Origin of the sequence: Niameybacter sp. (assembly GCF_036655075.1) — a bacterium.
Taxonomy (GTDB): domain Bacteria; phylum Bacillota; class Clostridia; order Lachnospirales; family Cellulosilyticaceae; genus Holtiella.
Genome location: NZ_JAVVQU010000020.1, coordinates 1 through 53,381 on the forward strand (window position 1 = coordinate 1; position 53,381 = coordinate 53,381).

General features: G+C 37.0%; 48 protein-coding genes, 8 tRNA genes, 1 pseudogene and 1 other annotated feature. Of the genes and pseudogenes, 14 read left to right on the top strand and 43 right to left on the bottom strand.

Annotated elements, in window-relative coordinates:
* Nucleotides 1–130: 130 nt before the first annotated feature.
* Nucleotides 131–673, top strand: a pseudogene (locus RRY75_RS07090) (transposase); the annotation flags it as partial.
* A gap of 213 nt (nt 674–886) precedes the next feature.
* Here RRY75_RS07090 and RRY75_RS07095 read toward each other — a convergent pair.
* From RRY75_RS07095 to RRY75_RS07145, 11 genes are all read right to left on the bottom strand, one after another.
* Nucleotides 887–1,291, bottom strand: coding sequence for a retropepsin-like aspartic protease (locus RRY75_RS07095; RefSeq protein WP_332491846.1), 405 nt, complete (start codon nt 1,289–1,291; stop codon nt 887–889).
* Nucleotides 1,288–1,515, bottom strand: coding sequence for a hypothetical protein (locus RRY75_RS07100; protein WP_332491845.1), 228 nt, complete (start codon nt 1,513–1,515; stop codon nt 1,288–1,290). The genes RRY75_RS07095 and RRY75_RS07100 overlap by 4 nt, the downstream gene beginning before the upstream one ends.
* 85 nt (nt 1,516–1,600) lie before the next feature.
* Nucleotides 1,601–2,080, bottom strand: a complete 480-nt coding sequence (gene rlmH, locus RRY75_RS07105; protein ID WP_332491843.1) for a 23S rRNA (pseudouridine(1915)-N(3))-methyltransferase RlmH — start codon at nt 2,078–2,080, stop codon at nt 1,601–1,603.
* Between the two features lie 902 nt (nt 2,081–2,982).
* Nucleotides 2,983–3,801, bottom strand: a complete 819-nt coding sequence (locus RRY75_RS07110; protein ID WP_332716123.1) for a glycoside hydrolase family 25 protein — start codon at nt 3,799–3,801, stop codon at nt 2,983–2,985.
* 333 nt (nt 3,802–4,134) lie between these two features.
* Nucleotides 4,135–5,781 carry an ABC transporter ATP-binding protein gene (locus RRY75_RS07115; protein WP_332716126.1) on the bottom strand — a complete coding sequence of 549 codons (1,647 nt, stop codon included), beginning with the start codon at nt 5,779–5,781 and terminating at the stop codon, nt 4,135–4,137.
* A complete protein-coding gene (locus tag RRY75_RS07120; protein WP_332527397.1) occupies nt 5,775–7,418 on the bottom strand; it encodes an ABC transporter ATP-binding protein in 1,644 nt (547 codons plus the stop codon). The genes RRY75_RS07115 and RRY75_RS07120 overlap by 7 nt, the downstream gene beginning before the upstream one ends.
* A gap of 612 nt (nt 7,419–8,030) precedes the next feature.
* Nucleotides 8,031–8,744 (bottom strand): ABC transporter ATP-binding protein, encoded by a 714-nt coding sequence (locus tag RRY75_RS07125; protein ID WP_332491835.1) that lies wholly within the window; start codon nt 8,742–8,744, stop codon nt 8,031–8,033.
* Nucleotides 8,728–9,507: an ABC transporter ATP-binding protein gene (locus RRY75_RS07130; RefSeq protein WP_332527399.1), complete on the bottom strand. Its 780-nt coding sequence runs from the start codon at nt 9,505–9,507 to the stop codon at nt 8,728–8,730. Before RRY75_RS07130 ends, RRY75_RS07125 begins: the two co-directional genes overlap by 17 nt.
* Nucleotides 9,507–10,580, bottom strand: coding sequence for a branched-chain amino acid ABC transporter permease (locus RRY75_RS07135; protein ID WP_332491832.1), 1,074 nt, complete (start codon nt 10,578–10,580; stop codon nt 9,507–9,509). Before RRY75_RS07135 ends, RRY75_RS07130 begins: the two co-directional genes overlap by 1 nt.
* A gap of 3 nt (nt 10,581–10,583) precedes the next feature.
* The gene (locus RRY75_RS07140; protein WP_332491830.1) at nt 10,584–11,474 is read right to left on the bottom strand and encodes a branched-chain amino acid ABC transporter permease; all 891 of its coding nucleotides are present in this window, start codon (nt 11,472–11,474) and stop codon (nt 10,584–10,586) included.
* Between the two features lie 105 nt (nt 11,475–11,579).
* Nucleotides 11,580–12,752 (bottom strand): ABC transporter substrate-binding protein, encoded by a 1,173-nt coding sequence (locus tag RRY75_RS07145; RefSeq protein WP_332491829.1) that lies wholly within the window; start codon nt 12,750–12,752, stop codon nt 11,580–11,582.
* Between the two features lie 218 nt (nt 12,753–12,970).
* Here RRY75_RS07145 and RRY75_RS07150 point away from each other — a divergent pair, with 218 nt between their 5' ends.
* Nucleotides 12,971–13,558 carry an FUSC family protein gene (locus RRY75_RS07150; protein WP_332491827.1) on the top strand — a complete coding sequence of 196 codons (588 nt, stop codon included), beginning with the start codon at nt 12,971–12,973 and terminating at the stop codon, nt 13,556–13,558.
* Nucleotides 13,559–13,597: 39 nt separating this feature from the next.
* Here the strand turns inward: RRY75_RS07150 and aspS are convergent, their stop codons facing one another.
* Together aspS and hisS are read right to left on the bottom strand one after the other, a co-directional pair.
* Nucleotides 13,598–15,406: an aspartate--tRNA ligase gene (gene aspS / locus RRY75_RS07155; protein WP_332491825.1), complete on the bottom strand. Its 1,809-nt coding sequence runs from the start codon at nt 15,404–15,406 to the stop codon at nt 13,598–13,600.
* Between the two features lie 95 nt (nt 15,407–15,501).
* Nucleotides 15,502–16,767: a histidine--tRNA ligase gene (gene hisS, locus RRY75_RS07160; RefSeq protein WP_332491824.1), complete on the bottom strand. Its 1,266-nt coding sequence runs from the start codon at nt 16,765–16,767 to the stop codon at nt 15,502–15,504.
* Nucleotides 16,768–16,898: 131 nt separating this feature from the next.
* Nucleotides 16,899–17,107, bottom strand: a binding site (T-box leader).
* A 185-nt stretch (nt 17,108–17,292) separates the two neighbouring features.
* Here hisS and RRY75_RS07165 point away from each other — a divergent pair.
* The 3 genes from RRY75_RS07165 to RRY75_RS07175 all read left to right on the top strand — a co-directional run bounded on the left by RRY75_RS07165 (nt 17,293) and on the right by RRY75_RS07175 (nt 18,777).
* Nucleotides 17,293–17,793 carry a GNAT family N-acetyltransferase gene (locus RRY75_RS07165; RefSeq protein WP_332491823.1) on the top strand — a complete coding sequence of 167 codons (501 nt, stop codon included), beginning with the start codon at nt 17,293–17,295 and terminating at the stop codon, nt 17,791–17,793.
* Between the two features lie 172 nt (nt 17,794–17,965).
* Nucleotides 17,966–18,277, top strand: coding sequence for a hypothetical protein (locus tag RRY75_RS07170; protein ID WP_332491821.1), 312 nt, complete (start codon nt 17,966–17,968; stop codon nt 18,275–18,277).
* Nucleotides 18,278–18,513: 236 nt separating this feature from the next.
* A complete protein-coding gene (locus tag RRY75_RS07175; RefSeq protein ID WP_332491819.1) occupies nt 18,514–18,777 on the top strand; it encodes a hypothetical protein in 264 nt (87 codons plus the stop codon).
* A gap of 101 nt (nt 18,778–18,878) precedes the next feature.
* Here the strand turns inward: RRY75_RS07175 and hemZ are convergent, their stop codons facing one another.
* From hemZ to recJ, 7 genes are all read right to left on the bottom strand, one after another.
* A complete protein-coding gene (gene hemZ / locus RRY75_RS07180; RefSeq protein WP_332491818.1) occupies nt 18,879–20,309 on the bottom strand; it encodes a coproporphyrinogen dehydrogenase HemZ in 1,431 nt (476 codons plus the stop codon).
* A gap of 29 nt (nt 20,310–20,338) precedes the next feature.
* A complete protein-coding gene (locus tag RRY75_RS07185; protein ID WP_332491816.1) occupies nt 20,339–20,977 on the bottom strand; it encodes an MBL fold metallo-hydrolase in 639 nt (212 codons plus the stop codon).
* 33 nt (nt 20,978–21,010) lie between these two features.
* The gene (locus RRY75_RS07190; protein WP_332491814.1) at nt 21,011–21,415 is read right to left on the bottom strand and encodes a hypothetical protein; all 405 of its coding nucleotides are present in this window, start codon (nt 21,413–21,415) and stop codon (nt 21,011–21,013) included.
* A 62-nt stretch (nt 21,416–21,477) separates the two neighbouring features.
* Nucleotides 21,478–21,927 carry a D-aminoacyl-tRNA deacylase gene (gene dtd / locus RRY75_RS07195; RefSeq protein WP_332491812.1) on the bottom strand — a complete coding sequence of 150 codons (450 nt, stop codon included), beginning with the start codon at nt 21,925–21,927 and terminating at the stop codon, nt 21,478–21,480.
* A gap of 9 nt (nt 21,928–21,936) precedes the next feature.
* Nucleotides 21,937–24,177, bottom strand: coding sequence for a RelA/SpoT family protein (locus RRY75_RS07200; protein WP_332491810.1), 2,241 nt, complete (start codon nt 24,175–24,177; stop codon nt 21,937–21,939).
* Nucleotides 24,178–24,308: 131 nt separating this feature from the next.
* Nucleotides 24,309–24,821 carry an adenine phosphoribosyltransferase gene (locus RRY75_RS07205; protein ID WP_332491809.1) on the bottom strand — a complete coding sequence of 171 codons (513 nt, stop codon included), beginning with the start codon at nt 24,819–24,821 and terminating at the stop codon, nt 24,309–24,311.
* A 16-nt stretch (nt 24,822–24,837) separates the two neighbouring features.
* Nucleotides 24,838–27,150 (bottom strand): single-stranded-DNA-specific exonuclease RecJ, encoded by a 2,313-nt coding sequence (gene recJ, locus RRY75_RS07210; RefSeq protein ID WP_332491806.1) that lies wholly within the window; start codon nt 27,148–27,150, stop codon nt 24,838–24,840.
* A gap of 136 nt (nt 27,151–27,286) precedes the next feature.
* Between recJ and RRY75_RS07215 the strand changes: the two genes are divergently transcribed.
* Nucleotides 27,287–27,649 (top strand): S1 RNA-binding domain-containing protein, encoded by a 363-nt coding sequence (locus RRY75_RS07215; RefSeq protein WP_332491805.1) that lies wholly within the window; start codon nt 27,287–27,289, stop codon nt 27,647–27,649.
* 104 nt (nt 27,650–27,753) lie between these two features.
* Here RRY75_RS07215 and RRY75_RS07220 read toward each other — a convergent pair whose 3' ends face one another.
* From RRY75_RS07220 to RRY75_RS07260, 9 genes are all read right to left on the bottom strand, one after another.
* Nucleotides 27,754–27,936, bottom strand: a complete 183-nt coding sequence (locus tag RRY75_RS07220; RefSeq protein ID WP_332491803.1) for a tetratricopeptide repeat protein — start codon at nt 27,934–27,936, stop codon at nt 27,754–27,756.
* A gap of 162 nt (nt 27,937–28,098) precedes the next feature.
* Nucleotides 28,099–29,721, bottom strand: coding sequence for a glycoside hydrolase family 43 protein (locus RRY75_RS07225; protein WP_332491802.1), 1,623 nt, complete (start codon nt 29,719–29,721; stop codon nt 28,099–28,101).
* A gap of 51 nt (nt 29,722–29,772) precedes the next feature.
* Nucleotides 29,773–32,631: a glycoside hydrolase family 38 C-terminal domain-containing protein gene (locus RRY75_RS07230; RefSeq protein WP_332491800.1), complete on the bottom strand. Its 2,859-nt coding sequence runs from the start codon at nt 32,629–32,631 to the stop codon at nt 29,773–29,775.
* Between the two features lie 433 nt (nt 32,632–33,064).
* Nucleotides 33,065–33,137, bottom strand: a tRNA-Lys gene (locus tag RRY75_RS07235).
* A gap of 499 nt (nt 33,138–33,636) precedes the next feature.
* A complete protein-coding gene (gene secF, locus RRY75_RS07240; RefSeq protein WP_332491798.1) occupies nt 33,637–34,578 on the bottom strand; it encodes a protein translocase subunit SecF in 942 nt (313 codons plus the stop codon).
* A gap of 3 nt (nt 34,579–34,581) precedes the next feature.
* Entirely contained in the window at nt 34,582–35,850 is a 1,269-nt protein-coding gene (gene secD / locus RRY75_RS07245) for a protein translocase subunit SecD (RefSeq protein ID WP_332491797.1), read from the bottom strand.
* A gap of 80 nt (nt 35,851–35,930) precedes the next feature.
* Nucleotides 35,931–37,286 carry a thioether cross-link-forming SCIFF peptide maturase gene (scfB, locus tag RRY75_RS07250; RefSeq protein WP_332491795.1) on the bottom strand — a complete coding sequence of 452 codons (1,356 nt, stop codon included), beginning with the start codon at nt 37,284–37,286 and terminating at the stop codon, nt 35,931–35,933.
* 113 nt (nt 37,287–37,399) lie between these two features.
* Nucleotides 37,400–37,537 carry a six-cysteine ranthipeptide SCIFF gene (gene scfA, locus RRY75_RS07255; protein ID WP_053986115.1) on the bottom strand — a complete coding sequence of 46 codons (138 nt, stop codon included), beginning with the start codon at nt 37,535–37,537 and terminating at the stop codon, nt 37,400–37,402.
* 72 nt (nt 37,538–37,609) lie between these two features.
* Nucleotides 37,610–38,020: a TIGR04086 family membrane protein gene (locus RRY75_RS07260; protein ID WP_332491790.1), complete on the bottom strand. Its 411-nt coding sequence runs from the start codon at nt 38,018–38,020 to the stop codon at nt 37,610–37,612.
* A 97-nt stretch (nt 38,021–38,117) separates the two neighbouring features.
* On the opposite strand from RRY75_RS07260, the gene RRY75_RS07265 reads away from it, so the two are divergent.
* Both RRY75_RS07265 and RRY75_RS07270 read left to right on the top strand, forming a co-directional pair.
* On the top strand, nt 38,118–38,954 hold the full coding sequence (locus RRY75_RS07265) for a PHP domain-containing protein (protein ID WP_332491788.1): 837 nt from the start codon (nt 38,118–38,120) through the stop codon (nt 38,952–38,954).
* A 56-nt stretch (nt 38,955–39,010) separates the two neighbouring features.
* On the top strand, nt 39,011–39,457 hold the full coding sequence (locus RRY75_RS07270) for a hypothetical protein (RefSeq protein ID WP_332491786.1): 447 nt from the start codon (nt 39,011–39,013) through the stop codon (nt 39,455–39,457).
* A gap of 86 nt (nt 39,458–39,543) precedes the next feature.
* On the opposite strand, the gene RRY75_RS07275 is transcribed toward RRY75_RS07270, so the two are convergent.
* The 5 genes from RRY75_RS07275 to asrA all read right to left on the bottom strand — a co-directional run bounded on the left by RRY75_RS07275 (nt 39,544) and on the right by asrA (nt 43,863).
* Nucleotides 39,544–40,182, bottom strand: coding sequence for a hypothetical protein (locus RRY75_RS07275; RefSeq protein ID WP_332491784.1), 639 nt, complete (start codon nt 40,180–40,182; stop codon nt 39,544–39,546).
* A gap of 126 nt (nt 40,183–40,308) precedes the next feature.
* Complete coding sequence (locus RRY75_RS07280; RefSeq protein WP_332491782.1) at nt 40,309–40,905, bottom strand: carbohydrate-binding family 9-like protein; 597 nt, start codon at nt 40,903–40,905, stop codon at nt 40,309–40,311.
* Nucleotides 40,906–41,086: 181 nt separating this feature from the next.
* A complete protein-coding gene (gene asrC / locus RRY75_RS07285; protein WP_332491780.1) occupies nt 41,087–42,049 on the bottom strand; it encodes a sulfite reductase subunit C in 963 nt (320 codons plus the stop codon).
* Between the two features lie 12 nt (nt 42,050–42,061).
* Nucleotides 42,062–42,853 (bottom strand): anaerobic sulfite reductase subunit AsrB, encoded by a 792-nt coding sequence (asrB, locus tag RRY75_RS07290; protein ID WP_332491778.1) that lies wholly within the window; start codon nt 42,851–42,853, stop codon nt 42,062–42,064.
* Nucleotides 42,853–43,863, bottom strand: coding sequence for an anaerobic sulfite reductase subunit AsrA (asrA, locus tag RRY75_RS07295; protein WP_332527400.1), 1,011 nt, complete (start codon nt 43,861–43,863; stop codon nt 42,853–42,855). Before asrA ends, asrB begins: the two co-directional genes overlap by 1 nt.
* Before the next feature lie 197 nt (nt 43,864–44,060).
* Here asrA and RRY75_RS07300 point away from each other — a divergent pair, with 197 nt between their 5' ends.
* The 5 genes from RRY75_RS07300 (at nt 44,061) to RRY75_RS07320 (ending at nt 49,533) form a co-directional block, all read left to right on the top strand.
* Nucleotides 44,061–44,753, top strand: a complete 693-nt coding sequence (locus RRY75_RS07300; protein WP_332491774.1) for a Crp/Fnr family transcriptional regulator — start codon at nt 44,061–44,063, stop codon at nt 44,751–44,753.
* A gap of 77 nt (nt 44,754–44,830) precedes the next feature.
* Entirely contained in the window at nt 44,831–46,930 is a 2,100-nt protein-coding gene (locus tag RRY75_RS07305) for a molybdopterin oxidoreductase family protein (protein ID WP_332491772.1), read from the top strand.
* Nucleotides 46,917–47,327 (top strand): 4Fe-4S dicluster domain-containing protein, encoded by a 411-nt coding sequence (locus RRY75_RS07310; protein ID WP_332716149.1) that lies wholly within the window; start codon nt 46,917–46,919, stop codon nt 47,325–47,327. The genes RRY75_RS07305 and RRY75_RS07310 overlap by 14 nt, the downstream gene beginning before the upstream one ends.
* On the top strand, nt 47,324–48,559 hold the full coding sequence (locus tag RRY75_RS07315) for an NAD(P)/FAD-dependent oxidoreductase (protein WP_332491768.1): 1,236 nt from the start codon (nt 47,324–47,326) through the stop codon (nt 48,557–48,559). Before RRY75_RS07310 ends, RRY75_RS07315 begins: the two co-directional genes overlap by 4 nt.
* Before the next feature lie 17 nt (nt 48,560–48,576).
* Nucleotides 48,577–49,533, top strand: coding sequence for a TDT family transporter (locus tag RRY75_RS07320; protein ID WP_332491766.1), 957 nt, complete (start codon nt 48,577–48,579; stop codon nt 49,531–49,533).
* A 116-nt stretch (nt 49,534–49,649) separates the two neighbouring features.
* Here the strand turns inward: RRY75_RS07320 and RRY75_RS07325 are convergent, their stop codons facing one another.
* Entirely contained in the window at nt 49,650–50,681 is a 1,032-nt protein-coding gene (locus tag RRY75_RS07325) for a M42 family metallopeptidase (RefSeq protein ID WP_332527401.1), read from the bottom strand.
* A 189-nt stretch (nt 50,682–50,870) separates the two neighbouring features.
* On the opposite strand from RRY75_RS07325, the gene RRY75_RS07330 reads away from it, so the two are divergent.
* Nucleotides 50,871–52,061, top strand: a complete 1,191-nt coding sequence (locus RRY75_RS07330) for a pyridoxal phosphate-dependent aminotransferase (protein WP_332491762.1) — start codon at nt 50,871–50,873, stop codon at nt 52,059–52,061.
* A 193-nt stretch (nt 52,062–52,254) separates the two neighbouring features.
* Here the strand turns inward: RRY75_RS07330 and RRY75_RS07335 are convergent, their stop codons facing one another.
* The 8 genes from RRY75_RS07335 to RRY75_RS07370 form a co-directional block, all read right to left on the bottom strand.
* The gene (locus tag RRY75_RS07335; protein WP_332491760.1) at nt 52,255–52,479 is read right to left on the bottom strand and encodes a DUF4318 domain-containing protein; all 225 of its coding nucleotides are present in this window, start codon (nt 52,477–52,479) and stop codon (nt 52,255–52,257) included.
* Between the two features lie 173 nt (nt 52,480–52,652).
* Nucleotides 52,653–52,725 (bottom strand) — tRNA-Phe (locus tag RRY75_RS07340).
* A 6-nt stretch (nt 52,726–52,731) separates the two neighbouring features.
* Nucleotides 52,732–52,803 (bottom strand) — tRNA-Gly (locus RRY75_RS07345).
* A 37-nt stretch (nt 52,804–52,840) separates the two neighbouring features.
* Nucleotides 52,841–52,913, bottom strand: a tRNA-Lys gene (locus RRY75_RS07350).
* 38 nt (nt 52,914–52,951) lie between these two features.
* A tRNA-Pro gene (locus RRY75_RS07355) sits at nt 52,952–53,026 on the bottom strand.
* 23 nt (nt 53,027–53,049) lie between these two features.
* Nucleotides 53,050–53,121, bottom strand: a tRNA-Glu gene (locus RRY75_RS07360).
* Between the two features lie 19 nt (nt 53,122–53,140).
* Nucleotides 53,141–53,213 (bottom strand) — tRNA-Phe (locus RRY75_RS07365).
* Between the two features lie 6 nt (nt 53,214–53,219).
* Nucleotides 53,220–53,291 (bottom strand) — tRNA-Gly (locus RRY75_RS07370).
* Between the last annotated feature and the right edge of the window lie 90 nt (nt 53,292–53,381).

Below are 53,381 nucleotides of genomic sequence, written 5' to 3' on the forward strand. Positions count from 1 at the left end.
TAGCCGGAATGAATTGAATCTCTTGGCGTACTTGTTCTTTACCAATAGGTACAAGTTCAGTATTACACCAAGGACAGTCTTTATCATTCTCATGAAGTGTACAAGGAACTTCTATAACTTCTAGCACTAAACCACTTTTGATATTGAACCTTTAATCCACGGTTCTATGAAGGCTAAGTTACCTGAATTAGAACTCGCTATCGATGGTTATATAACACCTGAACAAGCTGCTAAAATAAAGGTTATTAAACATCACTTTGAAGATTTAAATAGTAGAAAAGCAGATCTTGAAAAGATTATTTTGGAACTTTCAAAACGTTATCAATCAGAACTAGACTTAATCCTTACTACACCATCCATGAAAAATACCTTTACAGCTATTGGTATTATTTCTGAGATTGTCACAAATATGGATGTATTTCCTACGGCTAAACATCTCTGTTCATGCGCAGGTCTAACGCCTACCAATAATGAAAGTGCAGGAAAGAAAAAGGCTATTATTGCCATTGCACGAATGCTCCCTACTGCTATTTATAAGATGCTAAAAAACAAGGAAGTATACAATGCCGACCTCTATAAAAAATCAAACACTGTGCCTATTGATCGAGAGATAACTTTAACCGAAGCTCTCTCAATAATTAAAGCTCAGGGCTATCGACTAAAAACGTCTTAATTTTTAATCTCCAGTGTCTTTTTAACATAAAGTCATCAAAAGATGGCTTATTTGCTATGCCCTTTAGATTATTGCCAACTTCAAGCTTTTATTTCAAACTTTCTCCTCACACAACTACCTATTTTATATCGTAATATTTTAAGCCCTCTATCTTTTGAAGCTTATTATGCAAAAAATCCTAGAACATACTTTGATTTATGTCTAGGATTCTCTCTATTTGTATTGCTCACATACTATTTTTCTTAATTCAAAATCTAGCGTTACTCTGTAGTTTGCTATAACATTTAATCCAATCACGCCTACGGAGAAACTTTCCTCTGGAAAAGTATGTGCATATACTTCTACATCTTCTAATATGAATTGTCCTATTTTTAATCGTTCTATTCTAACAATATCAACATACGCCACACCACTTGCTGTTGTAATTCTTGCCTTTTCACAATTACTTACATCATAACCTAACTGATATAAAATATCCTTAGAAATAATCGTTACACTAGCACCTGTATCAAATACTACCATCATATTTCTGAACCTATTAACTCTTTTACTCCAGAGTTCTAAGTCTAGCATTACCATATTACCCATAGGTTCCATCTTTATTTCACACTTGCTCATAATATAACGCTAACTCCTTCTGGTATCTCCCCTGCATATCTAAGATAAGTATCACTTTCTTCCATAATGTACTCATTCATGCCCCTTATAACCCTATCTCTGCTTTCGCTATGAAGAACAACTTCTCCGCCCATAACTGTTCCATTATCATCTTTGTCACAGTTAATCATAAATACCCATTGTCCATTATACTCTTCGTTTATACTTTCAATTGTTTTATACATTAACTCACCTCTTTTCAGTAAGTATTTACCTTTATATACCTCATTATAATACATCCCAAATAGCTTTAAGCTATTTTTCTATCACTTATTTATGGTACGGTTCACCATTATTAATCCTATACCCTCTATAAATTTGCTCCAATAACATGACTCTAAATAATTGATGTGGAAATGTCATCTTTGAGAAGGATAGGCTGTCATTAGCTCTTTTAAGGACTTTGTCTGAGAGTCCAAGTGAGCCTCCGATGACAAAAACAATGTGGCTATTGCCTTGAACGCTACAGTTGGCCATCATTTGTGCAAGGCCTTCTGATGTGACCATCTTGCCGCCAAGGTCTAGGGTGATGACGTAGGCAGTATCTTTGATTTGGGCTAAGATTTTCTCCCCTTCTTTTTCTTTGATTTGGAGCTCTTCTTTTTCTGAGGCATTGTCTGGTGTTTTTTCATCTGTTAGCTCAATGATCCCAAGTTTGCAGTAACGGCTGAGTCTTTTGCTGTATTCATCTATGGCTTGTACCAAGTATTTTTCTTTGAGTTTACCTACGCATACGATTTCTATTTTCATGTGTCTCTCCTGAAAAGTCATTTTTTACCCCTATTATAACACGATTATAATTCTTCCTATACTTGTCCCCTTAAAGTAATACTTTAACCCTTAATTTTTTTTACTTTTTTTGCTTATTTTTCTCTCAAAGTATTCGCTTTCTCGGTCTATTCCTTTTCTTCTTTTATGGATATTGTATACTTTTTTGAATCTGTTTTAAGCATAATCACAACAAAAATTTGTATTTTTTTGACTTTCTAGAAATCCACTTTTCTTATTTCCAGGGAAATCCCTTAAAAAGCATCGGCATTTTCAACTTAAAGTAGCATTTATTTTTATGGATTTTGCCAGTTGCACAGATATGGAAATCAGGTGTATAACTATCTTATCAAGTTTCGTTATAACCTTGGTGAGCGAAACGGTTCACCCAATATAAAAGTACGGCATAAAGAACTATTCTAGGTACGTCCTTTATGCTGTACCACTAAGTATAAATTTGAAAGCCTTTAGTCTCCCCCTTCTAAAAGTGGACAAACTTATATTTAGGCCCTAACTAATGAAGTGGTGGCAGCTTCGTTAACTTAGGTAACTATCGCTTCATTGACAGCTTCTTCTAAGCCACGTTCAATTGCATACAAGCCTTCAACTTCCCAGTAAGCTTAAGGTAACCTTAGCCACGGCTAACCGAGGCGGAAACTAGCAGTGATAACTACAATGGTAGCGCTTTCACCAAAAGGCCCCCGCAAGAGGTGCACCAACGCAAGTATTCCCCATGTGAACCTAAAAGTTGAACCTTCCTCGCAACTGAACAAGTGCTTTCCTTTCATTGTCAATGACACTTACACTTTGCCACAACAGCATAAGCCACCTGAAGTCTGCCCGTTTTTTAAGGGGGAGGGTATACTTCGGGTGGCTTGTGTTGTCTATTCTTCTACAAACCATAAATTCATATCTACACCACCTGATATGCCATCTACAGTTCCGCTATCTGTATATTGCCACATCTTAAATGCATAAGGAAAACTTGGTACATCACTATACTCTGCTAACCATACCTCATAGTCAGATAGCTCCTCTAGTGTAATCACATCTTGTAGCCAATGTCTGCTTCCATAAATCATAGGTTTGTATCCTGCTTGTTCAATCACTTCACAGAAAGCTTTTGTAATCTGTGTTTTTTCTTCTCTTGTTAAGTGCGTAATCCTATCTTTCCCTGCAACAAATTCCATATCAAAAACGATAGGATAAGTGACCTTATGCCCTTGAATCTGTTGAAGCACAAATTGGGCTTCTTCTTTGGCCTCTTCTACTGAGATAGCCTGTGAGAAGAAATATAATCCTACATCTATGCCTACTCGATTGGCTGAATTCATATTATATGTAAAAGTCGGGTCTTCTTTAATTGCGCCATTTCCATAGCCTCTATACCCTACACGTATCATGGCAAAGTCAATACCATCCTTCTTGACCTTCTGCCATGATATCTTTTCTTGATGTTTGGAAACATCAATGCCCCACTTGGCTTTTATATTATCATACTGATAGCTCTTCTTACCCTGATATGTTTCTAAAGCTTCCCACTTATAGCTATGCCTTGGTAGTGCCCTCTCATATTCGATGCTAGGTATTTCTTCATACTCTATTCCATCAAGTTCAGGTCTATACCTTAAACTCACGACTGTCCCACACAAGTATAGTACTGCTGCTATTATTATAAGACGGGTTATCTGTTTTCTAGTCATTTCTTCTGCTCCTTCTCCCTCTTACTGCACTCATGTTACAATCATTGTACGTCTAAAACCTTACAGTGCTCTCCATAACTTTCTTAAGATATTGTCATAATTCCTTCCCTTCGTGCCTTGTCCCTTATCCTTTTTCCCGAAATAGAACAAGCCAGCTTTAGTCTCATCTTTTAAAAAACGAGACTGAAACTGGCTTGTTCTTCTAGCATACGCCTTTCCCTTTATTTCAAAATCCTATTGTCTAATCCCCTTTTCCATTACTACCTTTGACGCCCTTTAACCACTTTCCCTTCCCTTATTCTATCTCTTATGAAATCCTTTGGATGATTAGAATTAACTTGCCTTTTCCGCTCTTTTTCTGTAAGGATAAACTTGCTTATTCTTTACCATGAAAATTTCATTGTAATCTTGTTCATGTTCTTTGAACAACACATGGGTTACATGAATAATTGTTACATCTTCTAAGTCTAAGAGACTCTTCTCTATTTCCTTAGCTTTCACAGGATCTAGTGCTGAGAAGGCTTCATCAAGCAAGATTAAATCAGCCTTTTCTAGAAGTGCTCGTGCTATAGCAATACGGCTCTTCTCTCCACCTGAGATATTCTTTCCATCGTCATAGAGCATACGTCCAAGTCCATCTGGATGGGCTGCTACAAACTCAGTAAGTCCTGCTTGTTGAAGGGCTTCTAGAATCGCTTCATCACTGTAGTCTTTGTAAAGTGTTAAGTTATTTCTTAACGTATCTTCAAAGATAAAAACCTTTTGGTCGATGTTACTGATTGTCTTAAAGTAAGCCTCTTTCTTAATCTCTTTAAGGGCTACATCCCCCATCCAAATCGTACCTTGTGTTGGATTGAAATATTTGCGTAAGAGTTTTAGCAAAGTGGATTTACCGCCACCACTTGGGCCAATAATTAGGTACTTTTCACCTTTTTTGAAGGCTACATTAACTTTTTCTAAGATAGGTTGATGCTCGTCATAGGCAAAGGAAACATCTTCTAGACTCATCCCTTTTCCTATAGCACAATTCTCTATCGTTTCTTCTGCTTCAATTGCATTCGTAAGGGTATCTTCTATCTTTTTAATAATTCCGCCTACTGAAGCAATTTGTGGCATCGCTTCACTCATCATCATCATAGGCCCTAAAATTCTAAACATCCCCTCTACTACAAGGAGTACACCTCCAATTGTCCCCTTACCTTGTAAGGCTAAGTACCCTGCTACTCCCATGACACCTAGCACCATAAAGTTTGACACTGTATTTTCCATACAATAGACGTAGGTCAGTAAGCGGTCTACTAAGTACCCTTTATGTTGTACCGTTTCACTTTTCTTATCAAAATTCTTTTGGATACGCCCTTGTAGATTGTTGTTACGAATAATGTGAAATGCAGACAGTACTTCTTTGATATACCCTGTATAGTTTTCAAACAAGTCACTCCTTAAGGTCGTCTGCTTGGTAATAGGTCTTTGCAACCACAAGGTAAGCCCTGTATTAATGATAACAAGCAAGATTCCCAGCCCAATCAACTTAGGATTGACTGTCCAGATCATCCACATCCCTGCAATAAATACTGCACCGCCATCCACAATAGCGTACACAGGGTTAATCAACTTTTGCTCGAGTGTATTAAAGTCATTGGTTAGGGCAGATAAATATTTGGCGTTATTCTCTGCATAGAATTCACTTATATTTTTGGTATACATCTTTTCTAAATAGTAGTTTTTCATCTGCTCATTAGCTTTGCGCTTATATAAGTTCTTTGCATAAGTTACAAGTATTGCAATCGGCACTAGGGTTAAGGCAATACCCATCAACCTCATACTTTGGCTTGTAAATGCTGTCATTTCCTTGTTTAGGGCAAGGTCGAATAGCCCCATCATCTCAATCATAACGTACCCTTCTATTAGCCCGAGTACTAAAGTAATTCCAACGGCCACTAGTAAGTATGGCCATACGTTCATTAAGCGTTTTAGCATACGCTCACCCCCTCAAAATAATCTGCTACATCATAGCATATCAGTCTGCCTGCTTGCAGTTTCAATACATAGTCATACCCTTCGCTCACGCCTTCATAGTAGCGATGACTAATGGCAACTACTGTCTGTGGCAAGCTCAAGAAGACTTTTTCTATCTCACGGCCCAAGGCTTCATTTAAGCTAGCTGTCCCCTCATCTACAAAGAGAATTTCTGCCTCTTTGGCAATGGCACGTGCAATGGCAATACGTTGTCTTTGCCCACCTGATAAGTTCTTACCATTCTCCAATAAGAGTGTGTCTAACCCCTCTTCTAAGCCTTGTATTACAGATTCAAGGCCTGCCGCGCCAATAGCCTGAGTCATACAACTTTCTTCTACTGATTTATAAAGACTAATATTATTTCTGATGGTATCTTCAAACAAGAAGATGTCTTGGTCAATAACAGCAACTTTATCGTTAAAGTCTCTTTCATCTATTGTTCTATAATCCACACCATCCACTTCAATAGTGCCTGCATAGTCTTCATTTAGAAGTTCTAACATTTTAAGCAAAGTAGACTTACCTGCCCCACTTGCGCCTTTAATCAAATATTTTTTCCCTTTTTCCAAAGTGATACAAGCTTTGTCTAGCAACGTACGCCCTTCGTAGCCAAAGCTCACTTGGTTTAAAGTAATGTGTTCTTTAAACACAAAAGGTTCACATTTTGTTTCTTCTTGTGCCACCTCTAAATGAGTCAACTTATCATAAATTTTAATGGAAGAACGCATGACATTAACAAGGGGTAAGGCGTCCATAATTCTAAAGACAATTTGTGTACTAAGCTGAAATAAGAATACAGCTACACCTAGTCCAAGCCCTGCACCAATGCGATGCCCTAAGTAAAAGATTACAGCTGCCATAACAAAGTAACCTACAAAAATAAGTACATTTTGTTGAATCTCTGAATAGTTATTAAAGGCCTGCTTTCTAGCCTCAGCTCTTGAGATCTCCTTTTTGTTCTTTTCCAAAAACTTCTCTTCCATATTCCCAAGCTTAATAATCTCTAGACCATTAAAGGTATTACTCATATTTAATGTCAGCGTTTCATTCCCCTCGGACACTGCCTCTTGCAACTTCTCAGTACGTGCTAAAAAGAGCTTACACAGGATGTAACAGACAGCCGATACAGTCAAAATTCCTCCAGCTAACAGTGGTTCTTGTACAGCGATGATGAGGATACCGACTAAGTACATTCCCCCTCCTGAAATTAAGTTCAATAAACTGACGAAAAACTTCTCTTCTATTAAGTTCACATCATTGGTCAGCCTTGAAACGTAGTTTTCCTTAGACACTTTGGCAAATTGCTTCGGTGTCATCTGTAAAACCGTACGGAAAGCTTCTTTTCGAATGTCCAAAAGCACATTGCGCATATAACCAATCCGTAAGAATCTAGAGGCTAAATAAAGTCCCGCGCCCACACATACAATCACAACACCATAGATAATACGTGTTATAAAAAGTTCCATACTCCCTTTTTCTAGTGCATCCATCACCCAAGAGGATACCCCCATAATCAGCAAGTCACTGATAATAAAGAAGCAACTTGCAATGGTATACATAATAAATTCCCATTTTCTTTTTAATAATAATGTTTTCATAAACCCTCCCCAAAATTACAGGATTCTTTGTTGCAAATAGATTGCTACTTTTGCGCACAAAAATAGACTATAGAAAATACTATTTCCTATAGTCTATAAGGTCCAGCCTAGCCTGTCGGTCTGCTCGCTGCGCTTCTATCTATAGAAAAGTAGAGTTATAATGAATCTTATACTATCTGCATCAAAGAACACGCCTTATAGGCATCACAAACAAACCTATTTTAAGGCCTCAAAGTAATTTCGTTACTTTAAATTTGTATTTTTACAGTGTTCTTGATTCGTTGATACCAAGGTATCTTCTTAACAGCTTAGTATTATACTCATCCTCTACTTTCCTCCAATTCATTAATTTATTTTATAATAATACTATAGTATATATTTTTTGTAAATACATAAAATATATACTAATTTGTTCTAATTTACTTTTTAACCTATTTTTAACCTATTTTACCTACGCTCTTTACATGAGTCTTCTATACTCATAATATACTCTGATATGAGCGATCGAGTATAAATTTCTTCAAGACTACATCCTATCCTCTCATGTATAGATGAGAAGAAAAAGACCTACTGATGGTTGATCACCCTATCTCGTAGGTCATTTTTTTATGCTTATACTTTGGCTTTTTTCTTGCCTAGATAAGCTTCTTGAATTTTCTCATTTCTAAGTAGTGCAAGTCCTGTTCCCTCTAATATAATATTCCCTGTCTCAAGTACATAACCATAATCTGCACACTTAAGCGCAAGGTTAGCATTTTGCTCTATTAGGAGTATGGTCATCCCTTCCTTATGAATGGTCTTAATAATCTCAAAAATATCTTTAATAACAAGTGGTGCAAGACCTAGTGAGGGTTCATCCATCATTAACACTTTTGGCTTAGACATAAGTGCACGGGCTACAGCCAACATTTGTTGCTCGCCCCCTGAGAGTGTCCCTGCTAACTGCCAATGCCTAGATTTTAGGATAGGAAAAAGCTTGTAGACCCATTCAATATCTGCCGTTAAGTCATCTTTTCTTAAATAGGCACCTATCTTAATATTTTCTAGTACCGTCAAATTGGGAAAGATTCGTCGCCCTTCTGGTACAAGTGAAATGCCTCTACTGACAATTTGGTTAGTGCCCGCCCCTATAATACACTCACCTTCTAGTAAAATATCACCTGAGTCTGCCTTCACCAAGCCCATAATGGTTCTTAGAATCGTACTTTTTCCAGCTCCATTAGCACCTATTAACGTTACAATATGATTATCAGGCACCTCTAGACTAATACCTTTGACCGCTTCTATGCCACCATAGCTCACTTTTAAATCATTGATTTTCAGCATCTTCACTCACCCCCAAGTAGGCCTCAATAACCCGCTCATTTTGTTGAATCTCTTCTGCTGTCCCCTTGGCTATAAGCTTTCCAAAGTCTAGGACATAAATATGCTCTGAGATTTCCATAACCAACTCCATATGATGCTCTATCATAAAGACTGTCAAATTAAACTCATCTCGAATACGCTTAATAAAAGCTGTCAGCTCTAAGGTCTCTTGTGGGTTCATCCCTGCTGCCGGTTCGTCTAAAAGTAAGAGTTTTGGCTTGGTCGCTAATGCCCTTGCAATCTCTAAGTGGCGCTGTTGACCATAAGGCAAGCTACTCGCCTTCTCATCTTTTACATCCAATAACCCTACTGTTTCTAGAAGACTTAATGCCTTCTCCTGCATTTGCGACTCCTCTTGTCTTGCTTTCTTTGACCGTAAGACGGTGCTGAAAAAGTTGTGCTGAAGGTGCATATGTTGTGGAATCAAGATATTCTCAAGAACGCTCATCTCCTTGAACAAGCGAATGTTTTGAAAAGTTCTTGCAATACCTTGTTGTGTAATCCTATCCACACGCATTCTCGTTATGTTTTGGTCATTGAAGTACACTGTTCCTTCTGTTGGGAAGTATACCCCTGTAATTACATTGAATACAGTCGTTTTTCCTGCCCCATTGGGACCAATAAGCGCTACTATTTCGCCTTCATGTACTTCTAAGTCTAAGCCATCAATAGCAACTACCCCACCAAATTGCATCGTTAGTTGATTAAGTTTTAAAACGTTCATCAGCACACCTCCTTTTGTTTTCTATTCTTCCACTTTGTCTTTATGTTCTTGAAAAACTGCTTTATACCTTCCCAGGTCAATTCATTTTGTCCCATAATGCCTTTACGATAATACAGTACAACAACCATCAAAATTACAGAAAATACAACCATTCTAAGGCCTGGTCTAAAAAGTGGAATCTCCCTGCCAAACAACTTCGTTGGCTCATCTAAGAACCTTAACCATTCCAGTCCTGCCGTTACAAGAAAAGCCGAGATTACTGTTCCCGAAATGCTCCCCATCCCGCCTAGTACAATAATAAGTAAGAAATTATAAGTAAGTGTAAAGTAAAACTGCTTGGGGTCTACTGTCCCTAGCAATGCAGCAAAAAGTCCACCACCAATACCTGCCATAAAACCACTAATCATAAAAGAAATCACCTTATGCTTAAAGAGGGAAATCCCCATAGCCTCTGCTGCTACCTCATCTTCTCGAATTGACTTAAAGGCCCTACCATAACTCGAGCGAATAAGTAGGAACATAAAAATAATAGATAGTAACATCACCCCAAAGGTCCACCACATGCTTGTAATAGTCGGAATGTTCTTAATCCCCAAAGCACCGTTAGTAATGCTTTGTAAGTTGGTAAAGACAATACGTATAATCTCGGAAAATCCTAGTGTAGCAATAGCTAAATAGTCTCCCTTTAGCCTTAGTACAGGTGCTCCAATTAAGAACGCACATCCTGCTGCCACTACACCTCCAAGTATCAAGGCTATTACAAAAGGTAACTGAATATTAGCAATCATCGGATGCATTGGCTCTAGATAATATACCATTTCACGCTCTGCCAGAGGTACAGTGAAAATCCCCACACAATAGGCACCAATAGCCATAAACCCTGCTTGCCCTAGTGAAAAAAGTCCTGTAAAGCCATTGATTAAATTCATAGATAATCCTAAAACCGTATAAATGGCACACAAATTTAAAATACGTTTCAAATAACTATCTAAAAAGATGTTGCCTAGTGCTACACAGATGCCCAGCGCAATTATTGCCCCTAAAGTGAGCATCATTTTTTTCTTTTTAGTCATTGCTTACACCTTCTCTATAACTTTCTCACCCATAAGACCACTTGGCCTTACAAGTAAAATGATAATAAGAAGTACAAAGGCTATGGCATCTCGGTATCCTGTCAAACTACTAAAGCAAGCTACCAAAAGCACCTCTACTAACCCCAATATAAAACCTCCAATTACAGCACCTTTAACATTACCAATTCCACCTATAACTGCTGCAATAAAGCACTTAAGCCCTGGCATAACCCCCATCATAGGTTGTACTTGAGGATATTTCATTCCCCATAATATGGCTCCAATTGCCGCAAGTCCAGACCCTATAGCAAAGGTGGCACCTATAACCTTATTGATTTCAATCCCCATAACTTTAGCAATCTCATGATCTTTAGACACCGCACGCATAGCCATCCCAAGTTTTGTTTTATTGATGATTAAAATAAGTCCTATTAAAATAAGGATGGTAACAACAGGTACTACAATCATAAGTGGTTGTATGCTCACACCACCTATTGCAATAGGTGTCGTCATTGCCGGGAATTCTGGAAAAGCCTTGGGCTTACCAGAAAACAAAAAGGTCGCTAAGTTCTCCAAAAAGAAAGAGACGCCTATGGCTGAAATTAAAATAGAAGATTTGGGCGCATCCCTAAGCGGTCTATACGCAGCCTTCTCCACTAAGCTTCCTAATATAACAGTACATACTACGACAAGGATAATCGCTATATACCATGGTACATGAAAAATGGTAATACCGAAAAATGCAAAATAGGCTGACATCATAAAAATGTCTCCATGTGCAAAGTTAATAAGTCTTAAAATTCCATACACCATGGTATACCCAATGGCAATTAGAGCATATAAACTCCCTAGTGAAATGCCATTGGCAAGGTGCTGCATCCACGTACTTAACATGAAATTTCCCCCTTTTCTTATTTTCCTTCCAATAAGACACTACCCTTTTAAGCCAAAAGAGGGTTAGCCCATTATTCCTACACGGTTCGGCTAACCCATCAAGTTCTATTTAATGACTACAGTATCAGAGTATACAAACTTACCGCCTTCAACCTTTTTAATAATGGCCATGTTTTTGTCCGCATCGCCCTCTTCATTAATGGTAATCATACCTGTTACACCTTCAAAATCTACAGTCTTAGCAAGTTCATCTCGAATCGCCTTAGGGTCACTACTCCCCGCACGTTCAATGGCATCTAAAATCAAAATATAGGCATCGTATCCTAGTGCACTTACTGCTGGTACACTATCACGATCTGGATAAGCTGCTTTATAAGCTTCTACAAACTTTTTAGCTTCATCTGTAGCAGGTGCTGTGTCATCAAAAAATGTAGAAAGGACAACACCTTCTACTTCTTTGCCGCCTACTTCAATAAATTCATTAGTTTCCCAAGTGTCCCCACCTACAAAAGGTATGGTCATTCCCAAATTACGTGCTTGTTTAATAATAAGTGCTGACTCAGTAAAGTTCCCTGGTGCAAAGACTACATCTGGATTCTTTTCTTTAATATTAGTCAAAATTCCTGAAAAATCTTGGTCATTGGTATTGTAATTTCCTGTTGTAACGATACAATCAGGGTCACCTGTAAGTTCTGTAAATGCATCTACAAAAAACTTTGCAAGGCCTACTGCATAGTCATTAGATACTTCTTGGATGATAGCAGCTTTTCTATAGCCTTGCTCGTAACAATAATTAGCCATAACAGTACCTTGGAATGGGTCTAAGAAGCATACACGGAAATAATAAGGATTATCCTTAGTTACTAATGGATTCGTACAAGATGCGCCTACTGCTGGCACTTCATTGCTCTTCACAATATTGCCTGCTGCAATAGAAAAACTTGATCCCCATGATCCAATAATGGCAGATACTTTATCCTTTTCTATAAGTCGTGCTGCTGCCGTTGTGGCTTCAGCCTTATCAGATTTATTGTCTGCAATAACCAGTTCTACCTTTTTCCCCAATACTTCTGGATACAACTGGTTGGCAATTTTCATCCCTTCTACTTCTAGCTCTCCTCCAGCAGCATTTGCCCCTGTCAAAGGTTCAAATACACCAATTTTAATTACATCTTCACTACTACTTCCACCATTTCCTGCTCCTCCTGTACTACTACAACCAGTAAGAGTCGTTACAAGCATCACGCCACATACTAAAAAGCTCATCAGTTTTTTCATCATTTAGCCCCCTTTATGCACAACTACTATTGTTCTATAAATATTCACCTATAATCTTGAATATGCAAGAATTTAAGGTGATCAGGTCCTCTTGTCATTGTTTCAATGCTCAAATTTTATAGGCTACAATGTAATATCTTTGTTTACATTCTGAAAAACTATATTATAATAATAATCGAGTGAAAAAACGAATATTTGATAGATAGAGGTTAGTAATAATGGGAATTCAATTTAAAATTGGGATGCGTACACTTAAAACTTTAATAGCTGTAGCAATCTGTATTATCACCCTTTCGTTTGTCGGTGTACAAGATCCATTCTTTGCATGCATTGCCACCATCTTTGTTATTCAAGGGGATAAAGATGGCTCTGTAAAAAATGCTAAAAACCGTGTATGGGGAACTGCCTATGGGAGTATCGTTTCTAATATTGTTTTAGTATGCCTAAGCTTTTTGCCTTATAACGCTTATGTGCAAACACTTGCAACTTGCTTAAGTATTTTCTTAGTTATTCAAATGGCCTTATTCTTCAAAAAGCCTGCTGCTATTTTCCCAGGCTGCATTGTACTATGTGCCATTCTTTGTACTACAACTAATATTCAAACGCCACTTTTATATGCCATTAAACGCACAGCTTATACCCTGTATGGGGCTATTGTAGGCTTAGTCATTAACCTTTACGTCTGTCCTTATCAACCAACTGCCGCCGATATTATGGAAGATCTTGCAGATGAGATTGCTGAGGATACTCGTGAAGCCATGGAAGCTATTGAAGCTATAGAAAAAAATACAGAAAAAAGCGCCTAGAAGACTCTAGGCGCTTTCTCTATACTTCAAGTGAAACAATTAAACTTGTGGTGCTTCGTTTTCTTTAACTAATTCTTGAATTGCAAGAGCTAATTCATCTAATTGTTTTTGGTCTACACAACTTGGTGCTTCTGTCATAAGACAGCTTGCATCTTTTACTTTAGGGAAGGCAATGACGTCACGGATGTTGTCACGTTTTGCCATAAGCATAACGATTCTATCAAGACCGAATGCTAACCCGCCATGTGGTGGTACACCATATTTAAAGGCATTGAGTAAGAAGCCAAAACGTTCGTAAGCTTCTTCTTTTGTAAAGCCCAGAAGGTTGAACATTTTTTCTTGCACATCGCCTTGATAAATACGAATACTACCGCCACCAAGTTCATAACCATTTAAGCAAAGGTCATAAGCTTTAGCACGTACTTTACCTGGATCTGTATCCATAAGTGCAATATCTTCATCTTTAGGCATTGTGAATGGGTGGTGCATGGCTACATATCTGCCGCCTTCTTCATCGTACTCAAGAAGTGGGAAATCTGTTACCCATACAAATCTAAACTCATCTTTGTTGATAAGGTCTAAACGTCTTGCAACTTCTTGACGGAGTGCACCAAGTGCTGCATATACAACAGATGGTTTGTCTGCTACAACTAAGATAAGGTCGTTATCTGTTGTACTCATACGTTCTTTCATTGCAGCTACAGTCTCTGGTGTTAAGAACTTAGTGAATGAAGATTTTTCTTCTCCATCTGGTCTAACTTGTAACCAAGCCACACCTTTTGCACCGAAGTCTTGACCTACTTTAACTAAGCTATCAATTTGTTTACGTCCAAGGTCACCCATTCCTTTTGCATTGATGGCACGTACTGAACCACCATTTGCTAGTGCATTTTCAAATACAGCAAATCCGCTGTCTGCTACCACATCTGAAAGGTCAGTAAGCTCTACACCAAAACGTAAGTCTGGTTTGTCACTACCGAAACGATCCATAGCTTCTTGGTATGTTAATCTTTGGATTGGAAGTTGTACTTCATGCCCAAGCACATCCTTGAACACATGTTGGATAAGTTGTTCGTTAAGTCCCATAACTTCTTCCATGTCTACGAAGCTTAACTCCATATCGATTTGTGTAAACTCTGGTTGACGGTCAGCACGAAGGTCTTCGTCACGGAAACATTTTACGATTTGGAAGTAACGGTCATAGCCTGACACCATAAGAAGTTGTTTAAAGATCTGTGGTGATTGAGGTAATGCATAGAAGTTACCTGGATGTACACGAGATGGTACTAAGTAGTCGCGTGCACCTTCTGGCGTAGATTTTGTAAGCATTGGTGTTTCAATTTCAAGGAAACCTTTTTCTTCTAAGAAACGTCTTACAGCCCCTGTTGTTTTGCTACGCATCATAATTGTGTTTTGCATATCTGGACGACGAAGGTCTAAGTAACGATATTTAAGACGTAACTCTTCTCTTACATCACTGTTTTCTACAATTTCGAAAGGTGTTGTTTCAGCTTCAGCTAAAATACGAAGTTCTTGTACTTCGATTTCAATATCACCTGTTTTCATTGTTTTGTTCGCATCTTCACCACGTGAACGTACTACACCTGTTGCTGCAATAACATATTCACTTCTAAGTGTTTCAGCTTTTTCAAATACCTCTTTATCTGTTTCTTCACCAAAAGCTAATTGAAGTAAGCCTGAACGGTCTCTTAATGTAATGAAAAGTAATTGACCTAAATTTCTTCTTCTTTGTACCCATCCCATGACTGTCACAGTCTCGCCAACGTTGGCATGGCTAAGTTCTGTACAACGGTGTGTTCTTTGTAAACCTTGCATTGATTCTGACATATTCGCTCCTCCTTAATTGTCTATACAATCTCTTATTTATTGTCACCTTCAAGCCTTAGCACGCTAAAACTTGAAGCGATACACTTTGCTAAATCTTACTTACTAAGTTCCTCTTGCATCACTGCTACAAGGTCACTAAAGGCTACTTCACGTGTTTCACCATTTTCCATATTTTTAAGATTAATCACTTGATTTTCCATTTCACTCTCACCAATGATGGCTGAGTACTTGGCACCAATTTTATTAGCAAATTTCATTTGCGCTTTAACGCTTCTTTGCAAGTGGTCACTCTCTGCACTAATTCCTGCTGCTCTAAGCTGGGTAATAAGTTTATAAGCGATAACCGTTGCATCATCACCTCTATAACCTAAGAATAGATCTCTTGTCGCTTGAGGCAGTGTGTTTCCATTTTCTGCTTCTTTGGCTAAGATAAGACGTTCCATACCTGCGCCAAAGCCAACAGCTGGTGTTGGTTTGCCACCTATTTCTTCTATTAGACCGTTGTAGCGTCCACCACCACATACAGTCCCTTGTGAACCAATATCATTAGATACAAATTCAAATACTGTCTTTGTATAGTAGTCTAAACCACGTACAATTTTAGGATCTACTACAAAAGGAATACCCATAGCCGTTAAAAGCTCTTGTACTTTATTAAAGTGTGCCATACAGCCTTCACCTAAAGTATCTAATACTGTAGGTGCATCTTCGAACATTCCCTGACAGTTTGGATTTTTACAGTCAAGTACACGAAGAGGGTTTTTCTCACGACGTTCGTTACAAAGTGGGCAAAGTCCTTCTTTTTTAGTTTCTAAGAAAGCTTTAAGTGCTTCATTGTACTTTTGGCGGCACTCACGGTCACCAAGTGAGTTAATGTGAAGCTCTACCTTTGTAAGACCAATACGTTTTAAAAGTTCATAACCAATGCTGATGATCTCTGCATCTGCTGTTGGTGCATCTGAACCAAACATCTCTACACCAAATTGGTGGAATTGTCTTTGTCTACCTGCTTGAGGTTTTTCATATCTAAAAGTAGGGGAAATATAGTAAAGTTTAACAGGTTGAGTATCTGCTCCCATATTGTGTTCAAGATAACTACGCGCCACTCCTGCTGTACTTTCTGGTTTTAAGGTAATTGCATTCTCCCCTTTATCTATGAAAGAGTACATTTCCTTTTGTACCACATCTGTTGTATCGCCTACACTTCTTTGAAACAGATTTGTAAATTCAAACATTGGCGTACGAATTTGAGTAAATCCAAAATCATCGCATAAGCCTCTAATGGTCTGTTCCATGTCGAGCCATTTTCTCATCTCTTCACCAAAAATATCTTTGGTTCCTTTTAATGCACGGATTTCCATAAGCATCTCCTTTTCACGATTTATTCACAATACTAAAGCTTATTTTTAAAAATTATGCACAATTTCACTGCATTCATACACATTTTGTGGGAAACCAATTTTAAACAATAAAAAACGCCCCTAGCATAATTGCCAGGGACGATATCATCGCGTTGCCACCCTGGTTCAAAACCCAAATAAACTTAAGTTCTGCACCTCTATGGCCTCTAACGTAGCCACACGTCGTATCCTACTTGATTCAAATACACACTCCGAGATGTCTTCTGATCTTATGAAGGCTTGCAGCCGTAGGCCTTCTCTCTGTAAGGTAGATCATACTCTTTCTCATCATAGATTTATGTATTAAGTTAGTTGTTATTTTATAGCTGATGTAGGTTTTTGTCAAGGAGTATATGCTTAAAATGCGATTTTTCTAATTCTTTTACACCCCAAATTTCCTATTGCATTTTCAAAATGCTATTGCTATAATACTGTCTATCGCTCACTTTTACAAAAACATATATTTTTTACAGAAAGAGGGATTTTATGATTCGACGTGCTCAATTAACTGACCTACAACAACTCCTAGATATCAAAGAACTTGTTATAGCCGATATGGCTAAGCACAATATTTTTCAGTGGGATCATACGTATCCTAACCAGGATATCTTAACGCAAGATATTGAAAATGGGGATTTATATGTTATAGATGAAGCAGGCACTATTTGTGGCTTTGCCTGTATTGATACCAACCAAGCACCTGAGTATGAAACACTCAACTTCAAAGGTCCTGATACCGCTTATGTTGTACACAGGCTAGCTATTCATCCAGGCTACGGCGGCCGTGGGTATGCCTCTCAAATTTTAAAATTTGCTGAAGACCTTGCACTTGAACAAGGTGTATCAGCCCTTCGCATCGATACATTCTCTCAAAATCATCGTGCTCAAGGATTGTTCAAAAAACAAGGCTTTAACTATATAGGAAACGTATTCTTCCCTCGTAAGCAAGAACCATTTTGTTGCTTCCATAAAACTATTTTTGCATAACTATAAAAATTTATATCAATATATAAAACAGGTTGTTGTTCTACATTTCAGGTAGATAGCAACCTGTTTTTCAATCTAACTTTATCTTTCTCAAATTATTCTAAAATTTGTCACTTTTTTACCCCTCCTACATATGATATAAATGTAAACAGCATTTAGGAGGTGAAACAATATGGCATGTAATAATTGTGGATGTGGATGCGGTAACAATAGTAACAATGGTGGTTGTGGATGCAACCGTCCTGTTCAAAAAGGATGCACTTGTTTAGCTAAAGATGTATACACTCTTATCGAAAAACTTGAAGATACTCTTGAAGATTTAGAAGCAGCTTGGGATGCATTAGAAGATGCAGGCTGTCTCAAAGAAACAACTAACTCCGGCAACTGCGGATGTGGTAACTGCGGATGTGGTAACTGCGGATGTGGCAACTGTGGATGTGGCAACACCCCTCAACCTAGAGCAACTGGTTGTGGCTGCAAATAGTAAAATTTAACTACAATGCCTAGAAAATTATTTTCTACGCTAGAAGTAATTGATAATCAAAGCTCCCATTATATAAACATGATATATAATGGGAGCTTTTCCTCATTAAAATATTGAGAAATACTATTAAAATTACTAGCTTACTTATTATTTCTTGCAACTTTCAAAAGGCTATCACCCTTTTGCTGTATCGACATATGATATAAGTGTAAACAAGTTTTAGGAGGTGAAACAATATGGCATGTAATAATTGTGGTTGTGGTAATAATAGTAACTGTGGTGGTTGTGGATGCAACCGTCCTGTTCAAAGAGGATGCTCTGACTTAGCTAAAGATGTATACGCTCTTATCGAAAAAGCAGAAGCTACTGCTTTAGAATTAGAAAAGGCTTGGGATGCTTTAGAAAATCGTGAGTGTCTTAAACAAACAAACAATGCAGGATGCAATGGCTGTGGTTGTAATAACGCTCAACCTCGTCAAAATGGTTGTGGATGTAGATAGTCCCCCTTCTTACTATCTCATAAGATTACTCTAAGAAGAAGCTCCATCCCTATTGTGTTTAGGGGTGGAGCTTCTTCTTATGTTATAACTAAATCGTTCTTCTACTTATACTTTTCAAAGCCTTCTCTTTTACGCTCAATCATTTCATCAATGCGTCCAATATAGTCTTCAAGACTCTTTACATTGGCAATACGATCAATGCGCTCACCATTTTGGTATACCATTTTAGTGATAGCACCTGCGCCTGCCGCAATAATGCTTTCACTTTCTTCCATAATCTCTACATTGTAGACACATTCATAGCCAGGTTTCGCATAGCCTACATTTTCAAAGTTTCCGAGCATATTTTTTTGACGGTACATGTAATAAGGTTGAAGCCCCATCCCTCTGCATGCTCTTTGACTAATGTCTAGCATTTGTTCAATCTTTGTAGCTTCTGCAAGCTGATAATCCTCTTGGTGCTCTTTGAGTTTAGATGCTCGCTTGATAGCCATCGTATGCACCGTAATATTCTCAGGATTTAGAAGCTTAAGTTCTTCTAGTGTATGGCGTACATCTACTACACTCTCACCAGGAAGACCTAGTATAATATCCATATTAATATTGTTATGCCCAAGTTCTCTAGCCATCTGGAAGACTTCCTTGATGTCTTCTACTGTATGATGACGACCAATGGTATCTAGTGTTTTTTGATTCATTGTTTGTGGATTGATCGATATACGGCCTACATCCATTGCTTTCATAATCTCTAGCTTTTGCCTTGTAATCGTATCTGGGCGTCCAGCTTCTATCGTATACTCGCCAATGTTTTCTAAGTTAAAGCTTGCCTTAATATGCTTAAGCAAACGTTCAAGCTGTACTTCATTCAAGCTTGTTGGCGTACCACCACCAATATAGAGGCTACGAATAGGATAATCTTTCTTAGCCTCTGCAATAAAAGTAATTTCTTTGCAAAGGGCGTCTAGATAGCTTTCTACATAATTCTTTTTTGCTTCTATAGCGTACGCAGTGAAAGAGCAGTATACACATCTTGTTGGACAAAATGGAATGCCGATATATAAGCTGATTTCATCTTTTTGATTTTTTTCTAAAATTTCTTCTTCTGCCTTTGCTACTTCCATCATCAAGTTTATCTTAGCATCTGAAATACGATAGACATCTTTGAGTCTTGTTCGGAGTGCTTCTTCACTCATTCCTTGCTTTTGATAGTCATGCACAATCTTGGTTGGACGAATACCTGTAAGCATTCCCCAAGGCATAGCCTTTCCTGTGAGTTGGTATAAGACATCATACACAACTTCTTTTAAAACAAGTTTGCGATTTCTCTTTGCTTTAATTTCATTGTTTGCTGACTCTATTTGTCTCTCACAGGTAAACAACGTACTTTCTTCTTTCAGTAACTTAGCAATTGCTTGGTTACCTTCTAAGATGCTTTGTACTGCATATTCACCTTCTATATAAGGTTCAAAAAGATGAATAATATTATTTATTTCAAATTCAGTATCATGATTGATACAAGTTAAGTTTATCATTTTTCTCTTCCAATCTATTAAAATCCACTCTACTCAAACATGTTAAAGCTAGCATTATGCAACTTTTCATAGCCTACTGTTGTAGAGGGTCCATGTCCTGGGTAAAGGACAACATCTTTGTCTAACGTAAAAATACGTTCTCTAATATTATGAATTAAATCCGTTGTGTTTCCACCTAAAAAGTCGGTCCTACCAATGGAGCCTCTAAAGATAATATCTCCTACAAATGCTACTTTGTATTTGTGGCTGTAGAAGGCTACACCATCTTTAGTATGGCCTGGCGCATGAATGACTTCTAGGCTTATATCTGTACCTTTTAAAGTAATAACCCCTCTATCTTGTACATATTCGTCTGCTTGCAAAGTTAAAAATCCATCAAACATAGTAGATAAGTTATAGGCTACATCTTCTAAGTAGCGTTTACCTTCTTCATGAATCACCACTTTTGCACCTGTATGGCGTCTCACTTCTTCTACTGCACCAATATGGTCAAAATGACCATGCGTTAAAAGAATTTTTTCTATTTGCAAACCATCTGCATCAATTTTACGATTAATGATGGCTGCATCATCTCCTGGGTCTACTACAAAAGCTTTTTTTGTTGCCTCATCTATAATAAAATAGGTTTGCTCACCTATCATCCCAACCACTAATTTTTCTATTTTCATACTTCACCTCTTCATGTCTACTTTTTTGAAAGCTTATTCTTGTTCTACCTTAAGTTCCTTGAGTAATTCATTAAGTGCTTGCTTTTTGATACATCTTGTTGGAATCCATACTTCTTTATTATTTTCTTTAACCAAAATAATATAATATGTTTTTGCTTCTACTTTTTTGATTTGTTTCATCTCTAGCGTATGCTTAACAAAAAACCATGTGTACCAACTTATTTGGCTAGCACTTACTTCTATATACTTTATCTTAGAAGTATATAGAAATAAGCCACCTATAAGAATCCCCATTAGGGTAACAACTAAATCAAGACTATTGATTTTACCTAGTGCCTGATACATTACAATATTATTTCGAACAAGTAAAATGGCAAGCATGATACTAATAAAAGATACAACTTTATCTCCTATTGTATTTCTACGATAAATAATCATTTTCTTCCCCCCGCTTTCTCTTATCACTCTAAAAAGAGGGACTGTATACCAGCCCCTTCTTCCTAAAATGATTTGTCACTTTCAAGTAATATGGTAACAGGGCCATCGTTGACAAGTGTAACTTGCATGTCTGCTTGGAATATACCTGCCTCCACTGGAATCTGACCCCTACTTAATTTTTCCATAAATAGTTTGAATTTACTTCTTGCATCTTCTACACTTCCAGATGCTATAAAGCTTGGACGCATCCCCTTTATAGCACTTCCATAGAGCGTAAAGTTAGGTACAATAAGGATTTTACCTCCTATATCCCCTACAGAGAGATTCATCTTACCTGCTTCGTCCTCAAAGATACGAAGTCCGCTTATTTTACTAATCATATATTCCATATCTTTTAAAGTATCTTCTGCCTTAATCCCTACTAAGACAAGTAAGCCTCGCTCAATAGCACCAATGGCTTCACCTTGTATAGCCACAGAGGCACTGGTTACTCTTTGTACAACAGCTCGCATAATAACTCCTTAAGATGAGACACGTTCAATCTCTACTACATCTGGAATTTGCATGACCTTACGTGTGATTTCATCCAGCTGGAAGGTATGATTGATTTCAATACGAATATTGAAAATAGCCTCATGATTTTTAGTTGTCCTTGCATTAAGGGATTTAACAGGTACTTTCATGTCTGTTAAAATTTTAGAAATATCTACAATAATGCCCATACGGTCACTACCTGTAATCTGAATTTCTGTAATGTAAGTGCGGTTTGTCTGCTCTTCATTAAACCACTGTGCTTCGATCAGGCGCTCTTTCTCTTCTTCACACATATGAATAATGTTGGTACAGTCTTGTCTATGGATAGATACACCTCGACCTCGTGTGATGTATCCCACAATATCATCTCCTGGAAGTGGTCTACAACATTTAGAGAAGCGTACAGCCACATCTCCTACCCCTCGTACAACAATCCCACTCTTACTTTTCTTCTGTTGCTTTTGCTCATGTTCAAAGTCTGTGACTTCTTTCACTACATGACCATCTAAGATTTGTTGTGGCGTAATTGGCACTTTTTTCACTTTAATATTTTCGTCAATCAAACGTTGAATGATTTGCTTTTCTTTAATACTCCCATAACCTATAGCTGCGCAAACCGCATCCCAATTTCTAAGTCCATAGCGTCTACATACATTCTCAATACACTGTGTATCTGAAAGTGCTGAGAGCACATATCCCTTCTGTCTTGCACAGGTTTCAAGAAGCTCTTTCCCACGAATAATGTCTTCTTGCTTAAATTGCTTTCTGAAGAATTGATTAATCTTCGTTTTCGCTTGTGTACTCTTAACAATGTTAAGCCAGTCACGACTTGGTCCTTTAGAGTTTGGAGAAGTTAAAATCTCTACGCGGTCACCATTTTTAATAATATAATCAACTTTTACAATTTTGCCATTTACCTTAGCACCTATCATTTTGTTTCCAATATCACTATGGATAGAGTAGCCATAGTCAATAGGTGTAGAGCCTTTTGGCAAGGTAATCAACTCACCTTTTGGGGTAAATACATATACTTGGTCTGTATACACATCTAAGTCTAGCTTTAAGGCATTCATGAACTCTGTGTTATCGTCCATATCTCTTTGCCATTCTAAGATTTGTTTAAGCCATGCAAGTTTCTCTTCTGACTTATCGCCCATAGACCCTGTCAGATTTCCATCTTTGTACTTCCAGTGCGCTGCAATCCCGTATTCTGCTGTACGATGCATCTCTTCTGTACGAATTTGGATTTCGAAAGGTGTGCCCTCATTGCCCATAAGCGTTGTATGAAGAGACTGATACATATTAGACTTTGGCATTGCAATATAGTCTTTAAAACGGCCAGGAATAGGTGTATACAGCTCATGAATAATACCAAGTACTCCATAACAATCTTTAACGTTTTGCACAATAGCACGCACAGCAAACAAATCATATATTTGATCTAAGGTTTTATTCTTATTTACGATCTTTTTATAAATGCTGAAGAAGTGCTTAGGTCTACCTTCAACTGTACACTCAATGCCTGTTTCATCCAATTTCTCTTTGATTTGTTTTACAATTTGTTCAATATATTCAAGACGTTCACTACGCTTCTTAGCAATTTTTTGAGCAAGGTCATAGTAAATTTCTGGCTCAATATAACGGAGTGATAAGTCTTCAAGGTCTGCCTTAATTTTACAAATCCCTAATCTATGAGCAATAGGTGCATAAATTGTGAGTGTCTCTTCAGCAATACGCTTTTGCTTATGTGGCGGCATAAATTTCAAGGTCTGCATATTGTGCAGTCTGTCGGCAAGTTTTATAAGGACAACGCGTATATCTTGTGCCATAGCAAGAAACATCTTCCTATAATTCTCAGCTTGAATCTCTTCCTTTTGAAGTTCCTTATTTCCTGAGGCATATTTAATCACCCCAAGTTTTGTAACACCATCTACTAATAAGGCTACTTCCTTATTAAATAAACGTTCAATATCTTCTAAAGTATAGTCTGTATCTTCTACAACATCATGTAATATCCCTGCTGTAATCGATTCGATATCAAGTTCTAGATCTGCTAATATATATGCCACTTGAAGAGGGTGGATAATATACGGTTCTCCAGACTTTCTAAGTTGGCCTTCATGGGCTTCCTTAGCAAGGTTATAAGCCTTCTCAACCATACTTACATCATCTGATGGATGGTATGAGCGTATTCTATTAATTAGCTTTTTATAAATTTCATCAGGCATCGTCTACCCCCTTTTTTCGTCACTTGCATATATTTATTATATTATTATAGTCATGTTAGAATAAAAATTCAATGCTATTGTATATAAAAAGACACGTAGTGGATGGCTACGTGTCTTTTTATTTGTCATAATTAGTATTTAAGTAAGGAAACGATATTTTGTCCACCTAGGATTTCTCTACCGTTTAGTTCCTCAAGTTCAATGAGATAAACAATTTTCACAACTTCCCCACCGAGTTTTTCGATGAGTTCAACGATAGCTTTTGTTGTACCGCCTGTTGCAAGAAGGTCATCTACAATGATTACTTTTTGGCCTGGTTGGATTGCATCAATGTGCAACTCAATTGTATTACTACCATATTCTAAATCGTAGCTTTGGCCAATTGTTTTATAAGGTAATTTGCCCGGTTTTCTAACAGGAACAAAGCCTTTTTGAAGTTTGTAAGCTAAAGGTACTCCAAAGATGAATCCTCTTGATTCTGGTCCAATAACGAGGTCAAAATCTACATCTTGTACTTCTTCTGCCATTTTATCGATAGATTCTTGTAATCCTTTAGCGTCTTGTAAAAGTGGTGTAATATCTCTGAATAAGATACCTTCCTTTGGGAAGTTTTCCACATCTCTAATTAATGAGTATAAATCCATTTATACGTCCTCCTGTTTACCTCTTTTTCATACTTTGTGCAAAATCTTGCAACCTCATGTAACGTGTTGAGTGTTCGAGTTTTGTTTTGTTGCCTTGTAATAAGGTATAGATAACTTTTTCCTCTACAAGCTCATAAGCTATAAGCTCAAGCTCTGTAAAGATGTCTAATATCTGTAACAGTTTGTATTCTGTCATATCATAACTCATAAACATTTCCACTATCTTGTGTAAATAGACACTACTATTTTGATGCTTCAAGTACTTATAAACTGACTTGCAGTCTGTATAACTAGGTACCATTTTAGATATTTGCAAAGTATGTTGTTCCAAAGAGGTATTCAAACACCTATAGGTTCCTTCACTTGTAAAATCCCACTCGTAACATCTACTGTTACGCATATGAGCTTTACTAGGCATCACAAAAATAGCTGGTGCCTCTTGTAAAGACCAAAAATCATTATAGCATATTTTAGATAAGATAGTAACTTTTTTTTCATGTTTACTTAGGGAGGTAAATATTTCCATCAAGCTTTTCTCTGTAAATACGGACAAACCAGTAGGCTCAGCGTCTACCGCCTTTACTAGTTCAAGCTTATTGGGCATCTTAGGCTCCTTACACACTTCATAAAGCGCACGATAATACTTACTCTTTAAAATAGCCTGCTCTGAAGACATGACATCTTTAATGCGTAGTTGAACGGAGACTTTGTTATTCCATACATTTTTGCTAATTTCACAAGCTACAATGACTTCCTCCCCTTCACTTAAACAATCTGCCAGTTCACCTTTGTCAAACCCAATGGCATGTAAGACTGTATGATTGCTTTGAATCGCCAGTTTTAAATGCTTGTCACCACCAATTTTTTGAGCGTATTGAACTAATCCCCTTACTGCAAAAAGTGGTGTTGGGTTGCAAACGCCAAAGGGCTCCATTTGCTCAAGTTCTTCACATACCCCTATGGATATCTCTTCTAGCTTTAATTCTAAGTCAATCTCAAGGCCTGGTGTCAATAATTCTTCATTTAATTGAGTTTTGCCATAGGTGTTCAAATCTCTACAAAAGGCTTCTAGCCTATCTTCTTCTAAAGATAGGCCTGCTGCCATCTCATGTCCTCCAAACCTTGTCAAATGCCCCTTCACATAGTTAAGTGCTTCAAAGATGTTAAAGCCTTCTACACTACGTGCAGACCCTGAATAAATACCATTTTCTAAAGTAAGTACAACGGTCGGTTTGTAGTACTTGTTCAATATTCTAGAAGCTACAATTCCAATTACCCCATGATGCCATTCTTTGCCCGCTACAATGATGATGTCTTCATGCTTCGTATCTACATGAGCCTCTATATAGGCCTCTGCTTCTTTTAAAATTTCTTGTTCCATCTCTTGACGCTTTTTATTCTCTAAGTCTAAAGCTTCTGCTATAGATTTAGCACGCTCTTGGTCTTTTGTTGTCAAAAGCTCTACACCTATCTTAGCATCACTAATACGTCCTGCTGCATTGATACGTGGCCCTAACTGGTAACCTATCACATTGGAAGTAATCTTCAGTTCTCCATTTTGTACAACTTCTAAGAGTGCTCTTAAGCCTAAATGCTCAGTCTCTTTCATTTGTTTAAATCCTAAATACGTAATCACACGATTTTCTTTTTCTAAAGGGACTACATCTGCTATCGTACCGAGTGCTACAATATCAATGTATTTCCATATTTTATCTTCTACATTTTCCTTAAGGGCAATAGCATGGATAAGTTTGAAGGTTACCCCTACTCCAGCTAAGCTATCAAACGGATATGTAGTATCGTGCCGCTTAGGATTAATCACACAAAGTGCATCAGGTAGTATCTCTTGACATTCATGGTGGTCTGTAATAATCATATCTAATCCTAATTCTTTTGCGAAGGCTACTTCCCCTGTTGCTGCAATTCCTGTATCCACTGTAATGACTAAACTTGCATACTTACTAATCTTTTCAATTGCACCAACATTAAGTCCATATCCTTCTTCCGTTCGATTAGGAATATAATAAGAGACACTATATCCTTGTTCACTTAAAAACATATATAAAATAGATGTACTTGTTACACCATCTACATCATAATCTCCGTAGATGACAATATGCTCATTGGCAAGTTTAGTTTGCTCAATACGTTGTACAGCCTTATCCATATCGTTGAGCAAATAGGGAGAATTTAAATTTGCCTTTGAGGGTGTTAAAAAGTCTTCTATTTCTTCTACATTTTGGATTCCACGTCTATACAAAACTTTATTAACGATATTTCCTTGTCTTGATTCTTCTTTTCTATGCCACTTATATCTATTTGGTAACAATACTTTTTCACCCTCTCTGCTTCGTATTATTATTATAACATATTTTTTATTAGTCTTTATTTATTTTTATATCTATACAATGCTTTTATTCATGTGATATAATTTATACGTTATTTACTATAATAGGAGTGTTATCATGACTGAAAAATTTCAAGTAGGACAAATTATTGAGGGTACAGTAACAGGTGTTAAAGCATTTGGAGCATTTGTTTCATTAGACGAAACAACTCAAGGGCTCGTTCACATTTCTCATATCACTCATGGATTTTTAGAGAATATAGCTGACGCTGTTAAAGTGGGCGATATTGTGAAAGTAAAGATTTTATCAATCGATGCTACAAGCGGTAAAATTTCTCTTTCTATGAAAAATGCAAAACCAGGTCCATCAAGACCACCTAAGAAAGAAATTCCACCTGCAGATTTTGAGACATTAATGAAGGGCTTTATGAAAGATTCTACTGATCGTCAAACTGATATCAACAAAAGGCTTAATCGCTAAGGGTTTTAGGAAAAGGACAAGTAAAAGTTACTTGTCCTCTTTTTGTTACCTAAATTTTAGTTTACCTATTCATTTTGTATTTCCAAGAAGCTTTTCAATACGCTCTAGAGGCATATCTGTTTCGGTTCATGCGTATAAGCTTTTTTCCAATACTCGAAAGCCTCTTCATACTTTTCACTATCTCTACATAACTTACCTGCTATCGTTGCAAGCCAGAAGTTACTTTCAAATTGGTCAAGTGCTTTCGTTGTGAGCTGCCATGCATCTTCTACTTTGCCAACTTGCATATATGCTACCTCCAATGTTTTGAAGATAGCATATGAAAATATATCATTTAAAACGAGACGTGTTTGAGAGTACGCTTACAAAAAAACCATCACTATCGAATCTCGGCAGTGATGGTTTTTTCATTTCTCTATCTAACTATTGAAACATGCTTAAATACATAATTAGTTCGTTTTGTAGTCAAAGTAATCAAAATCAGCGTATTGTGTTCTATTTTGACTATCAATACAACACATCCCTATAAATGCCCCTGTAAACCCATCACAGTAATCATCCGAGTACAATGAATTATCAAATGCATCTCCTATACGCTCCCATTTGACATCATCATAGCTAAAGTAACCTCTAATCCATCCACTTCTAATAGTAATTTTAAGGTATATCTTTCTATCTTCTTGTAATAAAATCCTATGTGATTTATTTTCATCTTTTCTGCCTTGATCTACTTTTGTAATACCTAAGGCTTTTCCACCTAACGATTCACTGTGATAAATTCTAAAATAAAGATAATTACAATTATCATAATACACTGCTAAACCTGAAGATTGTTGAAAATACTTAGGGGTAAAATCAATACAGGTAGACACCTGTAAATTAAATGCAGTCATCTTCCTACCTACAAAGCTCACACGATTCAATGAATTTAAAGATTCTTGCCCTCTTAGTCTAAGACATTGTCTCTCCTCTATAACTTCCGCCCAACCTTTTCGGGATATTCTAGGCGTATAATAGTTGATATTCCACCCTTGATCAAAATTATCTCTTTCCTCTTCTTTTTCCCATATATGTTCTTTTAAGTTAGCCTCAGGCACTTGTATTTGAGCGAGATTACCTTCACCTTCTAGCCTAAGCCATCCATCTTCTGTCCAATACATTTTTTGAATGCATGTTTCTCTCCCTAATGTGCATCTTAATTCAGGCTTATAAGGTCTGCTACTATGATGCACTAAATAGTTCTCTCCATTTTGTGTTTCTATCCAAGATGCATGTCCGGATTTTTGAAGTTCACTATTGGGATTATAAAGATAAGGCTTAAGATGCCAAGAATCATGTCTGCTATAAAAGTCATGAGCGGTAGATGTTAAAATGGGATTCATTGGGTCTGGTTCATATTCTCCAAGGATAGTTTTTGATCTACCCATGGTTACACAATGACCATACCCCGTCCCACCTTCTGCACACATAAGGTAATAATATTCTCCTCTTTTATAGATATGTGACCCTTCTACACATCCGCGATCTGTCCCACCTCTCCAGATTCGTATTGGTGTACCTATTAATCGTTTTTCTTGTGTACTATACTCTTGAATTACAATAATACCTGGTTGCTCATAGCCTTGTCTTGATTCCCACTCTAGGTTAGTTACCCATTTTCTTCCATCCTCATCATGAAACATAGAAGGATCAAATCCTGATGAATTGAGATAAACAGGTTCACTCCATGGTCCTTCAATTTCTGGTGCTGTAATAACATAATTATCAATATCAAAAAACTGTGCTGACGTAGAATGCATAATACTGTACACCAAATAGAACAACCCATCTTGCTTACACCAAGTTAAGCAAGGTGCCCATACACCTTTAGAAGGCCCTAATCTTCTTAAATCTAATATTCTTTCATCTGTTAAAGCATGAGTATGCAACTTCCAATTTTTCAAATCCTTGGACAAATAAATTGCAACGCCTGGAAACCATTCAAATGTAGACGTCGCTAAATAATAATTATCATTCCGCCTACAAATACATGGATCCGGATTAAATCCTGGCAAAATAGGGTTTTGTATCATCTTATCTATCTCCTAAGCTTGCTTAAATTTTTTGTTTAAATTTTTAGTGACTCAAAATCTAACTTTTAATGACTTAATTTGATATGGTTTTGTTTTTACAGTAATCTTATTACTCTCAATTCTCATAGCTTCTGCTTCTATTTTTCTTTCTAAGAAGTCTACTTCATGTGCCTCTACTACATGCTCTGGACACACTACACTAACGAAGTTTGATTGTCCACTTGTTTCATAAAAACGCACAATCCATGCTTTTTCATCACTCTCAGTTCTTTTGATAGCACTTATAACAACACCCTCTCCTTTTATACTAAAGAAAGATTGGCTTTGTGGGAGTGTACCTATTTGAGCCGGTTTACAGTTAATCACATCTACTGCATGATTAAGAAGTATACCCGTTTTTTGAGCTTCTTCCACTGTTCCATATCCTAATCTGAATTCAAAAACATGTGTTCCTGTTTCTGGATGTGTATCAGGATTTTGAGTACTTCTTAAGAGACTAAGTGCTAAACTATTTTCTAACCCTCTATATCCATATTTTGAATCCGAAGCAATATAAATCCCCTGATTTTCTTCACAATATGCCATTCCATAGTAAATAGCCGGTACATCATCTTTTAATATTCCACGTTTTATACTACCCATTGGTACATCATAAATAAACTCACCGGTATGCATTTTGATATTTACTTTATAGTTCAGTTGAGGGACATATTTTTCATCACCAATTTCATTCCACACTGCCTCTACATGATACTTCACATTCTTTGCTTCTCTTTCAAGTGATACTGTAACCTGGAGACGTGATACGCCTATTTCTAATACATAACTAAGTGATTGAGCAACTTCACCTTTACTCATCTTAATCTTAGTAACTTCTTTCTTCACTTGATTAATAGATACATAGTTACCCACAATCCAGGCATTAGCCTCAGTAGCATCCTCCTTAATATAATTAAAATCTGCTCCTTCTTCTGTAAGGTACTCAACTTGTTCTTCTTTATTGTATAGAGATTTGAGCACTAGGGTATCCACATCAAATGTAGCTTTTACATACTCATTTTCTAATACATAATCCAAATATTCATTTGTACGTCTATCCTCTACTAATGCTGATTGTCTGCTGATTGAACTATTTTGTGTTACACGAATCGTATCATATCCATAGCTTGGCAACTTCACCTCTAATAATACTTTAGTGTACCAATGCCCCCAATATTGATTATAATCTTGTCCTAATTTTTCAAAACGAAGTAACTCATTCTTAGAATTAAATATCTCTAATTCGTCCACATCTGATCTATAGTCCCAAATCAATAGTTCCACATACCTTGTTGCTTCATAAGCAGTGTGATTGAACAACGTGTATAATCTTGTTTCTCCGCCATATCTTGCTGTTTGTGCTAACCCTAAATTGAATGAAACACCGGTATTACCAATCATACGCGCTGGATGATTTCCTACACCAGCACCCTCTGCTGTCTCTCCTAAATGTTTCTCTCCCCCCTCAATTCCTTGAGTATCTATATGGCTTACAATATACTCTAATTCTGCTTTACGTATTGTATTCGCTTTTGCCATGATATTTTGAAATTCTCCTAAAGCATATTCTCTAGTAAAGTTAATACCACAACCTGGTAACACATCATGGAACTGGTTAAATAATGTTTTATGCCAGCTTTTTGTTAAAGCGTCTTTTTGATAAGGTCTATCTAATAATACATGAGATAAAGCATTTACATATTCTGTATCTGCTAAAGTATTTTCACTATAACGATTTGCCATCTTAATACGAGAAGAAGAAGTAAAACATCCTGTTAATGTAAAGTTAAGTTCATGATCTACTACTGGAAGATTCTTTTCGAAAGGCTCTACTGTTTTAAAATAGTCATGATATGTACTAAATTTCACAGTAGGATAAATGGGCCAATAATTCATATCCTTCATTTTCTCAATATCTCTTCGTGTAGGTCCACCGCCATGATCTCCTACTCCGTATACAAATAAACTATCCTTTAGCCCTAAGTCTTCACATATTTTAGGTACATGTATCAAGGCATTTCCTGTAATTGAATTCCCATACCAAATAGGCTCTCTATAAGAAAGTACACTTGCTCCTGATGGTGCTTGCCATTTGTATAATGTCTGTTCATCAAGTCCACGACAATGATAATAATATTTCACACCACCATTTTTTAAGATTTCTGGAATATGAGCAGAATGACCAAAACAATCTGGCTCAAAATCCAACTGCAACATATCTACATCTATATCAAATAGCTTTGATAAATAATCTTTTGTATACAAAATATGTCTTGCAAAACTCTCCCCATTAGACATATTACGGTCATTTTCCACCCATGTAGAAGCAGCTAACTCCCATCTTCCTTCATGTACATATTTTTTAATTTCTTCTATCATTTCAGGGCAATACTCTTCAATAATTTTATAGGTAGATGCCTGAGACTGTGAATATGTAAAATCTTTATACTCTTTCAGAAGTTGTAGCATTGTTTTAAATGTATCAATTATAACCGATACTGTCTCATGCCATCCCCATAGCCAGTTCATATCAATATGTGCATGTCCTACGCAATGCACCGTATACTCACGTAACTCTTTTCCTATATGAGTAAGACTTCCTTCAACTTCTATAACATCTTCTTTAGTAATATAGCCATTTTCTTTCTTCTTTTTTAATAAAATATGGGATGCATGTTCTAGCTGCTCTTTGTAGTTATCTTTATTTTTAGTAAGCGCTAACTCCATAGCTACCCTCAACTCACTAAATATTCGTTCTTCCCAATAAGCGTTTTTTGTTTCTCTCTTAGGATTATTGACCTCTACCATCTGATTCCAATAGTTCCCCTCAAAATCATCTCTATAACTCATTAATTTATTATAACTATTCATCGTTTCATTCTCCTCACTTTGCAAACCTAATTCATTGGATTAATATGAAATAAATGGAACCGTTTAATTCTTCCTTTTAGATTTATTTACTACTTAATTTACGCTATAAGTCTCTGGTTATACATTAACTAATCTGTCATATATTCTAATTACACCTCTCCTATATATACTTTTATATATACTTTTATACATGTTTTTATCAACAATAGTATATCATAATTCATTAAATATATAAATAACAGTTTAAATACATGAATAGTCTGTTATTTCTTATTCTATATTCATACTTTTCCAAATAGACTACTCCAAGAACTGTGATTAATCTTTTAACACTCCTAATCAAATCTTTGATATAAAGCTATCTAAGTCTTGATAAATGCAAAGAAAGCACAAACTTTTATCCTTCTAAGTTTGTGCTTTCTCTTATTTTTAGTGAACCGTCTGGGACTCGAACCCAGGACCCTCAGATTAAGAGTCTGATGCTCTACCAACTAAGCTAACGATCCATATATTGTAGTACTAGCAATACTTTGCTCAATGGTACATAAGATTACTTTTTACAAGTACATTGGACTACCTTTATTATTATAATCTGATGCTCTTATATAGTCAATAAGTTTGTAGAATTTTTATATACTTTTTTATACATTTATAAATCTTGCGTATATCTCCAAGTGAGTTCTTCCCTCGCCCAGTTTATATTTGTCACTTTCCAAATAAAAAAAGCCCCAATTCACCACTGGCACCTATTATTTACTTTCTATTCCATTCAAAATTGAATATCTCTTTTAATTTGATCTCTATTATAGGAAAGTTTTTAAGCTCTATGCTCACCTCTTCATTATAATCTTTCGCTTCTTTATCAAGTTCAAGCGTAAAACATACAAATATAAAATTTCTATAAACGATATTTCTTTTCTACCTCTATAACCCTTGAAAAAATAAGCGCCCAAAAACTTAGTTTTTGGACGCTTTTACTGTTGTATAAATTATATAATTTAAGAATTATTTCTTTTTAGCTTTTGTTGTAGCTGCTTTGTCTTTGCTACGGTTTCTTTGGAACTTTCTCATTTCATACCATAGTGGACTGGCAATGAAAATAGATGAATATGTCCCTGCAATAATACCGATTACAAGTGGGAAAGCAAACTCTTTAACAGAAGATACACCAAATACGTACAGAAGTACAACCATGACTAAAGTTGTAATAGATGTATTGATTGAACGTGTTATAGTTTGTCCAACGCTCATGTCAATAACTTCTTCGTCACTGCCCTTGATTCTACCTTTGTTTTCACGAATACGGTCAAAAATGATAATTGTATCATTAATAGAGTACCCAATAATAGTAAGCATAGCTGCAATAAATGTGTTATTAAGAGGAATTCTAAATAACGCATAGACCCCTAACATAATTAATACGTTATGCATAAGGGCAAGTACAGCACTTGCACCAAATTTAAAGTCTTTGAATCTAAATGAAATATAAATAAGCATTAAGATTGCACCAAGTGCAACAGCTTGTAACGCTTTCATTTTAAATTCTGGACTGATTGTTGGAGAGAAGTTGTCATCTTTTAAAAGAATATCCCCTTTTTCTCCTGTTAGGTTATATTTTTCAGCTAAAGCATCGTATAACTTTGTTCTTTGCTCTGCTGTAGTTGGCTGCATTGTAATAATAATTTGTGTCTCACCTGTTACCTTTTGAATACGTGCTGCGGACTCTGGTAAGATTTCATTTACAAGTGGTAAAATATCTGTTTGTGGATCTACATCTACACCCAAATCCACCTGCATAACTGAACCACCTTTAAACTCGATATCATAGTTAAGCATACCTTGTCCACGTGCTGCATTAAATGGCATTGCTAGAAGTCCAATAAGAATGAGGACTGCAGAAAGTGTGAAGAATATCTTTCTTCTTTCGATAACTTTTAAATTATTCATCGCTTATGCTCTCCCCTCTTCAGCCTTTTGTTTGACACCATATAAAACTGGTTTATCAATACCCATACCTACTAGAAGTTTAAGCAATAATCTTGTTATAACAAGTGCTGTAAACATAGATACCACAATACCTACCGCAAGTGTTGTTGCAAAACTCTTAATAACCCCAGTACCTAATGTATAAAGTACTGCTGCTGCAATAAGTGTTGTCACATTACCATCTAAAATCCCACTGAAGGCTTTGTTGAAACCTGCATCAATAGATGAGCGTACAGTTTTACCTACTTTTAACTCTTCCTTAATACGTGTAAAGATAATAACGTTAGCATCTACTGCCATACCAATTGAAAGGATAATCCCTGCAATACCTGGTAAAGTAAGTGTTGAACCCATTAAACTAAGCACGATCATTAAAAGTCCCACATAGATAAGAAGTGCAATATCTGCTGCAATCCCGCTAAATCTGTAAAGTACGAGCATAAATACTAAGATAAAGATAAAGCCGATTAAACCTGCTTTAATACTTGTCTCTAAGGCACCCATACCAAGTTTTGCTCCTACACCATTTGAAGAAATATCCTTAAGCGCAAATGGTAGCGCACCTGCATTAATACGCTCCGCTAATTGTTTTGCGCCATCTGGCGTAAAACCACCTGATATCATACCATTTCCATCTGTAATATGAGATCTAATTGTTGCTGAGCTAATGACTTGGTCGTCTAACATGATAATAATGGGTTTTCCAATATTATTTTTTGTAAACTCTGAGAAAAGTTTAGTTCCCTCATCATCCATTTTTATAGATACCACTGGCTCTTGAGCACCCATATTATTGGTCGTGATTTGAGCTGTTGCTTCTTTAATGTTTTTACCTGTTAAAACTTCGTTTCCTGCTTCATCAAAGAATTTAAGCATTGCTGCTGCACCAATACTTTCTATTGCTGCTTGTGCATCTTCTACCCCTGGAATATCTACACGAATACGGTTGCTTCCTTCTTGCGAAGCATCTGCTTCTGTGTACCCCTCTTTGTCTAACCTTGTACGAATCATTTGTACTGCTGCTGCCATATCGGATTCTGTTGGATTCTCGATAGCTGCTTCATAAACAATGTTTACTCCACCTTGAAGGTCAAGTCCGAGTTTGATATTTTCAATACCAAATGTGTTCTTTTCCCCAAGCCCAAAGTAAGCAAGATATGAAAGACCGGCTGCTACAACTAACATAAGTACAAAGATCATGATACTTTTTAGCTTTTGATTGCCTTTATTCATTCCTTTTTCCTCCTTCGTGCCTTAAACTCACTAAATTTATTATATAATTTATACTCTTTTTAGTCAAATCTTCCTAGTGTTTATTCACTTAATTCTGCTTTTAAACCAATCGCACATTCAAGACGTTTCTTTTGCATGTTACAACCAATTTCATAAGTAGAGTTAATATCTCCATTAAAGTTGTAAGAGTTGGCAGCACATCCACCACTACAGAAGAATTTTGCCCAACACTCTGTACATTCTTGTTTACTATATACATTACATTTTTCGAATTTTTTACGTTGCTCGTGGTTTACAACACCTTCCCACACATCGCCCATTTTGAATTCTGGCATACCTACAAATTGGTGACATGGGTAGAGTTCTCCTGTTGGTGTTGCTGCAAGGTATTCTGACCCTGAACCACATCCTGCAAGACGTTTATGCACACATGGACCACCTGTTAAGTCAACCATGAAGTGGAAGAAATTAAAGCATTTGCCTTCTTCTTTATGACGACGTAGCATTTCTTTTGCAAGGCGTTCGTACTCACTACAGATCATTTCCATATCCCCTTCTTGAAGAGCATAGTCCATGTCAGCTGGTGCTACTACTGGTTCTACTGATACTTCGTCAAAGCCTTGGTCTGCCATATGGAGAACATCACTTGCAAAGTCTGTATTATGGTGTGTGAAAGTACCACGGATGTAGTATTGTTTGCCACCACGTTTTTCTACAAGCTTCTTAAACTTAGGCATGATCACATCGTAGCTTCCTTTACCATTTGCTGTTGGGCGCATATGGTCATTTACTTCTGGACGTCCATCTAAACTAAGAACAACATTATACATATGCTCATTTAAGTAGTCGATGATTTCATCACTAAGAAGTACACCATTTGTAGTCATTGTGAATCTGAAGTTTTTACCTGTTTGGGCCTCAATACTTCTGGCATATTCTACTACACCTTTAACCACTTCAAAGTTCATAAGTGGTTCTCCGCCAAAGAAGTCTACTTCGATATTTTTACGGTGTGCTGAATTTTTAGCTAAGAAGTCAATGGCAGCTTTACCTACTTCTAAAGTCATCATACCACGGTCACCATGGTATTCTCCTTCACCTGCAAAACAGTATTTGCATTTAAGGTTGCAGTCATGCGCTACATGTAAACAAAGTGCTTTTACAACTGGCTCACGGTCTAAGAAAGCTGGTACTAAGTCTTTGTATGAATCCTCTGTATCAAGCATACCTTCTACTTGTAATGTTTTAAGCTCTTTAATTGCTTCTTCTATTTCTTCTTTTGCATAGTCTGCTTCATATTTGGCTACAACATCCTCATTTGACATGGCAAGTACATCTTCTACGATTGCGTATGCAACATCATCAATAATGTGGATTGACCCACTATGGATATCCATTAAAATATTGGAGTCTTCAAATCTAAATTTATGTATCATATTCTTTTCCTTTCTATGTCGTAAGGCATATGTTGAATTTTAAGGTCTGGTTTAAAGGGTCATAGCATGAATTAAGCTTTCAACCGAAGTTGAAAGCTTAATTAAACTCAAACTTATTTTTCGCAAGCTTGATTTCCTACAGTACATGATGTTTTACATGCTGATTGGCATGATGTTTGACATTCGCCACATCCACCTTTAGCTGCACTGTTTTTTAAGTTTTTAGTGTTAAGTGTTTTTACGTGTTTCATTGCATTTCCCTCCTCGCTATAAACCTCAATTATTATACCATATCCTAAGATATTTGAAAATATAACTACGCATTATTTTTGATTTACAACAGAGAACATGCCAGCTAATGCACTGCTAATCAGTACAAGTACCATCATCATCACTACATAAGAAATGCCTAATCCTTTGGCCCCCCCTGTTGCAACTCCAATCAGCATAAAGATGATTAGATAACTAAGCCCTCCAATCAATCCCCATTTATAGCCTTGTTTCCCCTGTTGCTTAGCTGTGTCATACCCAACAAGTGCTGCTGATGCAATGGTACCTATAATGATAATCCACTTTTCAAAATTGGGTCCAAGATTGGTATATGTAATAAGTAGTGTTGCAAAAATAATAAAGATACCTGTTAACGCATATGCTACAAGATTAGATTTAAAAAGTGTCATACCAAGGTCACCTACATTGATGTTAAGTTTTTTCTTACTCTTATGTTTACTCATTTTTCTCCTCCTTATTATATGGCATTCTTATACATTTTACGTACAAGGTATCGGAAGTATGCTAAAATAAAAGTAATTTTATTAAAGGAGGTTATCTATGAAACGTATTGACTTGCACGTTCATTCAAATAAATCAGATGGTACGTTAAGTCCAAGTGAGCTTGCTATAAAGGCTCATGAAGTTGGCTTATCTGCTATCGCCCTTACAGACCACGATACAGTAGTCGGTGTTCATGAATGCCAACAAGTAGGTGCTCCCCTTGGCTTAGAAGTCATTCCAGGCATTGAACTTTCTGCTGATTATCATGGCAAAGAAATTCACATTTTAGGGCTCAACTTAGACTTAAATAATCCCATTCTTCACGAAACTTTAAAAACTTTTATAAAAGCTCGTGAAAAACGCAATCAGGAAATGCTTGAGAAATTGCAAGCATTAGGTTTTGACTTAACCGAAGATGACCTAGGCCCCCATGACCAACTTGCTGTCATAGCTCGTCCTCACTTTGCACGTGCGATGATGAACAAAGGCTATGCCCAGACAATGGATGAAGTCTTTGAAAAGTATATTACCCCTGGTAAACCTGCTTATGTGCAAAAAGCTGCACCAACTTTTCAAACATGTATTGACCTTATTCATGAAGTGGGTGGAAAAGCCATTTTAGCCCACCCTTATATCTATAAGTTTGTAAATCATAATCCACTTCCTCTGCTAGACGAGCTCCGTTATAACGGATTAGATGGTGTAGAAGTGATTTATCCAAAGCACTATGATCCAGAAGTCCATCGTCTTACTCAATACTGTACGAGTCATAATCTCATTATTACAGGTGGTAGTGATTTTCACGGTGACAATAAGCCACAGATTCAACTAGGTTCCGGGTATGGAAGTACCCAAGTGCCCTATACTTTACTGGAACAGTTTATAGAAAACTAAAAATCAAGCCTCAATCACCCCTTTAATACATATATTAGTATTAAAGGGGTGATGCTATGAAAAAAAATATCATGTTTGCTTTTTTCATCTTAGGGCTTTTTGTCCTATTTTTAGTCTACCGACAACACCCACTAGACTCTAACCCTAGAACGATTCAAAAAGTGGCTAAAAAGGCTTTTAATGGCCCTAATGCACAACTGATTACAGACTCTTATAGTTCTTACTTTACTCCACAAGCCTTTGAAACCTTTGTACAGCAAAAATACGCAAATAAATATCATCTTCTTGCTCATGCTGCTCACAAAACGATTATGCTTGAAGCTGTTACCGTCACCAAAGATTTTTCAAGCCCTATTATCTATCATTTCGACTTAAGGCTTCTCGTTACTGACCTATCTTCTAAGTCTATACATCTTACAGTTTCGGGGGATGCTCAGTTTGTTGAACATAAAATTGTTGCCATTCACTTTTTAGATGATGACCTGCTTCAACACTTAGAATAAGCGTTCTAACCCTCTATTAAACCTATAAAAATCCCCCACCCAATGGTCAGCTGCCATTGCATGGGGGATTTTTTATAGATTTGATATTATTTTTCTGCTGGTTGCTCTACTTCAATTTTAGCAGAGTACTCAAAGTGTCTAACTTGTCCATTTTGAAGACTTACTGTCACAAGAATGTCATCTTCATTGTTGTATTGGAATTTAAGTCCTGTATATACTTCATTACTCATCGCTTTTTCAGTTCCACTATATACAAGTTTACTTACATCTTCAATAATATTCTTGTCAATTAAGAAGTTCGTTGCACTCTCTTGGAGTGTTTCTATTTCATACTTTTGTGGCTCTGCCTCTAAGTATTCTACAACAATCGCACCTGTAATTGCATTTGTATCCGGATCCATACTTACACCATATGAATAAATTTCACCTGGCACTGGCTCACCCTCTGCTGTTCCTTTAATCATATTATTTCTGTGCAAGTAAGTCTGTGAAGGTAAGTCTACAAGAACAAAGTTCTTAGAGCCTTCCACTATACGTTCTACACCATCTTCAATGTTTGTATCAAAGTAAGTCACCATAGCTTCTTTGGCTACATTATAGAGCTCTTGTACCTTTGCTTCATCTTCAATCGGCTCAGTTTTTGTAGCTTCAGGACCCATACTACAACCTGTTAAAAAGGCACCTACTGCTGTAAGTATTCCTATTGTACATAAAAACTTTTTCATAACGTCCTCCTGTTATTTATTTCTAGTTTGTATTATAAATGTTATATTTTAGACATTATAGGAGTATACGATAGAGATATGTATAAACAATAAATATTTAGATATTTCCTGGGAAATTTACAATGCCTATTTAATGACTAATTCACCAAAGTACTCTGGTTTATGGAATGCAGGAAAAGGATTGTCAATTGGGTTCCAACTTCCATAGTGTGGTGTATGTGTATCATCTCCACATTTGTAGAAGTTTCCTTTAATCATGCCACCCATCTCTTCTTTACCATAAACAGCTTGAATAAATGTATCTGGAATCATAAGCTCTACTTCCCAGCAACCGCCTTCTTTTGTCACGACTGGTGTAGGTATATCAAATCCTTTATCTTTTAAGTAGAAGCGATCTCCTGGTTGACCATATTCACAAAGTACTGCACCCTTACTATTCATTTCAAAATTAATGTATCCTGTTCCCGCTTCTTCTGGATAGTAATTTGCAAAAAACTCCATACAGCTGTCTTTGTACACGGGTTCATTAGCTTCTGTATATAACGCTTTAGGATTTTCTTCTTCACATCTCATTTTAAGGCAAAAACCTTGTCCTTCAATGCGATAAAGCCGTGCTGTTGTCTTTGGCATATAATCTGTTCCCCAAGGATAACTCGCAACTTCTACTGGTTTAATGCTATTCCACTCTACTTTTTCTGCTTTAACTTCAACGATATATGTCATATGACCCTCCTAAATGTTTTCGTTTTCAAATTAAATTTTTAACTCAAATGCTTATATTTTGTCTGATATAACTAAGTTCTATTATGAACCATTCACTATAAACTTGCAACTCTTTGGTATGGATCAAAACAAAAGAGCTATTGCGTTTAATGCAAGAGCTCTTAGGTCCTTATTCATTACTTTAATAATGGATACCACTCCAATAGACATTATTGATAACAACGGCTTCTGCTGGAAGCTGTACATCCTTTAATACCCATTTTTTAAATGCCATAAATCCTGTACGGTCTACAATATAACCGATATGTTCTTTACCTCCTGGTGCCGTCCTATCAATATATTCTGTTGCATACTCATAGGTATTTAAAATAATTTTGATAATGCTTGCCTCATCTGCCCATACGATAAAGTCTTCTGCAAGCCTTGGGTTTTTCTTTCCAGTTCTACCCATAATGACCAAACGGTAATATTTCTGTGCACTTCTTGTCCATGCACCTGTTGGGCAGGTATTGATACACACACCACACCCTACACATTGATTTGCTTGTCGTTCTACTCGGTAGTTTTTTGCAGATAAACATCCAACTGAACGAGACTTACAACCTTTTACACAAGCTCCACAAGATACACATCTCGTTGCATCATAGCGTGGCATAGTCATACCAATAATGCCAAAGTCTTGCATTCTTGCTTTAATACAGTCATTATGACAGCCTGTTAACCCTATTTTAAAGTGAAGGTCATTGGGGAAAATAGCCTTCTCAATATTTTTAGCAAAGTCTGTCGTATTGTAATTTCCAAATGGACATACTTTGTTTCCTATGCATGCAGATACGTTACGTGTACCTGCGGCACTATAGCCTTTTCCAGGGATTTCTTGATTAATTTCAAGGCCTTCTATAATCGGTTGCAAAAGTGCATTGACATGGTCCATATCCTCAAACTTAATGCCTAAAATCTCAAAACCTTGTCTAATAGTAATGTGTACTTGTCCATTACCATAGCGTTCTGCAATTTCTTGAATTTTGCCTAAGTATTCAGCCTTAATGAGTCCGCCAGGCACACGTACTCTCGATGCTGTAATGCCTCTTACTTTACTTACTCTAAAAGCATTCTTTTTAAGTTTCTTTGTATTAATATCCATAGCTTCCTCCTCTTAATCCCTTAACAATTTGCCTTGTGTATAGTTAAACACTGGGCCTTCTAGACAAATATAAGTATCACCCATCTTACAATGTCCACATTTACCAATACCGCAGCACATTTTTCGCTCTTGCGAAATCCAAATATTTTCTTCTTTAATACCACGTTTTAAGAATGCTTGCACTGTAAACTTCATCATAATAGGAGGACCTACTACTATAACCTGTACATGCTCTAAATCTTGAATTGGAAGTTCTGGAATATATTTTGTTACAAGTCCTACTGGCCCCTCATAACCTTCTGGCGCTTGGTCAACTGTTACCGTAATGTGAGCCGTATGACTCCATTCTTCTAAATCTGCTTTAAAAAGTACATCCTCTGGTGTTTTGAAACCTGTAATAAGTGTAAGCCCTTTACATGCTTCACTAGATTTAGCAAAATGCTCCACAATACCTCTAACAGGTGAAAGACCTGTACCACCTGCTACTACTACAATTTCATGATTTCTATATACATCAAGATCAAACCCATTCCCATATGGCCCTCTTAAAAAGAGTTTATCACCCACATATTTTTCAAAGATTTCACCAGTTACTTTCCCTACTTTACGAATGGTAAGGTCTACTGTACCTTCACTCATACCACTTACTGAAATAGGTGCTTCACCATATTTCGGAATAGATACTTCGAAGAACTGACCTGGCTTAACTGTGCCCTCAAATGCCATACGGAAGGTATATTCAATTTCTGTATGTTTAATAACCTCTTTGATTTCTGATAAAAAAGGGATATATTCATTTTTCATTACGATTGAACCTCCTTCATAGCATCTGATAATTTGTTAATACATGCTGAATATGAGATATACTCCGGACAAATATCGTCACAACGTCCACATCCTACGCACATGTGGTGGCCAAAACGTTTCTTATAATCATGCACTTTGTGTAGCACTTTAAAACGCATACGTTGCCCTTTGTCACCTCTAAAGCTATGTCCACCCGCCATATTGGTAAATCCATCAACTTGACAAGATGCCCATACTCTACGACGTTCACCTGCCCTTTTATGATCAGATCCTTCGTAAAATACATCTTGCATTGTAAAACATGTACATGTTGGACATACAAAGTTACAACGACCACATGCAATACAACGTTCGTTGTACTCATTCCACATCGCACTATCCATAACTTCAGCCGATAAATTTTCTGGGATATTGACTCTTGTTTTGTTTTCTATCACATAGTCTGGTTTAACACTTACTTCTTCCACTTCTTCAAGACGTGAGAAAAGTGCCTCAAAGCCCCCTTCAATAAATGCCTCATTACCTTGCACCTTAATATAAGCATCATAGTTGCTTGTTCTATTTGTATCCATATCTACACAAAAACAACGCTCAAAGGACTCTGTACATCCCATTAGGATAAATTTGGTCTTTTCTCTAATTCTTTTATAATATATATCTTCAAAACCATTTCTAAGGTAAATATCATCCATACGTTTTACAGCATGTAGATCACAACTACGCAAGAAAATAATCGCTCCCTTTTTCGGTTCATCTGACTCTTTCACTTCATCTTCTGTAAAATAGAAGAGTGTCTCGGAAATAGGTGTTAAAACTTCTTTATATGAGAACTCTGACTTCTCTTTGAAATTAATTTCCTCTACAGACTCTACTCTGCCATATCGTATACGATTGGTATCTGAGTAAGTCCCTTCTCCAATAAAAGTCTTCGGTGCATAAATACTATATTCTTTCGAAAGTTCTCTCAAAATACAATCTAAGTGTGCTGTACTTGTTTTATATCCCATTTCCTACACTCCGTTCTTTCTATACTTGTTAATTCATTAACATGATATTCTTGTGTCAGTATATGGGATTCACCTTCAAAAAACTGTGATGTTTATCACGTTCTCTGACTACTTTTTCTTTTTCATTTTAATTTTTGATATTTAATCATATAATAGATAAAGCAACCAAAATCCAAATATAAAAAAGGTAGATATTTATGGCACGTATTACAAAGGAAACACTAGAACAACTTAGCTTATTCGAAGCACTCTTGCCTACTACCTATGCTCATCTAGAAAGTATAGGTCATGTTAAAACTTATAAAAGTGGTACCCACCTGTTTAGAGAAAAGGATAGACTCCATTGCTTTTATATTATTTTATCTGGAACTGTTACACTGTATAAAACAAACTCAAATGGTCAAATTAAGACTATATTCATATTAGGGAAAGATACTTTGCTCAACGAAACACTCTTTGATGACCTCCCTGCTTCTATTAGCTGTAAAACCCATGCAGATTGTACGATTCTCACTTTTTATCGTTCTGATTTTATACCCTTATTGCAACAAGACTTTAGACTTACTCAGAACTTTGTCAATCATATTAGCAAACGGATTCGGCGACTCTATCGCCAAATCAAAAACTCTACCTCTATTATTAAAATGGAGAAAAAATTAGCTGCAAAAATTTGGAAACTTACTCAAGATTATGGTATTCCTCATGAAAGTGGTGTTATGCTTGACTTCCCTATTACAATCACGGCTCTTGCCGAATTATTAGGATCTTATCGTGAAACTATTTCACGTTCTCTTAAAATCTTAGTAGAAAATCAACTCATCATTTATGAGCATAAATATATTTTTGTTCCAGACACCCATGCCCTTTCTCGATTTTTCAAGGCACCGTGAGATTAGTCACGGTGCTTTTATTCATAAAGGATTATAATTTATCTATCGTTAATTAATTATCAAAAAGGAGGCTCTCCATGAAAAAAGTGCAATCTACATGTAATGTATGTTCATTAGCGTGTAATCTTGATTTCTATGTGGAAAATGAGCAAATCGTAAAAGTACTACCTACACCTACCTATCCTGTTAACAAGGGTTTCTCTTGCATTAAAGGCATCTCTCTAGATAAGCAAAATACAAAATTCAAACCCTCACCTCTACCAAAGATTCGCAGTGCACAAGGCGAAATGCAAGAACTTCCTTGGGACGTGGCTTATCACTATGTAGCAGACAAGCTCCTTAATATTCAACAAACTTATGGAAGTGACAGTATTGCTGCCATTAGCACAGGTCAATTACCTTTAGAAGAAATGGCTCTATTTTCTCATGTTATGCGCAACTTTTTAAAAGGACATGTAGATGGTAATACTAGACTTTGTATGGCAACTTCTGTTGTTGCACACAAACAAAGCTTCGGATTTGATGCACCTCCTTACACTTTAAATGACTTTGAACTTTCAGATACCATTTTCTTAATTGGTGCAAATCCTATTGTGACACATCCAATTATCTGGGATCGTATTCGTCGCAATCCAAATAAGAAAGTCATCGTCATTGACCCTCGTCGCTCTGAAACAGCTCAAAAAGCTGATTATTTCTATCCACTCAATGGTAAAACAGATATTTATCTTTTCTATGGACTTGCTCATATTCTCATTGAAAAAGATTATATTGATACCCAGTACATTGAAGCGCATACTGAAAACTTTGAGGGTTTCAAATCACTTGTTACTACCTATACACCTGATATTGTTGCAAAAAAAACTGGACTTTCCTTGGACAGCTTATATGAAATGGCTGAACTCATTCATACAGGTAAAAGTGTATCTCTTTGGTGGACGATGGGTGTTAACCAAGGCTATGAAGCTGTAAGAACTGCTCAAGCTATTATTAATATCGCACTTATGACTGGCAATATAGGACGTCCTGGTACTGGCGCCAACTCTATTACAGGACAATGTAATGCCATGGGCTCACGTATATTTAGTAACACAGCAGGCCTCTATGGAGGTGGCGACTATGACAACACAGTAAGACGTCAAGCTGTTTGTAATGCACTTGAAATAAGGGACGATCAGCTTATCAACAAGCCAACACTCCCTTACAATGCTATTATCGAAAAAATTACTAGTGGTGAAATCAAAGCGCTTTGGGTAGTCTCTACTAATCCTCGTCATTCTTGGACCAACAACTCTACCTTCCAAGAAGCACTTAAACACCTTGAACTTTTCATCGTTCAAGATATTTATGACGATACCCATACATCACAAGATGCAGATGTTTTCTTCCCTGTTGTTTCAGGTCTGAAAAAAACTGGAACTTACATTAACACAGAAAGACGTCTTTCTGCTATGCGTCCTATTCTTCCACAACAGGAACATGAAAAAACGGATTTTCAAGTTTTCCTCGGCGTAGGTGAAGCACTTGGCATGGGCTCTTTACTCGATTTGTGGCAAACCCCACAAGCTACTTTTGAGCTTATGAAAAAATGTTCAAAAGGGATGCCTTGTGATATTACAGGCGTAACCTATGAAGCACTTGAAGGCACTGCTGGTATTCAATGGCCCTTTAGAGAAGGGGATATATTAGAAGAAAACGAACGCCGACTCTTTGAAGATGGCAACTACTATACACCTTCTAAAAAAGCTAAATTCGTATTTGATGAAATTATGGAAAACCCACTTCCTACTACAGTACAATATCCTTATATTCTTAATACAGGCCGTGATACTGTAGGGCAATGGCATACACAAGTTCGCTCTAGAGAAATTGGAGTAGCCTCTGCAACTTATGCTACACAGGCTTATATCTATATTCATCCATCACTTGCAAAAGAAAAGGGTATTATGGAAAACGAACTATTTGAAGTGGCATCTATTAATGGGCATACAGCACGCTTCACTGCCAAAATTACTGAAAATGTATCTGAAAATCAACTTTATGCACCTATGCATTACATTGAAACCAATAAACTTACACCTTCTCTTTATGATCCATTTTCAAAAGAGCCTTCATACAAAGCAACACCAATCAACATCTATAAAATTGTAGGAGAGTGTCTAGATGAAAAGAATTAAAATTGACCGTTCTAAATGTGTAGGCTGCCTAACTTGTGTCACTGCTTGTATCATCAGCAATAATAGCCTAGACCCTCGCAATCGTATTGTTATTGATAGCCAAAACAACTATGCGCCGATATTTTGTCGCCACTGTGAAGAACCTGAGTGTGTCTTTACTTGTATGACAGGTGCTATGCATAAAAATGTGCAAACAGGACTTGTTGAGTATGACAAAGCACAATGTGCTAGTTGCTATATGTGCATTATGGCTTGTCCATACGGTGTCCTTAAAAGTGATTCTCTACAACAAAAGGAAATTATGAAATGTAATATGTGTACACATCGTGATGCTGGTCCTATGTGCGTAGAAAAATGTCCAATGCAAGCTATTACACTAGAGGAGGTGCAAAAATGAGATATGTTGTATTAGGTGCTTCTGCTGCTGGTATCAGTGGTGCAAAACGCCTTCGTGAGCTGAACCCTACCGCAGAAATTACTTTAATTTCAAAAGATGAACATATTTACTCAAGATGTATCCTACATCATTACATGGAAGGCATCCGAGACTTAGAACAACTTCAATTTGTACCGACTGACTTTATAGAGACTTATCGCATCAATTGGCTAAAAGGTGATGTTGCTCACAAAGTAGATCCTACAAATAAAACAGTTATGACTGCCTCCGGTAAGACCATCAGCTTTGATAAGTTACTTATTGCCACAGGTGCTCATGTCTTTTTCCCACCTATTCCTGGTCTACAAGAGGCTACCAATGCTATTGGATTCCATGACTTAGACGAGTGCGAAGCTATTATAGAAAAAGCTCATGACTCTCAGAATATCGTTATCCTAGGTGCTGGCCTTGTCGGTGTTGATGCCGCTTGTGGTCTCATACACTTAGAAAAGTCTGTAACTATCCTTGAGATGCAAGACCGTATACTTCCAATCCAACTTGACCGCAAAGCTGCCTCAACTTATGAGCAAGCATTCACCGCCAAAGGTGTACAGCTCTTACTCGGTATAGGTGCAAAAGAACTCATTTTAGATGCACAACAAACCATTACAGCTATTAGACTTAATAATGATGAAGTCATTCCTTGTGACCTTCTTATTGTAGCCTCTGGTGTGCGTGCTAATGTCAGTTTCTTAGAAGAAAGTGATATTGCTCTTGATCGTTTCGGCCTTATTATAGATGCCTGTGGACAAACTTCTCATCCAGATATTTACGGCGCTGGTGATGTAACAGGCCGCAATCCAATCTGGCCTGTAGCTGTAAAAGAAGGGATTGTAGCTGCTAGCAATATGGCAGGTACACAAAAAGAAATGACAGACTTCTTTGCCAGTAAATCTACAATGAATTTCTTTGGTATCCCTACCATGTCACTAGGTCTTGCCCAACCGCAAAACCCTGAAGACTACATGATTGAAATTGAAGAAGATACACAAGGCAACTACAAAAAGCTTGTCCATAAAGATGGCAAAATTTACGGTGCTATTCTACAAGGTGATTTAGCTTACTCTGGTGTGCTCACTCAACTTATTAAAAACCATATAGATGTTTCTAGAGTAAAAAAACCCCTTTTTAAAATAGATTACTCTGACTTTTTCAATACAACCTCAAACTTTGAATTTACTTACGAAAATTAACTTTAAGGAGACACTTTATGCCTCAAAAATCATTTACCTCTAAGCTTGCTCATTTGCCCGTTGCTATCCTTCCTACAATGGTTGGAGTAGCTACACTTTCTAATGCATGGAATGCCCAAGGCTTTACATGGGTGCGTCACCTCTCCATGTGGGCTGCTGCTCTTATTCTCCTTTGTTACATTGGAAAGATTATCTGTCATTTTAAAATAGTTCAAAACGAATATGCCGCTACCGTTCCTGCTAGTTTATATGCAGGACTTACAATGATTATCATGATTTTCGGAAATTATATCTTTGACTTTAATCCTTTTGTAGGTAAGGGGCTTTGGTCTTTAGGACTTGGTCTACACGCCATTCATTTATTGTTCTTTATCTATAGAAATGTAATCAAAAACTTTGATAGCAATACTTTTGTACCTAGCTGGTTTGTAACCTTCAATGGTATTATGGTGGCTACCGTAACAGGTGTTCCAATGAATGAACCCGTAATTGGTACTGTCATTGTCTACTACGGACTTATTGTACTGAGTATTCTTCTTCCTCTTATGGTATTAAGACTCATTAAAAAACCAATTACGACTGGCCCACTTTTCATGACAAAGGCCATTATTCTTGCACCAACGAGCCTCTGTCTTGTAAGTTATTTAAACTTTATTGCCAAGCCTAGTGCATGGCTTGTATATGCATTATATGCCATCATCTTAGCTTCACTTATTTATGTACTTATCAATTTACCAAAGTTCTTCTCTTTTACTTTCCACCCTGGATTTGCAGCCCTTACTTTCCCTATGGCAATTGGTATGATAGCTTCTACTAAAATGTCTGCTTTCTTAAATGGACAAGGTCTTGAAAAACTCGGGAATATTGTTCATCAAATATCTGGCCTACAACTCTTTCTAACAACAGCTATTGTAGCTTTTGTTCTCTTTAACTTCTTTATGATGTGGGTGAATAGCTATAAATGCCATGAATAAAAGGTCTCTGAAACTAGCCATTTTAAGCTAGCTTCAGAGACCTTTATTTATTTTATAGCTATACTATTTATTTTTATACAAGGAGTCTGCATTTTGTAACAGGCCCTTTTCTCACCTTATTGTGTAATGTAGTGGTATAAAAGTTTGATTGTATTTTCTAAGCCATCATAATGTGTACGTTCCATACCATGTGAAGCATGTACACCTGGTCCAATGAGTGCACCACAGATGTTGTTTCCGCCTCTAAGGGCTGCCCCTACATCTGAACCATACATTGGGTAAATATCTACTGCAAAACGTAAGCTATTTACCTTAGCGAGTTCAATGAGTTTTGAAGTCATTTGGTAATCATAAGGACCACCTGAATCTTTAGCACAGATAGATACATCTTGTTCTGTACAAGCTAAGTCTTGTCCAATACATCCCATATCTACAGCAATCATTTCTGTAATATCTTCAGGAATATAGCTTGATCCATGTCCTACTTCCTCATAGACAGAGATGAAAATTTTAAGCGTATAAGTTGGTGTTACTTTTTCACGACTTAACATTTCAAGTAGACCCATAAGTGCTGCTACACTTGCTTTATCATCAATAAAACGAGACTTAATATAGCCACTTTCTGTAATCGTTGTCTTAGGTTCAATAAAGATATAATCGCCATTAGCAATACCTAAAGCTTCTACATCTTCCTTAGAATTGACTACCTCATCAAGACGTACTTCCATATTTTTTGTATCTCTTGACTTAGAGCTTGCATCTTCGTAGACATGAGCGGATGGACTTGTACTTAAGAAAGTTCCTGTATAGATTTTTCCTTCTCTTGTACGAACCTTACAATACTCACCATCAAGAGTTGGTAAAATAGGTCCACCAACTAGAGTAAAGCTTAATGTCCCACTTCCTGTAATACTTCTTACCATAGCACCTAATGTATCTACATGAGCTGATAGACCTATTACTCTCTCTTCTTGACTACCTGGTACAGTAATAATACCACACCCTTTACGCGTCGTCTCAAAGCTATAGCCAAAGGACTTAGCATAAGCTGCAATTTCTTCCATGATTTCAAAGCAGAATCCACTAGGACTATGATGCTCTAAAAGTTTTTTTGCTGTATCTAATACAAACTGTTTATTAATTTCCATTTTAAACCTCCTGATGATACTTATCTAGTGTATTGGACGCTATTATCCATTGAGTTATAGATCCTAGGTTTATTATGAACTATCTGGTGCAGACTTTCAACTCCTGCACATCTCATAATTTTTGTTTTATTATAAAAAAATTTGTATTATAATAATATATACTTTAATACTTTAAAAAGGAGCAACTTTATGATCTCAAATAAAATGAAAGTTTTAGTTGCGAATAGCTCTACTATTCGTGCCATGTTCGAAGAAGGAAAACGCTTAGCTAACCTCTATGGTGCAGAAAATGTATATGACTTTAGCTTAGGAAACCCAAATGTTGTACCTCCAGATGCTGTAAAGGAAGCTATTGTAGATATTGTAAATGAAGAAAATCCAAACGTCCTTCATGGTTACATGAACAACTCCGGCTATGAAGATGTCCGTGACACTGTTGCAACCTACCTTAACAACAAATATGCCTTAAACCTCGGAACTGCCAATATTGTTATGACATGCGGTGCTGCTGGTGGTCTCAACATCATTTTAAAAACACTTTTAAACCCAGATGACGAGATTATTGTATTTGCACCTTTCTTTGGTGAATATAGCAACTATGTAAATAACTTTGATGGTAAACTTGTCATTGTTCCACCTGATACAACGACTTTTGAACCAAATATGGAAGCACTTAAAGCTGCCCTTACTAGTCGTACTAAAGCTGTGATTATCAATTCACCTAACAATCCAACAGGTGTCATTTACTCTGATAGCGCCCTTAAACAACTCGCTGCCATCTTAGAAGAGGCACAAAAGACTTTTAATACTTCCATCTATCTCATTTCAGATGAGCCTTACCGCGAGATTGCTTACGATCATGCTACTGTGCCTTATCCCGTACATTATTACAAAAATACGTTCATTGGATACTCTTACAGTAAGTCTCTTTCTCTTCCCGGGGAACGTATTGGTTACATTGTTGTACCAAGTGAAGTGGATGACTTCAACGATATTATGGGCGCCCTTAACGTCGCTAACCGTATTTTAGGTTTTGTTAATGCACCTTCTCTCTTCCAAAAGGTTATTGGCAAGTGTATTGAAAGTGAAGTTGATGTATCTATTTATGCGCGTAATCGTGATTTACTCTATAACCATCTTACAAGTATCGGCTTTGACTGTATCAAGCCTAAAGGTGCCTTTTACCTCTTCCCAAAAGCTCTTACAGCAGATGATAGGGCCTTCTGTGAGGTAGCTAAACAATTTAACTTACTTCTTGTTCCTGGTTCTAGTTTCGGTTGCCCAGGCTATGTACGCCTTGCATATTGTATAAGCTATGAACAAATCGAGCGCTCACTTCCTGCTTTTTCAAAGCTTGCTACCCATTATAATAGTAATTAAGGTCCTCCCAAGAACTATCTACGCTTACCACTCATATTTCTAGCGGCAAGCATCTACATAAATATTACTTCCCCAAACTACTTGTAAAACATACAAAAGGCCACACGACTTATGAAGAGTCATGTGGTCTTTTGTTTATATCTATACCGCTTATGGATACTTAATATTTTATCTTCACTCATAGCCAACGTGCTTAAACCTGTGTACAGTGTAAAGTGTATCCACCTCTAGCCATGTCTACTTTCACTTCATAAAGTTCTTTTTCTATATAGAAAGTCACAGGCTTTTCTTTACTTACAAACTCAATATCTTGCTTTGTGTCCTTACCGTATCCTTCTATATACTCACAAATTTTCTCTATAGATGGATAAGTTAATGCTTCTTCTAAGTCTATCAAAAATCCTTTTTTCTTAAACATTTTCTCCACTCCTTTATATTCATACTCACTAACTGTAACAAATTTTTCACTTACTTGATTTTACTATAAACCTTCCATAGGGTGGAATGTCAATAGTTTTCCACAAAATAGCTTTCAGAACATAAAAAAATCCACAGATAACTAAGTTATCTGTGGATTTAGACAAAAAAGTATGCCCAGAGCCGGAATCGAACCAGCGACACGAGGATTTTCAGTCCTCTGCTCTACCGACTGAGCTATCTGGGCATATCAAGCGCGAGACGGGATTCGAACCCGCGACCCTCTCCTTGGCAAGGAGATGCTCTACCCCTGAGCCACTCACGCATTTAGTAGTACACAAGGTACTACTGGTATTCAATTATGAGCCACCGGAGGCTCGAACTCCGGACCACTTGATTAAAAGTCAAGTGCTCTACCAACTGAGCTAGTGACCCATATTACTTATGATTAGTTCCACGACATTGGAACTAAATCGGGGTGACAGGACTCGAACCTGCGGCCTCCTGAACCCAAATCAGGCGCTCTAGCCAAACTGAGCTACACCCCGCCATGCTACTTTTAAAGTAACAATGACCCATAGGAGAATCGAACTCCTGTTACCGCCGTGAAAGGGCGGTGTCTTAACCGCTTGACCAATGGGCCTTACCTTTTGTTTAAAACATGCCCAGAGCCGGAATCGAACCAGCGACACGAGGATTTTCAGTCCTCTGCTCTACCGACTGAGCTATCTGGGCATATCAAGCGCGAGACGGGATTCGAACCCGCGACCCTCTCCTTGGCAAGGAGATGCTCTACCCCTGAGCCACTCACGCATTTAGTAGTACACAAGGTACTACTGGTATTCAATTATGAGCCACCGGAGGCTCGAACTCCGGACCACTTGATTAAAAGTCAAGTGCTCT

Excerpts from the sequence above, each read along its gene's own strand:
- secF (WP_332491798.1), bottom strand. The coding sequence starts at position 34,578 with ATGAATAATTTAAAAGTTATCGAAAGAAGAAAGATATTCTTCACACTT.
- RRY75_RS07190 (WP_332491814.1), bottom strand. The coding sequence starts at position 21,415 with ATGATTATTTATCGTAGAAATACAATAGGAGATAAAGTTGTATCTTTT.
- RRY75_RS07165 (WP_332491823.1), top strand. The coding sequence starts at position 17,293 with ATGATTCGACGTGCTCAATTAACTGACCTACAACAACTCCTAGATATC.
- RRY75_RS07135 (WP_332491832.1), bottom strand. The coding sequence starts at position 10,580 with ATGACTAAAAAGAAAAAAATGATGCTCACTTTAGGGGCAATAATTGCG.
- RRY75_RS07315 (WP_332491768.1), top strand. The coding sequence starts at position 47,324 with ATGAGATATGTTGTATTAGGTGCTTCTGCTGCTGGTATCAGTGGTGCA.
- RRY75_RS07200 (WP_332491810.1), bottom strand. The coding sequence starts at position 24,177 with ATGCCTGATGAAATTTATAAAAAGCTAATTAATAGAATACGCTCATAC.
- asrC (WP_332491780.1), bottom strand. The coding sequence starts at position 42,049 with ATGGATATTAATACAAAGAAACTTAAAAAGAATGCTTTTAGAGTAAGT.
- RRY75_RS07095 (WP_332491846.1), bottom strand. The coding sequence starts at position 1,291 with ATGAGCAAGTGTGAAATAAAGATGGAACCTATGGGTAATATGGTAATG.
- RRY75_RS07305 (WP_332491772.1), top strand. The coding sequence starts at position 44,831 with ATGAAAAAAGTGCAATCTACATGTAATGTATGTTCATTAGCGTGTAAT.
- RRY75_RS07100 (WP_332491845.1), bottom strand. The coding sequence starts at position 1,515 with ATGTATAAAACAATTGAAAGTATAAACGAAGAGTATAATGGACAATGG.
- RRY75_RS07270 (WP_332491786.1), top strand. The coding sequence starts at position 39,011 with ATGAAAAAAAATATCATGTTTGCTTTTTTCATCTTAGGGCTTTTTGTC.
- RRY75_RS07110 (WP_332716123.1), bottom strand. The coding sequence starts at position 3,801 with ATGACTAGAAAACAGATAACCCGTCTTATAATAATAGCAGCAGTACTA.
- RRY75_RS07310 (WP_332716149.1), top strand. The coding sequence starts at position 46,917 with ATGAAAAGAATTAAAATTGACCGTTCTAAATGTGTAGGCTGCCTAACT.
- RRY75_RS07185 (WP_332491816.1), bottom strand. The coding sequence starts at position 20,977 with ATGAAAATAGAAAAATTAGTGGTTGGGATGATAGGTGAGCAAACCTAT.
- RRY75_RS07300 (WP_332491774.1), top strand. The coding sequence starts at position 44,061 with ATGGCACGTATTACAAAGGAAACACTAGAACAACTTAGCTTATTCGAA.
- RRY75_RS07330 (WP_332491762.1), top strand. The coding sequence starts at position 50,871 with ATGATCTCAAATAAAATGAAAGTTTTAGTTGCGAATAGCTCTACTATT.
- RRY75_RS07325 (WP_332527401.1), bottom strand. The coding sequence starts at position 50,681 with ATGGAAATTAATAAACAGTTTGTATTAGATACAGCAAAAAAACTTTTA.
- RRY75_RS07275 (WP_332491784.1), bottom strand. The coding sequence starts at position 40,182 with ATGAAAAAGTTTTTATGTACAATAGGAATACTTACAGCAGTAGGTGCC.
- RRY75_RS07115 (WP_332716126.1), bottom strand. The coding sequence starts at position 5,781 with ATGCTAAAACGCTTAATGAACGTATGGCCATACTTACTAGTGGCCGTT.
- RRY75_RS07260 (WP_332491790.1), bottom strand. The coding sequence starts at position 38,020 with ATGAGTAAACATAAGAGTAAGAAAAAACTTAACATCAATGTAGGTGAC.
- RRY75_RS07120 (WP_332527397.1), bottom strand. The coding sequence starts at position 7,418 with ATGAAAACATTATTATTAAAAAGAAAATGGGAATTTATTATGTATACC.
- secD (WP_332491797.1), bottom strand. The coding sequence starts at position 35,850 with ATGAATAAAGGCAATCAAAAGCTAAAAAGTATCATGATCTTTGTACTT.
- RRY75_RS07225 (WP_332491802.1), bottom strand. The coding sequence starts at position 29,721 with ATGATACAAAACCCTATTTTGCCAGGATTTAATCCGGATCCATGTATT.
- RRY75_RS07145 (WP_332491829.1), bottom strand. The coding sequence starts at position 12,752 with ATGAAAAAACTGATGAGCTTTTTAGTATGTGGCGTGATGCTTGTAACG.
- RRY75_RS07175 (WP_332491819.1), top strand. The coding sequence starts at position 18,514 with ATGGCATGTAATAATTGTGGTTGTGGTAATAATAGTAACTGTGGTGGT.
- scfB (WP_332491795.1), bottom strand. The coding sequence starts at position 37,286 with ATGATACATAAATTTAGATTTGAAGACTCCAATATTTTAATGGATATC.
- asrA (WP_332527400.1), bottom strand. The coding sequence starts at position 43,863 with ATGGGATATAAAACAAGTACAGCACACTTAGATTGTATTTTGAGAGAA.
- RRY75_RS07220 (WP_332491803.1), bottom strand. The coding sequence starts at position 27,936 with ATGCAAGTTGGCAAAGTAGAAGATGCATGGCAGCTCACAACGAAAGCA.
- RRY75_RS07230 (WP_332491800.1), bottom strand. The coding sequence starts at position 32,631 with ATGAATAGTTATAATAAATTAATGAGTTATAGAGATGATTTTGAGGGG.
- scfA (WP_053986115.1), bottom strand. The coding sequence starts at position 37,537 with ATGAAACACGTAAAAACACTTAACACTAAAAACTTAAAAAACAGTGCA.
- asrB (WP_332491778.1), bottom strand. The coding sequence starts at position 42,853 with ATGAAAAATGAATATATCCCTTTTTTATCAGAAATCAAAGAGGTTATT.
- RRY75_RS07205 (WP_332491809.1), bottom strand. The coding sequence starts at position 24,821 with ATGGATTTATACTCATTAATTAGAGATGTGGAAAACTTCCCAAAGGAA.
- RRY75_RS07150 (WP_332491827.1), top strand. The coding sequence starts at position 12,971 with ATGGGAATTCAATTTAAAATTGGGATGCGTACACTTAAAACTTTAATA.
- RRY75_RS07335 (WP_332491760.1), bottom strand. The coding sequence starts at position 52,479 with ATGTTTAAGAAAAAAGGATTTTTGATAGACTTAGAAGAAGCATTAACT.
- hisS (WP_332491824.1), bottom strand. The coding sequence starts at position 16,767 with ATGGAAATCCGTGCATTAAAAGGAACCAAAGATATTTTTGGTGAAGAG.
- RRY75_RS07320 (WP_332491766.1), top strand. The coding sequence starts at position 48,577 with ATGCCTCAAAAATCATTTACCTCTAAGCTTGCTCATTTGCCCGTTGCT.
- rlmH (WP_332491843.1), bottom strand. The coding sequence starts at position 2,080 with ATGAAAATAGAAATCGTATGCGTAGGTAAACTCAAAGAAAAATACTTG.
- hemZ (WP_332491818.1), bottom strand. The coding sequence starts at position 20,309 with ATGATAAACTTAACTTGTATCAATCATGATACTGAATTTGAAATAAAT.
- RRY75_RS07170 (WP_332491821.1), top strand. The coding sequence starts at position 17,966 with ATGGCATGTAATAATTGTGGATGTGGATGCGGTAACAATAGTAACAAT.
- RRY75_RS07140 (WP_332491830.1), bottom strand. The coding sequence starts at position 11,474 with ATGTTAAGTACGTGGATGCAGCACCTTGCCAATGGCATTTCACTAGGG.
- aspS (WP_332491825.1), bottom strand. The coding sequence starts at position 15,406 with ATGTCAGAATCAATGCAAGGTTTACAAAGAACACACCGTTGTACAGAA.
- RRY75_RS07265 (WP_332491788.1), top strand. The coding sequence starts at position 38,118 with ATGAAACGTATTGACTTGCACGTTCATTCAAATAAATCAGATGGTACG.
- RRY75_RS07280 (WP_332491782.1), bottom strand. The coding sequence starts at position 40,905 with ATGACATATATCGTTGAAGTTAAAGCAGAAAAAGTAGAGTGGAATAGC.
- RRY75_RS07125 (WP_332491835.1), bottom strand. The coding sequence starts at position 8,744 with ATGCTGAAAATCAATGATTTAAAAGTGAGCTATGGTGGCATAGAAGCG.
- RRY75_RS07130 (WP_332527399.1), bottom strand. The coding sequence starts at position 9,507 with ATGAACGTTTTAAAACTTAATCAACTAACGATGCAATTTGGTGGGGTA.
- RRY75_RS07215 (WP_332491805.1), top strand. The coding sequence starts at position 27,287 with ATGACTGAAAAATTTCAAGTAGGACAAATTATTGAGGGTACAGTAACA.
- dtd (WP_332491812.1), bottom strand. The coding sequence starts at position 21,927 with ATGCGAGCTGTTGTACAAAGAGTAACCAGTGCCTCTGTGGCTATACAA.